Source organism: Pseudomonas sp. SWRI50, assembly GCF_014269095.1.
Taxonomy (GTDB): Bacteria; Pseudomonadota; Gammaproteobacteria; order Pseudomonadales; family Pseudomonadaceae; genus Aquipseudomonas; species Aquipseudomonas kermanshahensis.
In genome coordinates this window covers 1-53,167 of the sequence record NZ_JABWRW010000011.1, presented here as the reverse complement: position 1 = coordinate 53,167, position 53,167 = coordinate 1, and the positions used below count along the sequence as shown (strand labels likewise).

Here is a 53,167-nt window from a genome sequence, read left to right as displayed (position 1 = left end):
CCAGGATCGGCGCCTTGCGCGTGATCGGGCTGCCAGACTCGAGAATCTCCGCCGGGTAGCCACTGATGAAAATCACCTTCAGCTCCGGCCGCAGTTTTACTGCGGGCTCAGCGATATCCACCCCAGAGATGCCCCCTGGCAATCGAAAATCGGTGACCATCAGGTCCAGGTGCGGCTTGCTCGCCAGGATCTTGAACGCCTGCTCGCCGTCTTCGGCCACCAGCACGTGATACCCCTCGCCGGCCAGGTAGTCGCGCAAAATCATCCGAATCGCCGGCTCGTCCTCGACCACCAGCACCACATCTTGTGCATCTTCACTCATGATAACGCCTTGAAATTCTTACAGTTGGCCATCTGACCCCAAGCTTACGCAGAGGTTGCCCGCGCCTGGTCGTTTTGTTCTTTGAACGTTGCCAGCGGCAATTGCAACGTGAATGTGGCGCCCTCGCCTTCCTCGCTGTCCACCAGAATCCGCCCGCCGTGGGCCTGGACGATCTGCTCGGAGATGAACAGCCCCAACCCCAGCCCACCGCTGGCCTGGTGTGCTGCGACGCGCTCGAACTGCTGGAAAATGCGCTGCTGGTTGACGGCGCTGATGCCAATGCCGTGATCCTGCACCTGCACCCAGGCCATGCCGCCCTCCGCGAACACCCGCACCTGCACCGGTTTTCGTTCACCGTAACGCAAGGCATTGGACAACAGGTTGGCCACCACTTGTTCAATCCGAAATTCGTCCCACTCACCCTGCAACGGTTCACAACGTTGCAGCGCGATATGGGTATCCAGCGCGGTGGCCTGGGCGCTGAAGTTTTCCACCAGGCCGCGCACCAGTTGGCCAATATCGAACACCCTGGGCCGCAGTGACAACTTGCCGGTGCGGATGCGCGAGACGTCCAGCATGTCTTCGATCAGCCGGATCAGGCTGTTGATCTGCCGCTCGTCACGCTCGACCATGGCCTGCAGCTTGTCTACGCTGAAGGCCTCCAGGTTGCCCCGTGCCAGGTGCATCTTGCGCAGCTGGGTTTCCAGAATCAGGCCATTGAGTGGCGTACGCACTTCGTGGGAGACGATCGACATGAAGTCGTCGCGCATGCGTACCGCATGCTCCAGCTCGCACCGCGCCAACTCCAGCTGGCCAAGCAGCACCTCCTGCTCCTGACGGCTACGCTCCAGGGCTTCCAGTTGCCGACCAAGCACCTTGCGCTGGCGGAACAGGTCGACGAACACCGAGACCTTGCTCTTCACTGCCAAGGTGTCGAGCGGCTTGTGCAAAAAGTCCACGGCCCCGCTTTCATAGCCCTTGAAGGCGTAATTCATCTCGCGCCCCGCCGCACTGACAAACACGATGGGAATGTTCTTGGTCTTTTCCGTGCCGCGCATCAACTCGGCCAGTTCGAAGCCATTCATGCCTGGCATCTGCACATCGAGGATGGCCAGCGCAAATTCGTGCTCAAGCAGCAGCGACAATGCCGCTTCCGCAGACTGGGCCTGGTGCACCTCGCGGTCTTCGCCCTGGATCAGGGCCTCGAGCGCCAGCAGGTTTTCCGGCAGGTCGTCGACGATCAGCAGTTTGGCGATGGTGTGGCTTAGCATGCGCTTGTTTCCAGGGTCGCGAGCAATTGCCCGATACCACTCAGAGTAAGGATATGGTCGGGCTGGTGCAGGGCCAAGGCGGCTTCCGGCATCAGCGCGACCTGTGCGTCGCGAGGGTCCTGAACAATCGTGCGGCCCCCATTGTTGTTGATGTAGGCCAGGCCCGCGGCGCCATCCTCATTGGCACCGGTCAGCAGCACGCCAAGCAGGCTGGCGCCGTAGGCATCGGACGCCGACATGAACAGGAAGTCGATGGCCGGGCGCGAGAAGTGCACCGGCGCTTCCTGGCTCAACGACAGCGTCAGGTCACGCTCCACCGAGAGGTGGTACCCCGGCCCAGCAACGTAGATCATCCCAGCGCTGATCCGTTCCTTGTCACTGGCCTCGCGCACTGGGCGCTGCAGCCGCCGCTGCAGCACTTCGGCCAGCTGGCTGTGCCGCCCGTCCGGCAAGTGCAGCACGCACAATACCGGAATGGCGAACGCCGACGGCAGCGCACCGAGCACCTGCAACAAGGCCGCCACCCCGCCAGCCGAGGCCCCCATCACCACTGCCCGTGCGCCGTTCATGTCTTACGGTAGATCCGTTCCGGCTTCACCAGCGGCTCGAAGCGCTGGCTGTAGGCCGAAAAGTCTACCGACTCCTTGCTGCCCAAGACCAGGAAGCCCCGGTGGCAGAGGGATTCATGAAACAGGCCCAAGGCCCGGTCTTGCAGGTCTTTGTTAAAGTAGATCAGCACATTGCGGCACGACACCAGCTGGGTCTCGGAGAACACGCTGTCGGTGGCCAGGCTATGGTCGGCGAAGGTCACGTTGTCGCGCAGGCTGCTGTCCATGATGGCGTTGCCATAGGCAGCGGTGTAGTACTCGGCAAAGTCACGGCGGCCACCGGCCAGGCGGTAGTTTTCTTCATACTCGCGCATGCTTTGCATCGAGTAGATACCCTGCTTGGCCCGGTCCAGCGAATGCGGGTTGATGTCGGTGGCATAAATGATGGTGCGCTCAAGCAGGCCTTCCTCACGCAGCAGGATGGCCATCGAGTACACCTCTTCACCGGTGCTGCACCCCGCGACCCAGATCTTGATCGACGGCCAGGTCCGCAACAGCGGCACCACTTCGTTGCGCAGGGCCAGGAAGTGGCTTGGGTCGCGGAACATCTCGCTGACCGGGATCGTCAGGAACTGCAGCAACTGCATGAACATGCCCGGATCGTGCAGCACCCGCTCTTGCAACGCCGACACCGTCAGGCAGTCGAACTGGCGCAGGGCATGCAGGATCCGGCGCTTGATCGAAGCGCCGGAGTAGTTGCGGAAATCGTAGCTGTACTTGAGGTAGATCGCCTCGATCAGCAGCCGGATCTCGATGTCGGTGTTGCGCTCGCTAGTCAAATTCGCTCCAGTTGCGGCAGCCATACACGGATCAACGAGAACAGGCGGTCCAGGTCGATCGGTTTGGCCAGGTAATCATTGGCGCCAGCCTGCAGACAACGCTGCTGGTCATCCTTCATCGCCTTGGCGGTCACGGCGATGATCGGCAGCTTGCGCCAGCGCGGTTGCTGGCGGATCAGCCGGGTAGCCTCGAAGCCGTCCATCTCCGGCATCATCACATCCATCAGCACCAGGTCGATGTCGTCATGCTGCTCCAGGCGCTCGATGGCTTCACGCCCGTTACGGCCAATCTCGACGATGGCGCCCTTGTGCTCCAGGGCACTGGTGAGGGCGAAGATATTACGCACATCGTCATCCACTAGCAGCACTTTGCGCCCTTCGAAGACCTTGTCGCGGCTGCGCGCGGTCTTGAGCATGCGCTGGCGCTCATGGGACAACTGCGATTCGACTTTGTGCAGGAACAGCGTCACTTCGTCGAGCAGGCGCTCCGGCGAACGGGCGCCCTTGATGATGATCGAGCGCGAATACTTGAGCAGGTCGGTTTCTTCTTCGCGGGTGAGGTTGCGCCCGGTGTAGACGATCACCGGCGGGAATGACCGGATGTCCTCGGCAGTCATGCGCTTGAGCAGCTCGTTGCCGAGCATGTCGGGCAGCTTGAGGTCGATGATCATGCAGTCGTAGATGTTCTCGCGCAGCAGCGCCAAGGCGTCCTGGGCCATGGCCACGGCGGTGATCTCGACATCGTCATCGCCGATCAGGCGGGCGATGCTTTCGCGCTGCAGGTCGTCGTCCTCCACCAGCAGGATGTGCTTGAGCTTTTGGGTCAGCTTGGCTTCCAGGCGGGCGAACACTTCCTTGAGTTCTTCACGGCTGGCCGGCTTGACCGCGTAGCCCACGGCGCCCATGTGCATGGCCGCTTCGACGCGATCCTCCACCGAAATGATGTGCACCGGAATATGCCGCGTGCCGGCCAGCTCCTTGAGGCGCTGCAGCACGGTGAGGCCAGAATGGTCAGGCAGGCGCATGTCCAGCAGGATGGCATCGGGGATGTACTGGGACGCCAGCGCAAAGCCCTCGTCGGCGCCATGCGCCACCAGGCAGCTGTAACCCAACTCGTGGGCCAGGTCGAAGAGGATGCGGGCGAAGTTCGGCTCGTCCTCGATCACCAGGATGCAGCGGTTATTGAAGGGGGCCCGCTCGCGGTCATCGGCGAAAGTCGGTGCCGGCAGTTTCGGCACCACGGCGTTGGACGCCTTGGGCGCTGGCGGCAGAGTGTCTACCGCAGGGCGCAGGCTCAGGGCCTCGACTTCCTCGCCCTCATGTTCGTAGCGTTCGGGCATGACCAGGCTGAACACGCTGCCCTGCCCCGGGTTGCTCTCGACATTGATCTGCCCGCCCAGCAGGTGCGCCAGGTCACGCGAAATCGACAGGCCCAGGCCGGTGCCGCCATAGCGCCGGTTGCTGCTGCCGTCGACCTGGTGGAAGGCGCCGAAGATCGCCTGCTGCTGGTCGGCGGCAATGCCAATGCCAGAGTCACGGACGGTGAAAATGATGCCGGTATCAGCCTCGTGGCTGATGGTCATGCTGACCTGACCGTGGTCGGTGAACTTGATGGCGTTGGACAGCAGGTTCTTGAGGATCTGCTCCAGCCGTTGACGGTCGGTGAACAGCGTCACTGGTACCTGCGGCTCGACCTTGACCTCGAAGGCCAGGCCTTTGTGCTCGGCCAGCGGCAGGAACATGCCGCGCAGGCCTTCGACCAGGCGCTCCAGCTGAGTGGTCTCCGGGCGCACTTCAAGCTTGCCGGCTTCGACCTTGGCGATGTCGAGAATGTCGTTGATCAGGTTCAGCAGGTCATTGCCCGCCGAGTAGATCGATTCGGCGAACTTGACCTGCTCGGCGCTAAGGTTGCCTTCGCCGTTCTCGGCCAGCAACTTGGCCAGGATCAACGAGCTGTTCAGCGGCGTGCGCAGCTCGTGGGACATGTTGGCGAGGAACTCAGACTTGTACTTGCTCGAACGCTGCAGGTCGTCGGCGCGGGCCTGCAGCTCTTGCTGGGCCTGGCTGAGCTCATCGTTCTTGCGATCCAGGGCGTCGGTGCGCTCGGACAGTTGTTCGTTGGTCTGTTCAAGCTCGGCCTGTTGAGTTTCCAGGTGGGCCTGGGATTCCTTGAGCACCCGTGATTGCTCTTCGAGTTCTTCGTTGGCGGTTTTCAGCTCTTCCTGCTGCACTTGCAGCTCTTCGTTCAACTGTTGGGTCTCGGCCAGCACTTCCTGCAGGCGCTGGCGATAACGCGCACTCTCGATGGACATGCCAAGGTTGCCGCCGACCCGCTCCATCAGCTCTTCATCGCGCGGCAGCAAGGGGCGCAGGAAGCCCAGCTCGATCACGCCGTTGATCTGCCCATCGTCGGTGGCGGGCATCAGCAATGCACTGCGCGGCAAGCCATTGCCGAGGCCCGAGCTCAGGCGGTAGTATTCTTCGGGCAGGTCGTCGAGGCACAGCAGCCGGCCTTCGCGCACGGCCTGGGCCAACAGGCCATCGTGGTCGCCTTTGATCTGCTCACGGGCCTGCTCCTCGGCGCTCAGGCCATAGGTGGCCACGCGCACCAGGCGGCCATGTTCGTCGCGCGCATACACCGCGCCCACCACGCTGCCCAAGTACGTAGCAAAGAAGCGCAGGATATTGTCGCCCAGCATGGGCAGGGTCAGTTGCCCGAGCACCTGCTGGGCCAACTGGGTCTGGCCATTACGCAACCAGGCCTGGTGCTCCAGGCGCTCGGCCGCACGCTGCTGGGCCTGCAGGTTTTCGTCATAGCTGCTCGACAGCGCCAGCAGGTCGCGGCGCCCGAGGTAGGCCAGCAAGGCGCTGAGGCCGACGATGAACAGCACGAAGGCCGAGATCGCGGTCACGGTGACCGAGCTGACTTTCTCGTTGCGGGCCATGCGCAGTTGCTGCTCAGTGTCGATCAGGCCTTCGAATTCCTTGCGGATTTCATCGGTGATGCGCTTGCCGCGCCCATTGCCGATCGATGCCTGGTAATTGCCCTCGCTGCGGCGCAGGGTAATCATCTCGCTGCCGAAGTCATTCCAGGCCTTTTGCAGGGCCAACAGCCGATCAATACGGTCAACCTGCTGCGGGTTGTCCTCAACCATGCCGCGCAGGCTCTGCAGGCTGCCGAGAATTTTCGGCTTGGCCACCTCGTAGGGGTCGAGAAAGCGTTCGTCGCCGGTGATCAGGAAGCCGCGCATGCCGGTTTCCATGTCGATCGACAGCTTGACCGTTTCGTTGGCATTGCCGATCACGCGGTCCGTATGCTCGACCCACTGCATGGCCGAGAGCAGGTAGTTGATCACCGCGACGAACGCCACTGCGCCCAGCAGGCCGACCCCAAGGGGCAGGCCGATGTTGCGACTCAGCAGCTTGCGAAAGCTTTGCTGGTCAATCGAGGCTACTTGAATCATCTGAAAACGCCCGAGCGAAAAGAATCCATGAAAAAGTGTGGCACCAAGACCGTTATAATTGTCTGCCGCCGCGCTCACCGGTAATAGCGAGTCTAACCAGCTTTGCTGGCGCTGGCAGGGCATTTAGCCAGCATTTGAAGGTTGCAGGCGCGAATCGTTCCATCTGATTGCAGGGATCGGTATCCTCGGGAACTTCTGCCGTCGACCGGCGTACAGAATAAAGACATTCATTTTCACAGGATCCAAACCATGCATCTTCTGGTAGTCGAAGACGACGACATCGTACGCATGCTGATGGTCGAAGTGCTCGACGAGTTGGGCTACACGGTCATCGAAGCGGAAGACGCCGCCGCAGCGCTGCGGGTGCTCGAAGACCCTGCGCAGACTTTGGCGCTGATGATGACAGACGTGGGCCTGCCGGACATGCGCGGCGATGAACTGGCGCAACGCGCACGCGAACTTCGTCCACTGCTGCCGGTGTTGTTTGCCAGCGGTTATGCCGAGAACGTAAACGTGCCGGAAGGCATGCACCTGATTGGCAAGCCGTTCAGCATCGAGCAATTGCGCAACAAGGTAGTGGACATACTGGGTACGGCCTGATGCCCGTGTGGCGTGTTTCGCGGGCAAGCCCGCTCCCACCCGAACTGTGTAGCCTCAAAGGCTAGCGCCAGACCTGTGGGAGCTGGCTTGCCAGCGATGAGGCCGGCACAAACACCACAAGACAGTTGCTCCCACAGGTCTTTAACGATTGTGGGGGCTCCAGCCAGCTACAGTTCACGGCGTAACAGATACGTGTCCATAATCCACCCCTTGCGCCCCCTCGCCTCCTCCCGCACTTGCAGAATCTGCGCCTTCACCGCCTGCAAAGGCCCGGCAATCAGCACCTCATCTGCGGTGCCCAGGTAAGCCCCCCAGTAAATCATCAAACCCGGGTCATCCAGTGAGGCAAAGGCGCACTGCCCGTCGAGCATCACCACCACATTGTCGATACGCTCCTGTTCGGCAAGGCGACGCCCAGGCAGTACAGTCAGCGGCTCACCGATACGGTTGAGCGGTACTTGGTGGCGGGCCGCCAGGGCCTGGACGCTGCTGATGCCGGGAATCACTTGCAGTCGCAGCGCCATCCCGCCTTCGCGGACCCAATCGAGCATGCGCAGGGTACTATCGTACAGGCCAGGCTCACCCCATAACAGAAAGGCGCCGACATCGTCGGCACCGATCTCGTGCGCGATCAACCGGCTGTACAGCGCGGCCCGCTGCCGGTGCCAATCCTGAACAGCACCCACGTAATCTAGCGCCTGGCCATCGCGGGAAGGGTCGGCGACCTGCACCAGCCGGTAGCCGCCTTCAGGCCGATAGCGCTGCAGAATAGCCTTGCGCAAGCGCACCAGCTCTTCCTTCTCCGTGCCCTTGTCGAGCACGAAGAACACGCTGGCACGACGTAACGCGTCGACCGCTTCATAGGTGACCTGGCGTGGGTCACCCGGGCCGATGCCAATCAACAACAGGTCTTTCATTGCCCTGCCCTTTCGCCAATGCCAGTCAGCCATTGTCGATCAGCCACTCACGCTTGGCAAAGCGCCCCGTCAGAAGATGGAAAAGTTGTAACTTACAATGACGCGAGTCTCATCCATGTCTCGCGCCCACTTCTCATAGTTGCTGCGGTAGGTGGAATTACGCAGGCGCACACTGACGTCTTTGAACGTGCCACTTTGCACCTGGTACTTGAACTCGGTGTCGCGTTCCCATTCCTTGCCTTCGGCCGTACTGCCCGGGACTTTGATGTGGTCGCCATTGATGTAACGGGTTAAGAAGGTCAGGCCGGGCACACCCAGTGCCTTGAAGTCATAGTCGTAGCGCAACTGCCAGGAACGCTCCTGGGCGGCGGCAAAGTCGTTGACCTGGGCGTAGTTGACCAGATACGGGTTGCTGCCATCCAAGTAAGGCATGGCGCTTTCGCCGTACATGCGCTGCCAGCCGGCGCTGACCTTATGGCCGCCCAGGCTGTAGCCGAGCATGCCACTGAAGGCGCGGTGGTCGATGTCGCCGGCGCGGGCATTGCCGATGTCGTCGCTCTTGATCACGCGCAGGTCGGCCGACAGGCTGCCTACCGCCAGCGGCTGGCTGGCCACCAGACCGAGGAAGTGCTGGCGATAGATGTTTTCAAGCTTGGCCACTTGATACTGAGCGCTGACGCGGTCATTGAAACGGTAATCGAGGCCTGCCAGGTCGAAGTGGTCGGCTTCGATGTCGCAGGCATAGCGCTTGTTCTTGCAGTGCACGCGAATGTCCTGGCGATCGGTGGAATCACGCGCGGTGTATTTGTCCAGGCGGGCCAGGGTGAACTTCAGGTCGCGCACTTCTTCGGAGGTGAGCATCGCGCCATGGAACATCGTCGGCAACAAGCGCCCATCGTTGTACTTGAGCAACGGTACATCCGGCATCATCGAGCCATACTTGAGCACGGTGCTGGACACCTTGACCTTGGCCGCCAAGCCCATCTTCGCGTATTGATCAGCCGAGTGCCGTGGATCATGGCCAGACGACGGCAACAGGCCGCTGTTACTGTCCGCAGGGCTGGAGTCGAGTTTGAAACCGACCATGCCCAGCGCATCCACGCCAAACCCTACCGGCCCTTGGGTGTAACCCGACTGAACATTGAGAATAAAGCCTTGCGCCCACTCTTCGCGCTTGGACGCGCCCTGGCTGGAACTGCTATAGCCGTCACGGAAATCCCGGTTGAAGTAGACATTGCGCGCTTCAACCTTGGCGCTGCTGTCTTCAAGAAAACCGGCGGCCTGGGCATTGACGCCGGCACACAAAAGGAACAGGCCGACAACACGGCGCCCAGGGGCGTGAGGGAGGGGGGCAAACATGCGAGGAAATATCCAGAAAGAAAGGCGAAAAACAACCTGCAGCAAACACCTGCTGCGGTACTGCGACACGCTCGAACAGTCGCCGAGCATCATCTGAAAGGATCGCTCAAAGGCTCTATTCCGGGCTATTGGACCTTGGTCTAGAGCCAGTCGCCAGCCCCGTCGAAGTCGTCAAAAACTGGCGCATGAAAAACCTGTAAAGTTCCGTGCTTACTTATAAAAAGTTTGCAGTTTACCCAGTAGCGATGAATGACTACACTCGATATCAGCGAACAGCGGAACCCACCCCGTGGCCGGCGTTTTGCTCTTCTTCAATGTTCGTCACGCCCTGCCACGAAAGACGTACAGGAGTGATTACAGTGTCCAGACTTGCAGAGTTTCGAGCTGCCGAAAAAGCGCTTCAGGAACAAATGGCTCAACTGGAAGCGCTGAAAAAGGATGCCGGCCTCAAACGCGAAATCGAATTCGAGCAGAAACTAGTCGGCCTGATGAAAAGCTATGACAAGGGTCTGCGCGATATCATCGCCATCCTCGACCCCAAGGCTGCCACCCGCCCTACTGCCGCAGCCCCCAAACAACAGCGCCGCCCACGCGTGGTCAAGGTCTATGAAAACCCGCACACGGGCGAGCTGATCGAGACCAAAGGCGGCAACCATCGCGGGCTGAAAGCCTGGAAAGAAGAGTACGGCGCTGCCACCGTTGAAAGCTGGGTACGCTGATGAAACGTCCACATGGACTTCACACTTTTTTCACAAGCGCTGGCTCAGTATCGAGACAGCTAAAGGACTAGCGACCCCACGCGCCCGCACATGCGGGCCTCTAATTCAAGCGCCCTGCCTCGTGCAGGGCGCTTTCATTTGCGCAATCGCTTCACTGCCGTATCATGGCCAGCCTGTCTGTTTTGCCGGTGCCGCGCACCGGCCCCGTCTCAGGAGTTCCCATGAGCCTGCACGATCTGCAAACCCTGCCTGGCGTCACCGCGCAGCCGGACGCCGCCACCTCCAAGTTCGTCTTCAACCACACCATGCTGCGGGTCAAGGACATCGAGAAGTCGCTGGACTTCTACACCCGCGTTCTGGGCTTCCGCCTGGTGGACAAGCGCGACTTCCCGGAAGCCGCCTTCAGCCTGTACTTCCTGGCCCTGGTCGACCCGGCACAGATCCCTGCCGATGACGCCGAGCGCCATCAGTGGATGAAGTCGATCCCAGGCGTTCTGGAGTTGACCCACAACCACGGCACCGAAAACGACGCCGATTTTGCCTACCACAACGGCAACACCGACCCACGCGGTTTCGGCCATATCTGCGTTTCGGTGCCGGACGTGCGTGAGGCCTGCGCGCGCTTCGAAGCACTCGACGTGCCCTTCCAGAAACGCCTGGCAGATGGCCGCATGAACCACCTGGCCTTCGTCAAGGACCCGGACGGTTACTGGATCGAAGTGATCCAGCCGACCGAACTCAAGGGCTGAGGCACACCGCTATTCGCTCGTCGGGCCGGGAACTCCCGGCCCCTTGCTGTGGTATATGAAGGTAACCGCTTCATAAGCACAGCGAGGTAAGGACGATGCAATCTCTTCACTGTGAGCACCGCAAGTACACCATCACCGCCAGTGTGATGCCCCACCCCGACTCCCCCCTGCCCTATGCCGCCGGCTGCCTGATCACCGACCCTGAAGGGCACACCAGCAAGCGCATCTCGATGCCGATGAAATTCTTCTCAGACCTTGAGAATGCCCAGCATGTGTCGCTGGCCCATGGCCGTGCGCTGGTGGATGAACAGCTGGACAAGGGGCACAAAGCCTTCTGATTGACGCAACATAGCGCGCCCCTCCTGTAGGAGCAGCCTTGCGCTGCGAAGAGGCCGGTGCAGCGATCAGAGATTGATGATCCTTGTACCGGCCTCTTCGCAGCACAAGGCTGCTCCTACAGAGGGTCGCGCGCGTATGCGACGGCTGCTTCTACTTGCTCACGCGTAGGGCGCACGCCGGTATACAGCACGAACTGCTCCAGCGCCTGCAGCGCAATCACCTCTAGGCCCGTGATCACTGGCTTGCCCAATGCCTGGGCCCGGCAAATCAGCGGCGTCTGCGCCGGCATCGCCACCACATCGAACACCCGCTCGGCCGCCGCAATGGCCTGTTCGCTAAAGGCCAGCGCGTTGGCCTCCTGCCCGCCAGCCATGCCGATCGGCGTCACGTTTATCAGCATCGGCGGGCACAGGTCGCCGAGCTCAGCCACCCAGCGATAACCACAAACATCCGCCAGTTGCCGCCCCGCCTGTTCATTGCGCGCGACGATCGTGCCCTGGGTAAAGCCCGCGTCACGCAAGGCACTCGCCACCGCCTTGGCCATGCCACCACTGCCGCGCAGAGCAAACGCAGTCGTCGGGTCGACCCCGTGTTGCGCCAGCAACTGCCGCACCGCCAGGTAATCAGTGTTGTAGGCCTTCAGGTGGCCACCGGTATTGACCAGGGTATTGACCGACTCGATTGCCGCAGCGGACGGGTCCACCTCGTCGACCAAGGCCATGCAAGCTTCCTTGTAAGGCATCGACACCCCGCACCCACGAATACCCAAGGCACGAATGCCTGCGACCGCCGCGGGCAGGTCGTCTGTGCTCATGGCCTTGTAGTAGTAGTCCAGCCCCAACTGTTGGTAGAGGTGGTTGTGGAAACGCACGCCGAAGGTGCCAGGCCGCCCGGCCAGGGAGATGCACAGCACTGTGTCTCTGCTGGGAGTTGTCGACATAACCTGCTCCATTTTCAGAACTGAATCGTTTGTTCAGCGTATCAGACGCAGCCGCTTGTCGTCCCTTACACAACCTTTACCGTTTCCCTGTGCTCAGCTGACAGAGGCAGGAGTCATAGTAATAGGGCCCCATCTGTGGGGTTGCCCTGCGAGGACGCTTTATGAACCGTCACATTCCCGTAATCGCCCTGCTGGTCGGTGCCCTGGCCATCAGCGGACAAGCTGCTGCCCATGGTGGCCATGGCGGTGGCGGTGGTTGGTATGGACCCGGCCCGCTGTTCGGCGCGGCGGTGGTCGGTGCCGTGGTGGGGGCAACGGTTTATGGCGGTCGTGATCGCACCGTGTATGTGGAGCGCCAGCCAGTCTATTACGCACCGCAGCCGGTCTACGTACAGCCGCCGCCGCAGCCGGTGTACTACCAGCCCTACTATGCACCGGCCCCGCCGCCACCGGGCTATCGCCCTTATTACGGCCCGCCCCCGGTGTACTACGGGCCACCCCGTTGGTGACCGTTGATAAAACCAATGATCACTATCAACTCAGTTAATTTCAAACCGCTGCGGCCGCTGCGTAAGGTAGGGCCATGTTTTACAGGAGGTCCACATGGCCACTATCCAGATCATGTCCGTCGTCGGCAGCGCCGTCCCCCCTTCACTGCGTCAGCAAGGCCTGCTGGCCTGCTGGTACTTGGTGCGTAACGGTGAACCCGTGAGCGGCCCCTTGGCGACCCGAGCCTCGGCTCAAGCCCTGGCCGACCAGCTGCAGCCAGATACCCTGGTCGCTTGACAGTATTTGTTGTGCGTTGCTCCCTACCTTATGGCCCGCCGCTTGGCGGGTCTTTTTTTGCCCGTGTGATCCGACGAGCGGAGGCGGCAGAACCGATCCAGCATGAAGCTTTTTTCATTTCGCCGGGTCGCTTCAACGAGCAATCGACAGCACTTCGACCATACTCCACAGATGTTTTCCGCGTTTTGAAGAGTTTCGCAAAGCGGAGAAAGCCCGTATTTACGGGCCCTCCAGCCCTCCCCGCAACACTCCATCCCCCTCCAAAACACAGCCATTGGTACAAAAATTGGTACGAGCCGGCTGTACGTCCATCCAGCACATTCCAGTACTGCAGCAGTAGTGTGGAAACTCGACCTCAGGCCACGCCAGCAGCGGCCTATGAGACGAAACTGTCTAATACGCATTGGCGAGTTTCGGCGACTTTCGCCCAGTAAAACCGAGAAGCTTTCGAGCGGTTTTAGATAGCCTAAGCGCCGCACCCTGGCGTTCTGCCGACGCCTCGTTCTGGCTCGTCACCTTCCCTGCTTTTGGAAAACTCGTAACTGAACAAGCAAATTTATTAACCTGATCGATTGCTAGCCAGCCCACGGCCCTACCGAGGCTACGGGCGGCAACAATACTCACCCTCGACCGACCGCTTTCGACCCATAGCTGCCCTTGGTGAAGGGCAGCCTTCCGACACTTGACCTTCGGCAATTGGCTTTGCGGTTGACCTCTACTGAAAGGCTAAATTGAGTTACCTAGTCACAGTAGAAAAATGGCCCCGCTGATCTTGGCAGCCCATTTTCTTCACCACAAATCGCACCTCATAGCGAGAGTATTCCCCAGTGGAAATGCTGCTGGGACGGGGCCCTTTGTCGACTGCCTTTTCATAGTCGAGTACCGCGTCGCATGAAATGACTTGGGCGATTACCCCCAACCCTTGGGATTGCTTGCGCAGCGTCGCTTCAAACTGCGGGTCGTCCAACAGCACCTCTGTTCGTTCTGGTACGGTCACCAAGGATGCATATTGGCCGAGGGCTCCCCCCATGAACTGTACACGGATGGTGATCTTGCCGTTGCGGTCTAACCGCGGATACCCCGCAAAGCGCACATTGAATTGATTGGCCGATTCCAGCTGGCTAGTGGTTCGAGCAACAATTTTGGCCCAGTAAGCGTTGGGCGGGTTGTAGGGATCGTAAGCTGGCGCCCCTTTGTCGTAGGGTTTTCCTGCCATTCGCAGCTTCTCTTGTTGTATGAAGTAGCTCGAGCGGCAGGTGTTGCTAATCGCTGCACCCAAAGGCTGGCCAGACTTCGCGCTGTAGAGCATAGCGGCGGCGCATTCGTAGTCGAATTGACCATTGAGGTACAGGTACGTGCCGTTGCCGAGTGGATTCATGGTGTAGTTGAGATCCAATCCAGATCCTGATACTCCATTTGCCCGCCCAGGCATGGCACCGCTAGGCATCAATGAGGCCAGAGAGTTGGCGGTCTCATCAGAGAAGCGAATTCTTGTAGTACCATCCGGCATACGCTCGGAGGTCATGCAACCTGCCATGGCCATTGCAGCCATGATTGGCAGAAGAGATTTAATCATTACAGTGTCCTTACTAAAAGCAGCCAAAAGCTCGCGCAGATGGCGATCTGCGAAAGCGATCGGCGTTATAGCAAGGATTTGAAGCGCAGCAAAGTGGTGCTTGGAAGGCAACTGGGGGGCGTTGCTACAGAGCTTAGGCAGGAGTCCGCTTCTGACCGTTAGCTGCCGCCCACGAAGGGCAGCTTTGGGTCGAAAGCAGCCGTTCGCGAGTGATCGTTATCAACCGATATCAGCCGGAGTCTGTCTCGGTCAACGCCCACAATCTGGCAGCCTCAGCGAATTCGAGCATCTCAACAAGATCCTCATCACCGACATCCCGTCGGCGATGCGCCGCGTGTGCCATTTCACTCAGGACAAGCGCACGACCATCCGGGTCTGCTTGGAGTGCCGTCTGGTCATTCAACTCGTCTAGCCACGCGCCAGGAAGACTCAGCACCTGACGGTCCAAAGCTGATCGATCCGCGTCGTATAGGATTGACTCATCATCTCCCGCCTCATTCCCCAGTCCGGCGTTGCCGGAACGCTAGCGGCCCGCATTGTCCCCCTCCCCCAGCGCTCGTTGATGTCATCCATCACCTGCATCAGTCGGTCACATGCCACCGATTGCTTCAGCGCAAACAAGTCCTCTGAAAACTCACCTGGTTGCCGCAAGTCCATCAGTAGCACCTCTGCCTTGCTGTACCGAAAACCGGGCCTGAAGATACGGTCGACCGCTTCTGTGGCCAATCGGGTCATCAGCAGCGTGTCGCATGTGGGGTACGGCAGTTCAACCAGGGCCCCCTGAGCGTGGTGCGCCTCGTCCGGGTTGAACATGCCGGTGCGGATGCTTACTCGCATGCGCTTGCACACCGAGCCCTGGGCCCGAAGCTTTTCTGCAGCCCGGCCGACATAGGTGGCCACTGCCTGCTTGATGGGCGCCAGCTCAGTAAGGCGCTTGCCGAACATCCGGCTGCAGCAAATCTCCTGTTTCGGGGGTTCCGCCTCGTCCAGTTCCAGGCATGGTGTGCCAGCCAATTCGCGGGCTGTCTTCTCGATCACCACGCTGAATTTCTGCCGCAGCGTCCAGGCATCAGCCTTGGCAAGATCCATCGCCGTGTGAATGCCCATCGCCTCAAGGTGGGCAGTCATACGGCGGCCCACGCCCCAGACCTCTTTCACCTCAGTGTTTCTCAGCACCCAATCGCGCTTGAACGGATCGGTGATGTCGACCACGCCGCCGGTCTGCGCCTGCAGGCGCTTGGCCGTATGGTTGGCCAACTTGGCGAGCGTCTTGGTGGCGGCTATACCAACCCCCACGGGGATGCCGGTGCATTGGAAGATCCTGGACCGCACCTTCCGCCCGAACTGAGTCAGATTTTCCTGAATACCGGACAAGTCAGCGAAGCATTCGTCGATGCTGTAGATCTCGGTAGCCGGCACCATCGACTCGATCAGAGTCATGACGCGCTCACTCATGTCGCCGTACAGCGCGTAATTGCTGCTGAAGGCCATGATGCCGTGCCGGCGCAGCTTGTCCTTCGCCTGGAAATACGGCTCGCCCATCTTCACGAATGGCTTTGCATCGTACGACCTAGCGATCACGCAGCCGTCGTTGTTGCTCAACACAACGATCGGGGTCTTGGCCAGCTCCGGTCGGAACACGCGCTCGCAGCTCGCGTAGAACGAGTTGCAATCGATCAGCGCGAACACCTGGTCACTGCGCATGATCACGAACGCTGTAACGCACAACGCCCCATACGACGAGATCATCGCCTTCCATGATGTACCGCGGCGGATACGCCGGATTCTCCGATTTGAGGATCACCACGCCATCGCGTCGGTGCAAACGCTTGCACACCGGCTCGCTGTTAACGGCAGCAATGACAATGTCGTCGTGCTCTGCCTCACGGCCGCGGTCAACGATGACGAGGTCGCCAGAGTAGATGCCAGCGCCTTGCATGCTGTCGCCTTCAACTTTTACCAGATACACATGGGGCGCGCGGAGGTCGAATAGCTCATCAAGGGAAATATGACCTTCCAAATGGTCCGCAGCAGGCGAAGGGAAACCGGCTGGGACGTGAAACGAATACAGCGGTAGCGGTTCGGTACCGCCAGTGGGCGTACCCAGAAATGTGATGGTCATGATGGAAGGTCCAATGCAAACTGTATGCATATACAGTAAATCCGGCATCGGTCGCCCGGTCAATCCTAGGCGGCAAAAATTCTGACGGGCGAGAGGTAGATATGTGCGGGCGGTACTCGATCTACGAGTCAATGGATCACTACCTGCGCCAGCTATCGCTGGACCTGGTCGTGATAAATGGCTACGACCACGAGCCAATCAGTCGCTACAACGTGGCGCCGTCTACCCGCGTCGAGGTCATACGCCAGCTAGATGGTGGACTGCGCGTGGATCGGGTCAAGTGGGGATGGTCGCCATTTTGGGCGAAGGGGAAACGTCCTGATCCGATCAATGCTCGGGCAGAAACGGTTTCAAGAGGAAAATTCTTCAAAAGCCTGTGGCCACATGGCAGAGCCTTAGCGCCGGCGAACGGGTGGTTTGAGTGGGTTCCCGACCTATCGGATCCGAAGCGGAAGCGGCCGTTCTACATCACAAGCGCTGACGGCGCCCCGCTGTATTTCGCTGCTCTTGCAGAGGTGCATCTGGACATCCAGCAGTACGGGAGCGATGGGTTTGTGATCATCACCGCAGCAGCGGATCAGGGACTGATCGACATCCACGACAGGAAGCCCTTGGTGTTACCCCATGAGCTCGCCCGGGAATGGATCGCCCCAACTACATCTCAAGAGCGAGCTGCGGAGATAGTTGAACAAGGTTGCACGCCGGCTGATGAGTTCCGGTGGTATCCAGTCGGCAAGGCGGTGGGCAATGTCAGGAATGAGGGTGAGTCGTTGATTACGCCCATAAACGACGAAAATCATCAGGGTCAGCTAAAGTTTTGATGAGTACAGGCACCGCGAGATAACGATAATGCTAAAACAAGAAGCAGATGACGTGATTGAGCGCATTAGGGACGACCTGAAAAGGCACGGCGTGCTGATCGGCTATGATCCAGAATTTACCACTGCTGAATTCGGATGCGACCTGGACCACCACGTTGCTCAGGTCAGAGATGATCCGAACAACTATGTGCTGGGAATCGCGATACACGACCAAGGCTTATGGTCCCAGCTTCAACAGGGTGCGGTGTATCGCTGTGTTGTCAGTGATTGTCGAGGGAAGCTATTCGGCATCCCTATTACGATAGAGCCAAGAACCGACGCGTCCTACACCATTCAGTACAAGCTTTAACGCATGAGGACGGGGACTGCCGTCCAGATTGCCCTCACTGCGAATTGAAAGCTAAATGAGCTCAGTGGAGCGGCGGAAGATCCTTGCCGCGCGCCTTGGCCACCACACGCAACTGGTAGTCGGATACAAGCTGAAAAAGTGACTCAGCAAGCTGATGCAGGCGCTCCACTTCTTCTGGCGGCGCCCCCCGGTCCTGGGCTTGATGATACTCACGCAGGGCATCCATGGCCTGTTGGATCAGTGGTTCGCCGGCTTCTACCATCCCTATGAAGGTTCTCTTGTCCACTGCTGCGCTCCATGTCGGTGAAAGCACAGTATAGGCACTGGTTACGGCGGCTTCATCCCGTCGAAAACTGCTTCACAGGCCTGACCAGCTATTCGACTTCGCTCAAGCGCTGTCGCGAGGTCGCCCGCCATTCGGTCAGCCTCTTCAAGCAATCCCCCGAGCACCACGACGGCAGAGGCTCCTGCCTTGCGCTGCTGGGCAGCGATGGTGTCGCAGGTTGCTGATCGTCCGGCGCGCAGTCTAGCGATTTCCCCGCGCAACCCACCAGCAGCAGACTCAGCAGCAACGGCGCGGCCCTGGGCCAGTTCCAGTTTCTGTCGTGCACTCTCACCCTCCTCGTCCGCCAGGGATTGGCGGCGCTGCTCTTCTGTTCTAGCCTGGGCCGCGGCGCGCCGATCGCGCTCGGCAACTTGAAGGCGGTAGTCGGACAAGGCCTGGGCCGACTTGGCAACCTCCACCATGGCGTCGGCAGTCGCGCCATCGGCCACCACCACCCGGTACTGCTGGCCGCCAGCGACCAGTACCAAGGCTATCAGCCAGCAGCCCCAGGCCGGCACAGCGCCAAGCCAGCTCACGGTAGTGTCCCGCCTAGTTCAACCCAGTGACTGATCAGCTTGTCCAGGCGATGCGGGTTCTGGCCGTAGGTATTGCCCGGGAAGCTGGCCCAGATGTTCGAGCACTTGGCGATCGCCTGCTGGATGCGCCCGGCCTTTATGTTGTCCAGCGCCCGGCGCTCCCGGATCTGCTGCAGCGCTATGCGATCCTGATTCTCTGGCGTGAACCCGCCAGCCAGGCGAAGGCTGACTCGGTACGCGTCCCAGTAGCGCTCAAGCAACTGATACCGGCCGGCGGCTGTGCTGGTTACCTGCTTGCCGTTGATGGGGAAGGTCAGCTTGCGCCGCGGATGGTCGGTGTATCCACTAAACAGGGCTCCGCCATACAGCACGTTATAGCCGTCATCGCTCCCTTTGATGGTCGAGGTGCCTTCTGAAAAGGCTATGAGATCCAGAAAGCGCAGGACGCTGGAGCCGCCTGCATCGGAAGCAGAGATTTTAGCCATTGATTTCATACCTATACCCATATTCAGATGTCCGCATCAACTGATGCAGCTAGCGAGGCATTTCATTTTTCTTGGTAAATTGCTACAATTTAGGATTTCCGATCAAATCCATGGAGCGGTTTAAGTGGCAGTTAGCATTAAGAAGCTCAGCAATTACGAAGACAGCAACGGAAACAAAATCGAATTTCCCGGAACAATCGAAAGTAATGTAAGCATCACGTTTCGGGGCCAAAACAACAAACTAGTAGTGGAAGAAGGCTTCAGAACCGCTAGCCTCACTATTACTTTTGACTGCAATAACGCCACTTGCTTCATAGGAAAGAGCACTTTCAGGGGCTTCATCAGAATCGGCGAAAGCTGCACGATTTCAATTGGACAAGGTGTAACTTGCACAGACAACACCTACATTTCTACTGCAGAGCATTCTTCTGTAATTATTGGAAATGACTGCATGATCGCATCATCCGTGCAGGTGCGCTGTGATGACGCCCATCCTATCTTCTGCGTTAAAACAGGAGATCGGATAAACCTTCCCGAACCAATCATCATCGGAAACCATGTGTGGTTAGGCGCTCGGGCGGCGATCCTAGGCGGAACAGAAATTGGTGAAGGCTCAGTGGTTGGATTCGGCAGCATCGTAAAAGGCGACTTCCCTAATAACTGCGTTATAGTTGGAACTCCTGCAAGAGTTGTACGAAAGGATGTCGCTTGGGAAAGACCACATCTAACTCTTAATGAGCCCTACTACAAACCAAACTCTGACAGCATCACAAAGTCTCAGTACTGGAACGCAACAGTGGCTAAATCTCAGCCCTAAATGTCATGTATATATTTCCAAGCCCGCTGAGGTCTTGGAGCTGTCCGGTGCCGCCGTCCACGAAGGTCACCTTGGCGGTACCGTCGTCGCGGTTGTAGCGGCCGCACAGGGCATGCAGGCGGCGCCCAATGAGCGTGGTGTTATCGTCCGTCAGCTGCGCGATCATCAGCGGGTGCAAGCGCATGCCGGCGCCGTCGTTGCCGCGCATCTTCACGGTCAGCGAGGCCGTGGCGGCGTCATAGCTCAACCCCTTGATGCCGTCGGCCTGATAGTTGGTATTCAGCGAGGGCACCCCGGAATCGATCAGGATCAGGCCACGCGCCAAGATGCGGGGCGCGCCCAGGTCGGTGTCGCCAATACGGATACGGGGGGTGTGGAACTCAAAGGTGCCGGCGCCCATGGCGGCAAAGTTGCCGATGGCAAACGTCACGCGCAGGTTTTCCGGCGAACTCAGCGGCGTGGTGAAGCTCACCACGTATTCACGCCACTCGGGTGAAGTAATGTCAACGCTGCCGCCACCGCGCCCCAGCGGCAGGTAGTCGATGGCCACCGCGCCGCCGACGCCGCTGATCGCCCGCGCAAACAGCTTCATTTCGACCTTAACGCCCGGTCCCACCAACACGCTCTTTTCGTACTTGGTCGACACGCTCGCGGGCGAGTAGATCCGGCCGACACCGTCAGTGATCGCGTAGGTGCCACCCACCCCGACCATCGACGGGATGAAGGTATTCAGATCGCTTGGGATGTTCATTGGCTGACCTTGAGCGAGACGTTGGAAATGATGCGGCGGATGCCGAGTTTGCGGATCGCGGGCAGCTGGCTCTGCCGGTCGACGGTGTACACGCCCCAGTCCACGCCCTTGGAAAAGGCGTAAGCGACGGCCTCGGGGATGGCCAGCGTGGCGTCGTAGTCCCAGATCAACACCAGTTTGCCCAGGTCAACCATCTGGTCGATGTAGCCTTTCACCTCGTCGACGTTGGTGGACACGCCGAGCAGGCCCAGCTCCATGTTGGGGTTGAGTGCGCGGGTCTGCCGCAGAATGTTCATGTTGAACGAGGACATGCAGCAGGCACTGTCCATCTGCGCGGCCACGATCATGGCCACCATGCCCACCAGGTCGGCGGTGTTACGGTAACGCTTGAACTCCGGGTAGATGAACGTGCCGGCCGTGCGGGCAATCTCCAGGTACTCGGAGAAGCGCGACAACCGCACGGGCGCGAAGCGGGTGCCCTGCCCGTCCTTCATTTCCAGGCTGTCCAGGTAGGCCGACGTCAGCGTGGTGAACGTGCCGGTACCCGTGGTCAGGTTATCCACGGTCGTGTCGTGAAACAGGTAGTACTCACCGTCGGCGCTGACCGCCACGTCGCACTCCAGCGCGTCGGCGCCGCTGCTCAGCGCTGACGAGAAGGCCAACGCGGTGTTCTGCGGGGCCTGAGTCATGAAGCCACGGTGCGCAACCAGCTCCATGGGCCGACTGTTCTTCTGCTGCATTGAATGCATGTTGAGGGTCTGCAGCAGATTGATATCACCCTGAACGCCCAAGCCTGATTCGCTGCCGACTTCACCGGCGCCGGTGGGTGCCTTCAAATCCCCGCGCAAGGCGGAAGTGCCCTCGGCCGCCATCCGCGCCTGCTTGGCCAGGCTGGGCACCTTGCCCGCCTCAGTGTCCACGTCGGTCTGGTCGTTGCCGTGCACGTAGGTGTGTTGCTTGAGCGACGCCGCCCTGGAGCGGGAAGCGGCCTCGGCCATCTGGCCGGCATAGGCTTCCAGCGCTGAAACATCGGTCATATTTTTCTCCAGGCAATAAAAAACCCGCCTCAGCGGGTTGTTTGCCGAACCGGCTCTACGCGGTTCGTTTCCACATGTACACGGTCAGGTAAGGCGGCAAGTTGTTGTGCGCCAGGCCTCCGCCGGCATCGCCGGTGTTGGGTATGTCGTTCGGCTTGGTCGCCCGCGTGCCGTCGTCACCCGAGGCGTACACCGGGCCGGTGGTGCCGGACGGAACGTCCGAGCCTTGCGGCATGGCGTGGGCGTGGACCGGCATTTCGGCGCTGCTCAGCACATGGCTGTATTCGCCGCCCGAGCCACCGACCGAGAAGGCCCGCACATCGCCCCGGGCGTCGGTGCCGGTGCCTGCACCAATCAGCATGCGGCCCGGCGCCAAGGCCAACCAGGTACCGAAGCCGAACAGCTTGGCGGGACTGGTGGCCACGCTCGCGTTCATGTAGACCGACCCCACCGGATACACCACGTCCAGCATCGTCGGCTTGTTGCCGGTGTGGTACGGCTCGTTGCCCCCGTCAAAGGTCATGCGGCCATTGCCGGTGAAGCGGGCCACCTCGCGGCGGTCGACCAGCAGCACCACATCTGAGCCGTTCTCAGCGGTGCCGCCCGTGGCAAACAGACCGGTATCGCCATCATCGTCAAAGGCATAGCCGACCTCGCTGGCATTACCGCCAGGCAATCCCTTGGCCGTGCGCACACCTTTGGTGGCCTTCAGCAGCCCCGCCAGGGTGCCGCCCGACAGCGGTAGGTAGTCGCTCACCATCTTCTGGATTGCCCGCCTGAGCTGGTCGGTTTTGGTCTTGTCCAGGGCGATGCCGGCGCCGATCACCACGCTGGCGATTTCTTCCTGCACCATGTTCAACCATTCCGCCTTTATCGGCGTGGGTGGCGCCCCAGCGGATAAGCTGCCGTAACGAAACCCGCCGGCCGCCGACACCAGGTCAGTCCAACTTGAAATCCTGTGCATGCTACGTCCCCTCGAACCCAGCCACAGCGGCCGGTAACGCGTAATGAATGGCGTGGAAAAGCTCATCGACCTGGGCCGTAATCGCCTTGACCTGGGCGTGCCCGTAGCCGATCACCACGTCGGTGTACTCGGGCGCCTCCAGCTGCAGCCGGCAATCCAGGGACGCCACCTCAGCGGTGCCATAGGCCGCGAGCGGCGCCGACGCGATCCATGACCACGGCCAACCATCGCCGTAGAGATAATCGCCCGTGACCGCCACCCCGACCCGGGCCGGGCGAAACTCTTCGATTTCGATGGTCAGGCCGAGCCGGGTAGCCAAGCGCCGGTAATAGCTCAGCTGCGGCGCGCCGCTCGCGGTCAGCTTGTCGATGACCGCTTGCCGGCGCTCTTCCAGGGTCTGCGACCCCGGCACCGTGCAAGCATCGGGAAGGCCCAAGTAGGCCTCCCAGTCCGGCAGCAGCACGGTGGCGGTGGCCGGGTTGGATTCCATCAGCAGGGCTTCGGCATCGCCGTCGACCCGGGCCAGCTCGGGGGCCAGCGCGGCCAGCAGCTGCGCCCAGTCCGGCTGCTGCTCCAGGTCGAACGCCGGTCCGGGGGGCAGCAGTTGCTGCAGCGTCTGCAGGTAGTCCGCTTCGCGTGCGACCGTCATGGCGGTCACACCGTGCCGTCTGGCACTTCCGCTGGGTCAGTCTCCGGCTGCGGCGTTTCGACCGGCGCCTGTTCCAACTCAGCCACGCGGGCCTGCAGTGCCTGGTTGGCTTCCAGCGCTTGCTGCAGCTCGGCGCTGGCGGCCTGTTGTTGTTGCTCCAGCTCGATCACGCGGGCCTGCAGCACTTGATTGACCGCCAACGTATCAAGGGCTGCCGATTCGACGTATTGGCCCAGCAGTGCAAACGCCTCGGCATTGCCGGCGACCAACGGCGTTGGCAACCCTTCCTTGGCGCCGAAGACTTCACCGTCACGGCGGAAGCGGGTAATGGTCATGTAATGGGCGCCATAGCTGCCGTCCTCTTGGACGCGCACGACGATTTCGTACAGGGAAGTTTGTTCGCTGAATTCAGCCATAGTTAGCTCACTACTGTGTCGGTGTTGAGAATTTTCCAAGCCGTCGTGTGCGACTTGCAGGTTTTGGTGCCGCCGGGGGCGTCTGTCACTTCGATCAGATAGCCGGGATAGAGCGCGGGATCAGGCATCGTTGCGATGGTGTACTGGCCGATGCGCAAAGCCCCGCTCAGGCGCGCAGGCCCCGAAACGGTCAGCTTGTCCGAGCCGCTCTGTACGGTGGTGCCGATCCGCAGATCGCCGTTCATGTAGTTCGGCGCGTTGCCGGCGGCGTACACGTTCCAACGCTCATAGCCGGACTGCAGGGTTTGGTTTAGGCGCGCAGCACAGGCCATGGTGACGGCCGTGCTGGTCACCGAGTCCATGCGGAACCCGTCGTGCTCCGTTACCGTCACATTGGCCCCCAGCCCGGGCGCGATTGACGTGAAGTTCGCCGTCAGTGCGACAACGGCGGGCGCTGCCTGGGCAGCCAAGTTCACCACCCCACCATAGGCGCTACAGAACGACACGACCCCGTAAGTACCCGCCGAGAACATGCCGTACTGACTACCTGCGGCGGGCAACGCAGTCGGGGTGCCGCGCAGGTTGACCAAGAAGCGGTCAACCGGGGCGGCGCCGACGCCCAGGCTGCCCCCAAGCGTGAGGTTATCCAGCGGCATCTGCGCTACCGGCACCTTGCCCATGGCATCCAGCGCTGCGACGCCATTAGCCGCGCCGCGCTGGGTGCTGGCCAGCTTGCCGTCCAAAGCTCCCTGCAGGCCACTTACTGTGCTGATCGCTTGCAACCCGGTGTGCGTGGCACGGTCGCGCAACTGCGCGTCGGGTGCGTTGATCAGCTCCCAGGCCGTGCCGGTCGAACGGTAGGAGCGAATCCCGGTATACCCATCATCCGCATCAAGGATGTAGTTCGGCGTCAGGCTGGGGTCCGGCAGCGTGGCCACCGTGTACTGGCCCAAACGCATGGGACCGAACAGCGTCAGCTTAGTGATGAACGCCTCTCGCCAACGCTTGAGCAAGGCGCCCAGGTCAAAGCCGTTGTCCTCGCCGGGGTTGAACCCGTTGGTGAAAATCTCGGCCACCTTCACACCCACCTTGGACGTGGCATTGAGCGCGGCGTAGAACCAAATGCGGGTCGCGGCGGTGAACGCCGTGCTACCCCCGCCGACGATCACCAGGTTGGCGTCCTGTGTGCTGGTCTGCTGCAGCACCAGAATGTCGGCCTGGCTGCTGTCGCGGTGCGGCGTCAGGATACGGCCGAACACATCGCCATTCGCCACAAAGCCATTGCGCAGGTAAGCGCTGCGGGTGCCCAGCAGCTCGGTGGAGTTGACCTTAAGGTTCACCCAGTACGGCGCGAATTCTTTGGCCGACGTCCACACCACCACCAGAAAGGCTTCGTTGTTCTGGTTGAACACCTCGACCCGACTTGACGCTGGGAACTCAATCACCCCCATCGGCGCGATGCTGACCGCCGACGAGTACCAGGTGAACCGTGGCATCTGCAGGTCGGCCATGTAACGCAGGATTTGCTGCAGGGTGGCGAACACCGCTCCGGTGAACGGGTCGTACATCCGCCCGTCAGGGCCGCGCGGGAAGATGCCCGTGAGTGCTCGGTCCATGCTGAACGGCGTGTAGGGTTCGCTAATGTCGGCATAGCTGGCACCCTGCGGGTCGTACTCGGTGACCAGCAAAATGCCGCCAGTGTCCGCGCCGGGGCTGCTCGGGCGCGCCGTCAGCAAGAGGTGGCTGATAGTGCCGTCCGGCCGCAGGCTGAGGCCTTCCGATTCCATTCGCACACAGTAATGACCCTCGGCCGCCAGTCGGTTGACCAGCTGATCAGCGCGTACCGTGCCGTACTCCAGCAGTGAGCCATCCAGCCCACAGGCGGCCACCCCCACGGCAGCCACCGGCATGGACACCGGCCCGTCTGTTTCAGGGATGTAGGAGCCACCCAGGCCGAATATCACCCGGCCACCCTGCAGCACCACGCCCTGAGATTTCGGCACGTAGTTGTAATGGGCGTTGGTCGGCAGCTGCCAGCCGACAATGTTCTTGGCAACGTAGAATTCACTGCAACGAACAAAGTTCTTGTCGTACACCAGCCAGCGGGTGCGGGAACCTTCCGTGCCCATGTCGACCTGCAGCTGCTCGATGATCCAGCGGCCACGGTCATAGGCGTACTGCAGGCCAACCCCGGTCAGGCCGGTGCTGACCCCCGCCACGGTGGCGCCGTTGGTGGGCAGCACGCTGATGTCGTAGGCATGCAGCCCATCCGTGCCGGCCTTGTTGTACAGCCGGCGAACGCCGTTTTCGGCAATGATCACCAGGCTTTCACCGCCTGGGGCGATAAGGAACCATCCGCCGTACGCGCCGTTGGCCTCGTACCAGGCAATGACCGCTCGGCTGCCGTTGGCATACTTGATGTAGATCCGGCCTTGTTCGTCGTAGCAATGGCCTTGAGGGTAGATATTGCCCTGGCTGGGACTGCCAACCGACTGGAACGCCGACACGTAGTCGGGGAACAGCTGCGGCAACGCCAAGAACACCGATTTGCGAAACACCGCGTCGCGGGTGCGGCCCAGCACATCCACCGCCTGTTGGGCCTTGGTCATGTCCTCCGCGCTGGCCTTGGCATCCAGGGCTTGCCGCTGCGGGGTGCTGACCGGCTTTTCCGCGTCCGAGGTGTTGTCGATCTTGGAAAGGCCCAGCGAGCCCTTGATCTGGCTTTCAGATTGAGCGCCGAGCAGCGACCGGATAGGGTCGCTCCAGGCCGACACAAGCGCTTGGCGCATCCCTCTCAAGGTCTGCTTCTTAGTGCCTGCGCCCTGTACCGTCGGATACAGGTCATCCTCCGAACTTTCATTGGCAGGGTCCAATGCGGAGATCGGCTTGTAGTTTTCCATGGTTACTCCGTGAGCAGAGCGAAGCCGTCTTCGGTCGCAAGTTGTTTGCCGTCTTCCAGCAGAAGGGTGTTAAGCCAACTCATCGTCCCCAGCACCCCGACTTCATTGGCCGCCAACATCACATCGCTGGCCGGCTGGCTCATCACGTAGTCTTCTTCGGCGGGGGTGTTGCTGATGGCCGCGCGGATGTGGGAAATCCGCAGCACCTGCCCGGGGCCGCCCTCTTCCAGAATCAGGTCAGCCAGCGCAGCGCTGACCGATTCGCGCAGGGCGGTGCTGTCCGGCACCAGACGCATGTTGAAGTTGATCGGGCGACGGGCCGGCGCCAGTGCGTACACCTCGGCCGTGACAGGGCGCTTCTTCTCTAGATGCGCCTGCATTTCGTCCACCTGGGCTTGCGTGGGGATGAAGTCGGGATCGCCGTCACGCACGAAGGCCAGGCCAAAGGTGCCCGGCCCCATCCAGCGGGGCAGCGCCCAGGCCCGGGTAACACCTGGAATCTCCAAGGCCCATTCCACAAAGTCGTCACCGTTGCCGACCTTGCTGGGGTTCTTGAAGGCCGCCTGGACCCGCGCGCGCAGCGGCTCGGTTTCTTCCTGATCGGTACCGCCGACAATGCCGCCGTTACTGATAACGGCCGTCGAGTTGACCCCCAGCACCGGCCGGGTGGCCGTGAGGCTGCCGGCCTCGATGTTGCCCGAGGCCCCAACAGCCTCTGCTGCCAACTTGAGGGTGGCGGCCCCGCCGACGATCACCGCGGTTTCAGTCACCGCATACCGGCGCCCATCGCTGGACTGGTACACCACCCCGACGTCCACCAGCGCGCCGTTGGAGCCAGTGACCACCGCGCTGCCTTTGGCGGCCGTCGCATCGTTGGGGCCGCCTTCCAGACGCCACTGCGCCCAGCGCCGCAGCATCTCATCGCCACAGGTGGCCGGGCTCGACTGCAGGGCAATCCAGCGCAGGTACCCATACAGCTCAAACGCCGTACCACTCAGCGCACGGGCCGCCACCTTGGCATCAGACCGGCGCAGGGCATCCGGGGCGTTACGCTCAAAATCGGCTTCGGTGCGGGCGATCAGCGCGGGTAACGTGGGAATTTCATACGGCATTGATCAAGCTCCAAGTGTCCTCAAAAGCCAGCTCCAAGGTTTCGCCGTTGGCCTCGGTCAGCACCACCTGCAGGTCGACCCGCTCGATGCCTTGCCGCTCGACCGTGACCGTAACGGCCGTCACGATTCCATCGTCGGTCATCCAGCGCAGCGCTTCTTCGGCGTAGTCGCGGGCGTCCTTGAGGGTGTCCGGGGTAATGGTGCGGCGGCGCAACAGCCACAGCCGGGAGCCGATCTGATCGCCCACCACCGTCGGTGCGCAGTCGCCCCACCAGCCCTGCAGGTCAGCGTCATCCACGGGGTCGTCTGCAGCGGCCCGACGCCAGGTGAATAGGCTGATGGTCACCGAACGCCGCAGCAGGTCTTCGCGCGTCATGGCGCACCCCCTACCGGCTTATTGGTGCTGCCTTGGCCGTTGAGCACATTGTCATGGACGTGCTCGATCTGGCTGATACCGGCGGCCACCTGATCCCCGGCCGACTCGATGCGGCCGGTAGTACGGATGACCGGCGTGTCAAAATCGACCGACTCGCCGGCCTTGACCTTGAGCGTCATGGTGTCGACCTCGATCACGCGGCCGCGCCTGAACACCAGGCTGTCACCTTGGTCGGTGTACAACGCCACTTCGCCGGGTTGCAGGCCCTGCAGGCGAAAGCGCCGGTCTGACACCATGATCACCACGCCGTGACTGCGATCACCGATGAAGCCCACCAGGGCTTCGGCTCCAGGCAAGGGGCAGGAAGTGAGGCCGTAGGGTTCCAAATGCTCGACGTCGTCTTTCACCTCGCCGGCCGTGATGCGCAGCTGCAGGGCCTGCAGCTTGCGCGCCGAGTTGGCCAGCACGACCACGCCGCGAGCCAGCACGCTCGCTAAGGGGTTTCTCATGGCTTGTAGTCCGCTGGAATGAGGTATTCAAAGTTGTCGGTTTTCTTGCCCTTCTTGAGCTTGCGGCTCTCGTAGGCGTCGTTCGGCTCAGGCAGGAAGCCATCAGGCGGGGCCACGGTCATTTTCGTGAGGGTGCCCGACTCGCCAAGCTCGTAACTGATTTCGCTGATGAGCATGTCGCGCTCCAGACCAATCAGCGGGTCGATCACCCGCACAATCATGTTGTGCCGCCACAGCTCGCCGGTGCTCTGCCGCCAACCCTGCACGGTGTAGTTGAGCGTCATGGCCTTGCTCAGGGCGTTGGCCCGCTCCCACTGCACGCGGTCGCGAGCCATCTTGTCGGTCAGCTGCCCCGACTGGCTGATCACCTTCACCCGCCGGCGGGTCACCCGGTCATCGTCTAACCGCGCCTCGACCTCAGAGGCCGTCACCCCGAACGAGTCGTCGGTACCGCTGCGCTGGCCGCGACTGATGTACTCGGAAAACACGTTGGAGAAGTCCAGGGCGGTGTCACCAGTGAGAATGTTCTTGCCCAGCTCCAACGCGTCGACCGCACGGCCGGCGGTGCCCGGGGAGGCAATTACCAGCCGGCCCCGGCCGTCGTCGGTGCTGAACAGTCGGGAGAGCGTCAGCAAGCGGTCGATACTCTCGAACGCGGTTTCGCCGGGCTCGATGGTGTGATCATCCAGGCCCAGCGTGACCGTGGCCTCGTTGATTACCTTGATGCCGTATTCACCGGCCAAGGCCTCGACGATTTCCTGCACGCTCTGACCGCGCCACTGGCCCGGCGAGTTGATCGCCGCGCAGTCCACCAGGTCGGCGGTTTTCGAGCGCCCGGCAATGCTCAGGGTGATGGTGGCGGCGTCATAGCTAATCGGCGTGCTGAACACATAGCCGGTCAGCAGCAGGTCCTGGCCAATGCGTACCTCGACCTCTTCACCCTGGCGGATGCGCACCGGCTCATCGTTACCGCCGGGCCACTTCCAGGTGACCGACACCGTGAAGTCACGCGCTTGGCGCTCCAGCCCGGCACTGATGCTGACGTCTTTCCAACCGGCGTAGTCGTGCCCACCAACGCTCAGGGTGACGGTGTTATCTGGCTCCATGGCTTAACTCTTGGCGACTTGCAGTTCTACGGCAGGCACAAAGCCCGGGTGGCGAATCGCATTGCGCGAGACGATTTCGGCGCTGCGCAGGGCATCGCCGTACAGGCGGTGGGCCAGGACCAGCGACGACACCGTTAGCCGCGGCTGATACGGGCGCAGCCACACCCCGCTGCGGGCCACTTGGGTCAAATGCCGATCCAAGGCCAAACGAGCGTCACTGAACGCGCCGAAGTGCTCCGGGGTACTTTCCCCCGCTACAACCCACATCGCCTCACTGATGGCGTCCCTGGCCGCGATAATATCATCTGCTATCGGAACCCCTGCGACCATCGCGCCGGCGGCGTCGACTGTCGCCCCTTGCTGCTCAAGCTGAACGCTCAACGCCGCCGGCTGCGCGACGGTCTGGACGCTGGCCACCGGCACTTCGGCCATGTCCAACAGCAGGTCGACCACGGCCGCGTCCTGCACCAGGCCAATGACTGCGGACTGGATCAGGGCTATGTCAGGATCATCGGTCGCGGGCCGCTCGGCAGACAGCGCCACGATGGCCTGCGCCTTGCTCTTGGACGCATGCAGCGAACCACTGGACCCGTACCCACTGAACCAGCGTTCAACGCTCGCCAGATCGCTCAGCAGGCTGGCTGCCAAGGCGTCGGGGGCATTGATGACCGACTGCACGAACGCCCCCACATCGGCCACCAGGGACGTCAGCGGCTTGAGGAAGTTGATCGCGAAGGCATAGGCGCTGGAAATGGCCCGGCGCACCTTGTTGACCTGCTGCCGCGCCCAATTGACCTTGGCCATTACCGCGTCAAAGCGCGCCTTGATCCTCTCCAGCAAGCTCGGCACATGGGCAATCAGCTGACGGCGGGTATTCACCGTCTGCACCGGGAAGGTCAACATGCCGTCGATGAACGACAAGTTGAACCGCACCATGCCCAGCTCATTGCGCGCATGGGAGATTTCACACTTGCCGGCCGTGACGGTCAGCCGCCCAAACCATGGGTGTATCAGCTCACCCGGCCCGGGCTTGTCCAGCGCGTCCAGCAGGCGGTCACGCTGGGCGATGAAGTCGCTGCCAGCCACGAAGCCTTCAAACCTGTATTCCCGCGTTTGCCGGCCCATGTCCTCGACCATAGGCTGATCGCGCTTCGGGTACTCATGCAACTGGGTGCGCCGGCCGACCGGCACACTGTCGCTGTCGACCAGAAAAGGCACGCCGCGAAACGAGGCCTCGCGGCGCAAATCACGCCATTCACTCATTGCGAACCTCCCATGGTTCGGCGGCCGACGTTCTGCGGCGTTACGGTCACGCCAGGTTGACTGCTCTTTGCCCCCTCCAGCCGCGTGCCCGGCGGTGCGCCCTCAAACAGCACACGCAACTCACCGTTCAACTGGGTCTTGCCGGCTGCCGCCGAAGACTGCCGCAGCAGCGAGCCCGGATCGGGCAGTTGACCCGGCGCTTTCAGCAGCGCACCGGGGGTGATGCCGAATTGCTGGGCGCGTTGCTCCTGGGCGGCCTTGACCTTCACGCCGGCATTAGCCACCAGGAAATCACCCGTGCCACCACCTTCACCCGCATTACGGCGCCTCTGCGCTTCGGCCATTTGCGTCACCTTGGCGGTGATGCCTGGCCCGCCATCCTCCATGCCCATGAACTTCAGCAGCGGCTCAATGTAAGGCTTGATGCCCTCCCACAGCTTCTTGAACCAGGCACTGATTGGCCCCCAGTACTTGATGATCTGACCTAATGGCGTCCATTCAAAAAAGGTCTTCATCATGTCCATCACTGGCACCGCCGCCGCCCGGATCAAATCCCACAGCGCAGTGAAGAACGGCCCGACCTTCTCCCAGTTGGCGACGATCAGACCGGCCGCTGCCGCGATGCCCACGGCGATGAGGCCGATTGGCGTTGCCGCAAAGGCCACGCCTAACAAGCGAGTGGCCACCATTGCAGCAAACACCGCTGCCCTCAGTGCGGTGAACGCTGCCCCGGCAATGACGATGCCGCGCACCAGTTGCGGGTTATTGCGCACCAAATCCGCTACCTGCGATATCCAGGGGCGTAGCTGGTCAACCACCGCATTGATACCCGGCAGCAAAGCATTGCCGACCTCCCGGGCGACACTCATCACACTGCCACGCAACAGTTGCATGTTGTTGGCCGTGGTAGCCGCCCGCGAGGAATATTCGCCCTCCATGGAGCCCGCGTATTTAGAGGCGTCCCCGACCTTGGCCAAGTTGCCCTTGAGCAGATCCAAGTTGGTCAGCAGCGGCGCAATCGCGGTGATGGACTCGGTACCGAACAATTCGGATAGAATTCCTGCCTGCTTGTCCTTGTCGATGGTTTTGATCCGATCGAGGATATCCAGCACCGCGCCTTGGGCATCGTCCTGCATGGCTTTGGATACCATCTTCGAGTCCAGCCGCAGCGCCTTGAAAGCGTTGGCCTGGGCCTTGGTGGCCGCCGATCCCTTGGTCATGGCCAGCATGAAGTTCTTGATACCGGTAGCGGCCACGTCCTGCTCAACGCCCACCCCAGCCATAGTCGCGCCCAGCGCGGCAATCTGCCCCGACGCCAGACCGGCAATCTCGCCCAGTGGACCGATGCGGGTGACGATGTCGGAAATCTGTTTGGTGTTGGCCGGGCCGGTGTTACCCAAGTAGTTGATCTTGTCGGCCAGGGTTTCAACATCCCCTTGTGTCAGTTTGAAACTGGTCCGCCACTTGGCCATCATGTCGCCACTTTCATCGGCGGTCTGATCAAAGGCAATGCCCATCTTGACCGCCGCTTCAGCAAAGCCCAGCAGCTCATCACGAGCAATTCCCGATTGACCGCCGGCCGCGACGATCTTGGCAATATCTGTCGCGGCCATGGGTAAGCGCTCGGACATCCGGCCGATGTCGTCGCCCATCTTCTTGAACTGGTCAGGCGTATCGAAGTCGACCACCTTGCGCACATCGGCCATCTGCGACTCAAAGTCGATGGCCGCGCGCGCACCGGCAATGAACGGGGCCGCCATGGCCCCACCGGTAACAATATCGCTCCAACCGATCTTGCCGAGGCCGGTGCTTTCCAGGTTCTTGCGGAACGCGGAAATGTTTTTGCGCACGCCCGCCAGGGTCGGTGACAGCTTGTCGACGCCTGTAATAAGCGCCTTGAGCTGGAACTTGTCAGCCATCCTCCCCCCTCAGCGTTTCTGCTATGCGCTGGCTGTGCATGACGGCCTCCAGAACCACGTCCAACGTCCGGCCCATCACCTGCTCAGGGTCTGATTTCCAGACCCATGCGAGGTCGTAGGCAACCGCAATCAGGCAGTCAACGTCGCTGACGCCGGCGTCAAGAAAAAACGAGCCACCACCCAGGCGGCGGTGTTCAGGTCGGAAATATCCAGCTGGTTGACCGACGACGGCGGGATATGGCCGCACACAGCGATGTACTTGGCCGCCACGTCCATGTCCAAGGAGACCGAGTCGTCGCTGTCAATCTTGTAGGGCAAAGCTTTGAGCTGACGCACCTCTACAACGGTGGGCCGGCGCAGCTCCAACTGGGTCACTTCCACACCGTGCGCCGTAATAGGCGCGGACAGCTTGATCACTTCTTTCATTGCCACACCCCCTTGGTACCTTCCCAACGGAAATCAATGGTGCCGTCATCGCCCTTGGCGGCCGGCTCTTCCACGATGTACGCGCCGGACAGTACGTAGACCCAGCCATTGCCAAGCTCGGCGGTGACGGTGGCGTCGGTGGCCGCCATCAGCTGCGCGATTGGCAGGTCAGGGTCAGCGACCACAGTGGCCACCACGTAGCCCGGCAGGTCTTCTTCCTTGAAGAAGCCCGGCGCGACGGTTTCGCGCTTTTTGTCACTCAGCGGGGCCTCGACCCCACCCGTCACGGTGAACTGGGTGCCGTCTACCTTGATGTAAACGGTCCCCGCGACTTTCTTGCCCATGGGCGTCTCCTACAAAAAAGCCCGCACAGTGGCGGGCTTTGGTGGATCGGTTTGACTTACACCTGATACTGCAGGCGGAACTGGTACTGCAGGGCGAACACCCGCAGCTGGTTCACCAGGTCCGGCGGGTACAGCACGTTCACGCGGGTCGGATCGGTGGTGGAGCGCTCCACCACCAAGTACTTGGCGAAGGCGTCGGAGTTCTCCGCGATGCCCATCTGCTCAAGGATGAAGTAGCCGGCGATCAGTTCCGCGCGGATCACCGCCGGGGTGACAATGGCCTGGCCGGCGCCGAAGCGCGTACCGTCGTTGGCCAGCTTGTGCCTGCCATACTTGCTGGTAATCCGGCCCTTGAGGAAACGGATGATGTAGGCCGACTGGTGCAGCGTTTCGCTGTCCAGATACGAGTTGTCGGTCTGCCCGTACTCGTTTTTCTGGTAGGTGGTCACGGCGCGCTCGATGCGCTGGGCACCACTTTGCGCGAAGGCCGTGGCAATGCCGTGGCTCAACAGCGATTGGCGTTCGGTCAGCATGAAGCGCTCGCCCGCCGGCGCCGGGGTGATGCCGTTCAGCTCACCGGTTTGCGTCGGCCGCGCCGGGTCGGCCGAGATATAAACGGCTTGCCGCGCCGCGTACGCGGCCACCTGCCGCCATACCGGGTCCGGGCATGACTTTTCAAAGCCGTACACGGTGACGTGCGCGTCGTTGCGGGTGTCGCCCAAGGCCACCAGCTCGCCCAGCGTGCCGCGCAAGCCTGTGTAAACGTGGCCATACAGCTGCCGCGACCAGCTCCAACGGCCGCTGCTGTCGTTCATCAGCGACTTCCAGGCATCCAGTGAGGTGGCATCGGCCCACGGACCGCACAGGAATTCGAACGGCTCATCACCCAGCAGCGCGATGGCGGCCGCCAGGTCAGGCGTACCCACGCCGCCGGCCATCGCCGTGATGGTAACGGTCAGCCCCGCCGGGGTGATTTCGCCATTGGCGCGCCCCTGTCGATTCAGCTGCAGCTGAATGTCGTTGCCGCTCAGGCCCGCCCAGCGGCAGGTCAACGTGACCTCGCCAGTCGCCGCCACCGCCGACACCGACTGGCCAGCCGCGTTGATCGCTGCAGCGATGGCCGTGGCGGCCGCCGCTGCCGTGGCGCCGTTGGCGATGGTGGCCCGCACAAGCTTACCGGCCACGTACAGGTTGATCTGCCCGCCGGCAGTCGCGGTGCCGGTGACGGTCACCTTGCCGGTGGCCTTGGTGCCGGTGGCCTTCACCGGCAAACACCACACCTCCCCGGCCGGGTCGATGGCACGCCAGGTGTCGTACATATCGGCCAGCATCGAGCCGACGCCCCCGATGCTCTTGGCCAGGCTCAGGCTGGGGACCAGCGTCAGCTTGCCAATTTCAGCGGCCACGGCGTCATCGTTGACCTGCCCAACAATCAAGCGCGGCATGGCACTGGTGGCCGTGTTGGCCTGGCTGTTGTCGACCTCGGCATAGAACAGCGGCACCTTAAGGTCACTGGGAATGCTGTTGAAACTGACGGCCATTATTCAGCGCTCCCGGTGGTGGCCTTGGCCTTCGCCTTGGCGGGTTCTTCGTTGGTCACGTCGCCATCGTTCAGGCGGCGCTGCCAGTAGATATCGAGTTCCACGGTGCGCCCTTCGGCCGGCACCGTATCGCCCATGGCCGGGTCGGGCGTGACGCGCCCGTCTACCGGATACACGGTGATTAGAGTCATGGGGTTACCCTTGTGGTAGTTCGGTGGAAAAGCGCACGTCGACCCGACCATCTGGCCCAGGCGAGGTGTGGTTGGGGTCTTTCGGGTCCAGGCTGTCCAGGCTGAAGTCGATGCCCTTCAGCGGCGGGAGGCCATCAAGCTCGAACTCATGCCAGGTTTCAGCGGGCTCACTGCCGCGGTTGCGGCCCAGCTGGAAACCAGCCGAGAAGCTGAAGCGGTAGACCACCCGTGCACGGTTGATCAGCACCAATCCGCCGCCGTCGTAGACGATGGGGTCGTACTCGTCACCAGGTCGCCAGCCGACCAAGGCCCGCCACAGCTCTTTGCGAAAGTCGTGCAGCAAGTCGGCGGCCTGCTGGCCGCGCTCGTCCTTGGTGTCCATGGCGAACACCACCTCAAAGCGATCCTCGATATCCTGAGTGACCGCGTTCTGCGCCTTGTTCTCGCCGGCTTTGTCATCAGCGGCTATCACATAGGCCGATGGGTTCTTCAGCAGCGTGGACGAGCTAACGGCGTCGAGGTCAATGCCGCCCGAAATCCTGTCAGCCAGGCTCGGGCAGTACTCGCGCAAGTGCGCGATCACGGGGGAGATTTTCATACTGGCTTACCGGCCCAGAGGGCCTGCTGGTCAGCGCAACGCGGCGGCGAAGGCTGCTTTGAGGATCGACTGAACCTGGTCTTTTTCGTCCTGCAGGGCGTCTTCCATGTAGTTCGCCCGTGGCGCGATGCGCCATCCGCTTGCGGCCCGCTCTGCGAGAGCTGCAGCACGTTCGCCCTTACCGCGACGCTTGCCGGATGCGAGCCCACGAACGCGAGACCCTTGCTTCACGCCGTAATGCAGATAGGTCGGGTAGTAGTCCTTCATGGACGAGGTCTTTCGCGGCGCAATCTTCACCAGGAAACCAGCCCGGGAGACCTTGAACGTGATCGACTCGACGGTCCTGCCGGTTCGGCTGACCGGGTAGTTGTCTTGTCCACGGGCCAAGGCCAGGTTCAGCTGGGCACGGCGGCTGACCAGTCGGCCAGCCTTGCGCATCCCTTTCCTGATCTGTTTCTTGTCAAAGATCTCACGCCCGAACTGGTCGAAACCCTCGATGTGCAAGTAACCGTCGACGGAAGCCGAGTTAGCCATAGAGCCCTCCTTCGTCTTGCTGCTGACCCAGCTCTTCAACTTCGATCAGGGTGAAGCGCTTCCCTGCCCCCCAGGGGGTGCAGCGTTTGACGCGATAAATCACGCCACCCGCCACCACCTCATGCGAGGTCGTGACGCCGCCCAGCAGTCGAACCCACATCCGATGTGTGATCTTGTCGTCCGTTTGGACACTGTCGGTGTAGACCGCTGTGCCGACGGCGCGGATCTTGGCCCAGCGGTGGCGAGGCTGAGTGAAGACCGCATCCAGATCTGCGTCCTCAACAGGCAGATCTTCGCGCAGCCGAATAGTGATGCGCCGGTCCAGCTCGCCGGATTCCGGCTCGCGTGTGCCTATCGAGCTAGCCATGTTCAGAACCTCGGCGGAACAGTGATATCCGCCAGTAAGTGGTCGACAAACCCCGAAGGAACCTCGGTCAGCGTTTGGCCAACAATCAACAGCCCGCGTTGGGCGAATGCCGTTTCGGCAGCCATCAGCAGCCAGCTCACAACCCCAGGATGCGCCTGCAGGTCAACGCCTGCACGGTAGCGGATGCGCAGACGGCCCTCAGGTCGGCCGCCGGGAAATGCCAGGTAGCTTTCCTTGCCACCGTGAATGAGCTCAACTGCACCTGTGAACTCCACCGGTGCGCCGATAGCGCCGAGGAGCAAGACGGATTCGACAGCGACCGCCTGGCCGACATCCAGAAAGTGACCTGACGGATAGTGCGCCGGCCATTCTTCTTCGTAGAGCGCCTCTCGTATTGCCGCGCCCGTCCTCGACTCCCCCTGTGCTGTAACGCCTGGGATGATGATCTGATTGATCAGCTCGGGCTGGAGATCTTCTGGCTCAGCGCGGCACTGAAAGGCCACCTGCTCCAATGTCAGCACGGGCGCCCCCGTGTAAGCGATGCGGCGTGCCATGATTAAGGCTTGCCGTCAGAGTCCGCTGAGTCATCAGACTTACCCGCAGCGCCGGTAGCGTCGCCACCATTATCTTTGCCTGGCGCGGCAGCGGAGCCAGTGTTAGGTTTGGCTTTCTTCGCCTGCTTGCCCGCTTCGCTGGCATAGCCCGCCTCAATGAGCCCTTCGGCTACATTCGATTCGAAGCCAGCGGTTTCACCAGCGGCATAGCCGCGCCAGTTTTTGTCAAAAGTCACAATTACTTTGGTCATGAGGTGCTCCTGGAATTTGGAAAGGAGTGCCCGGCGGACCGGGCGTACTGCGTTACAGGGTGCTACCCCATTTGACACCGGTCATCACTGCTACCGATTCAACGTGGCGCGGCCCGAAGTCGTGCTTGGCGATTACGCGGACGAGGGTCTGATCGCGTTGGAATGCACTGATCACGTTGCCGCTGCCGTCTTTGTAGGTGGCTTCCTTGCTGAAATCGATGACCATGGCATCGTCTTCACCGATGAAGCAGTCGGCAAAGTCCGCGAAGTGGATCTCCGAAGCATCGCCCTCGGCCCCCAGGTTGATGGGGATCTGAGTAGTCGAGCCGACTGGGAAGCCCTTCAGCATGTTCTGATCCAGCTCCGGGTAAGCCTTGTTCCCGTTGCCATCACGCAGCGCAGCCAGCCAGCGCTTAGTCCGGGGCGCCATGACAAACCCCGGTGAGGTCATGTTGGAGTTGGCGTTCTCCAAGCGCAGAATCAGGGCGGACAGCGCCAACTCAACTGCTTCCAGGGTTACAGCTGCCGGCGCTGCGAACACGTTGAAGGCCGGCGCCCAAAAACGCAGGCCCTTGGGCAGGTTGCCGGTACCAGCACCGCGCAGGAAGGACAGGTCTTCTGCCAGGGCTACCGAGGCGGTGAGATCATTCACTACCAGGCGATCCACGTTCGGGTTGGTACCCGAGTACCCCAGCAGGTCATTGCTGATCGGAACCAGAGCCGCCAGCTTCTTCGACGACAACTTGAGGTCATCGAACTGCATATCGGTGGCAGGCATATCCTCCTCAGTACCGATGTACCCCACCACCGCACCGCCCTTGATGCGCGGAACAGTGAGGTTGCCATTTTCTAGTGGCAGCGAAACCGCCCCGAGCTTGCGAACCACCGACTTTGGCCGGAGCAGCTCGATGACTTCGCTGGAGAAACTCTGCGGCACCAGCACCCCGCCGGCGCCTGGCGTCACGGTGCTAAGCGCCATGGCGATTTCAGGGTTGTAGCCCGAGTCGGCGGCCAACTTCGCGGCTGCCTGTTGATCGCCGCGGGAAGCGGCCAGCACGCGGACCATCTGCGCCATGTTGGCACCCGGCACCGGCTTCGCTGCAAATGGACCGCTGATACTGCCGGGCGGGCCGTTCAGCCCTTGAGCGCCTTCGTTCACGGGGACCGCACTCGCGGTCGCCATACGCTCGGCCGCCTCAGCGCGCGCAAGCTTCTCCGTCAGCTGATTGAACTGGGTGCTGAGCTGTTCGAACTGGGAGAGCTGTTCTGCGCTGAGTGCGGTACCGGCGGCCTCCAGCTGGGCCAGGGCCTGGATCTGACCATTGATGGTGGCGCGTTCGCTACGCAGTTGAGTTACGAGGGACATAGTGCCTCCTGGGCATAAAAAAACCGCCGTTAGGCGGTCGTGGTCACTGCCGCGAACGCGGTCAGAGTTGAGACTGAATGGCGAAGGCCGTAGCCCTCACGCTGATGCGCTGTTGTGGCTGTGCGCCTTGGCGCTGCGCGCGACTGAGAGCGACCGCACGCGAGAGGTTATCTACCGCAAGCTGCGGCGATTCGAGCCGGTCAGCCAGACCAATGGCGATGGCTGCCGAGCCTCGATAGCAAGCGGCCTCGGTGGCGATGATCTCGGCAACGTCGCGGCCTCGGTAATCGGCCACGTGCGTCGTGAACAGCTGATAGCTCTCCTGCACGACTTCGTTCAGCACCTGCAGAGATTGCTCGGTAATGGGCTCGTTCGGACTTAGGTCATTCTTGTGTGCGCCGGCAAAGACTGTCGTGACCTTTACCCCCATGCCTTCGATCATCTTCGAGCGGTCCATGTGGCTGGCCACTACTCCGATGGAGCCCACGCCGGAGGTCAGGCTGACCACGACCTCGGTGCAAGCAGACGCAATCAGGTAGCCCCCGGAGTACGCCATGAAGTTGACCAGGCCGGTGATGGGCTTGATCTTGGTTGCCGCGCGAATGTCGGCCGCCAGTTCGAAGGCGCCGACCGCGCTGCCGCCTGGGCTGTCAATGTCGAGCACAATGTGCTCAACCATGGGGTCAGCGATCGCCTTGTTCAGGGCTGCTCGCAGACCTTCGTAGCTGGTCATGGTCTCGCAGGCGTTCAAGTGGCTACCGCGGCTGACAAGCACGCCATGAACGGGGATCACTTCGATACCGGTCTGGGCAATGGCGGCGCGCCGTTGTTCTTCACGACGGTCCTGCTCGGCTTGATAGTCATCGTCGTCATAGAACATCGATGGGTTGGCTGCAGCCCCGCTCATGTTCAGGTTGACGATGTTCAGGCTCATCGTCTGATTGGCCCAGCGCACTGCCAGGTCCAGCATGTCGGGTGTCGTCAGTAGCGGCTGATTGAACAGCAAGCTGGCAGCGCGCAAATGTCGTTTCATGCGGCAAGCATCCTCAGGATGTCGTCGCGCTGCTGCTCCAGCTGGGCGCGGACGTTTGGGTTATTCATGTCGGGCAGGCCGTTGGCAACGTCGGTCATGTTGAGCGGCTGCAGATAGCTGTCGCCGTTGGCAACGGGCGGCATGTTTTCCAAGCGCCGGATGTCATTGATCGACAGCCACCCCCACTGCCTGCCAATTGCATAGGCGTCGTAGCGGCTTTTCTGGTCACCACGCAGCAGGCCAGACAGGTTGAACTCGATGAAGTAATCCCGCCGTTCCGACGGCAGCAGGAAGTCGCGCATCATGGCCTGCTCGTGGCGCTTCACCCAGGGCATCAAGGCGAATATCACGTACTGGATCAGCAGCTGTTCAAGGCTGTTGTAACTGGCCTTCTCCAGCTCGTTAATCATGTGCGGCGGAATCTTGTAGATCCGAGCGATGTCGAGTCCGGTGGCCTTGAGGATGCCGAGCAGCTCGGCGTCGACGTTGTTCATCGACACGGCCTTGAAGGTCATGCCTTCCTGTAACATCGCAACCTTTTTCGCGTTGTCGATACCTGAGAACTTGCTGCCCCACTGATCGAGGATGCGGTCAATACTGGCCTGCTCCTTGATCGGCGGTGCCTCTTTCGGGCGCTCAATGACACCACTCACCGCAGTGCCGTTGGCAAATGACTTGCCCGCGTACTGCCTCACCGCCTGCGCCAGGCCGACGGCATCGGCATGCAACTCAACTGGAGACAGACCGGTGTAATGATTCTTCGTGTGCCAGCGCACATGATGAATCAGCCGCATGGGCAACGGATCGTGCCCACCAACACGGTAGACGGGACGTAAGTCGCCCCCCTTGAGCACCATCACCTTGTCGTTCCGCAGCGGATATAGGGCCTTCACCGAGCCGTCGTCGTTGCGCTCGATGAAGCTATAGCAGTTCCCCCGCAGCCCCAGGGCGAGCTGGCCGGATTCTCGGTACTCATAAGGAGTTTGCCAGGGGTTTGGCTGATAACGCAGAACATCATAGAGAGGATGGGCAGTAGCCGACTCGCGCTTGCCATCACCAAGTCGGCGATACAACTCAAGCGGCAACTGACCCACGCTCTCCGCGAGCAAAGTGACGCAAGTTTGCAAGACGGTGATGGCCAGCGCCGTATCCGGCGTAACCGTCACCCCTGCTGCCGAACGACCAGAACCGATCAAGCCCCGCCAAAAGCCCCCGCCGCCATCCGAAACCAGCCCTTCATTGCCACCGAGAAGATTGCTGAAGAACATAATCAGCCTCCATCTGAGCTGGGTTTGAGGGGTAGTCGAGCTGCAGCTTTATCGGCCAGCCAGGCCCAGCCGATCAGGCCCAGTCCAGCAGAAATGAGCGCAGCGGGCACATGGATCAGGGCGATGCCGGCGACCAGTAGGCCGAAGCCAAGCAGTCCAGCGACCCACGCAGCAATTGCAATGGTGTTCAAACCCCAACTCCTTCGTCGTAAATGGAACTGCCGCTGCTGCCGGAAGACACTGCCCCGCTAATACCTGTCGCCATGATCGCGGCAATGATTCCGTCAATTCGGCCCGTTGCTTTAGCCTTGTCGGCCTTTCGGTTGTTTGCCGGATCGGAAACAATCACGGCGTTACCGGCACACCAGGTCATTACTGGATTGCCATCGTGCCGCAGAGACTCCACCGCCTCGGCCGGCAGCGCATCATCGAAGAACTCTGCCGCGCCACCCTCTTCCTCTGGTTGCGGCTCGATCATGCCGAGCAGCCGCCGCTCAAACTCATCCACCGCCGGCCCCATATCCTTGAAGCCCTGCCCGAACTCCACGAGCTCAGGCAATGTGATGTCGTACTCGCTCATCAGCTGCCGCATATCCTCGATCCGCCAGCGGTCAAACGCGATCTTGTCCACCTGGAAGAAGTCACAGATGGTCTGCAGCCGACGCAACACATGCAGCTTGCTGATGGCACGCCCTGGCGTCGTTTCTAGATCCCGCGATTTAATCCATGCCGCATAAGGCACTTTGTCGCGGGCTTCGCGCTTGTCGAGTTCGTGATCGGGAATCCAAAAATACGGCAACAGCCGCCAGTGCGGATCCTCGTAGGTCGGATAGAACAGCAGGACAAATGATGTCAGGTCCGTCGTGCTGGATAGGTCCAGTCCGCCAACGCTGGGGCGATTGCGCAACAGCGACATGGGTACGCGCTCTTCAGCCTGGCTCCAGACATCCCAAGAGATCCATGGCGACTCTGCGCCGGTCCATTCGCAGAAGTTGAGGCGCCGCACCATGGCTTCCTTGCTCGGCATCCCCCGGGCTTCGGTCACCTGTTCGCGCAAGTACTTCATGCCCGGAAGATCAGCATCCTGAAGCGAAGGGTTGGACTTGAACCAGCAGCTTTCGTCCTGAATAGGATCATCGCCCTCGTCCAGCGAACAGATGTAGGCAAAGAATCCGTCATCAGTGAGTGCCCCAGATGCAACCCGAGAGCCATACTCGTGGTACTCCCAGCAAGGGCCGCGCTTGTTCGAGCCGCTGTTGGTGATCATGAAAATGAGCGCCTGCTTACGGCTCTTGGTGCCGGCTCGCATCATCTCCACGACCATGTTGGTCTTGTGCTCGTGCACTTCGTCGATGAGCGCCATGTGTGGCCGCGGACCAGACTGACCATCATCCGAACTGATCGGTCTGAAAAACGATCCTGACTTGAGGTAGGCCAGGTTCCAAATGTTCTGGCCGGTGCCGCTGCAAACCAGGCGCTTGGTCAACTCCGGAGATTGCTGCACCATCGCCACAGCATCCCGGAACAGGATCATGGCCTGATCTTTTTTGGTCGCGGCAGCGTAGATCTCGGCGCGTGCTTCGTTGTCCGCGATCAGTCCGGTCAGCCCCACCCCGGCGGCCAAGGGCGATTTTCCCGAACCCTTACCGCTCTCGACGTAAACGACCCGGAAGCGGCGATACCCGTCACTGGACTTCCATCCGAAGATGCTGCCCACAATGAATTTTTGCCAGGGCAACAGCTCGAACGGCAGCCCTTCAAACTCCCCACCGTTCAACTTGAGGACTGTGCGATAGAAGCGAATAGCTTTGTTGGCCGCAGCCAAATCCCAGGTCAGCCCGCGCTTCGGCCCCTCCTCCAGGTCACGCAGATGGCGCGCACACGCATTTCGAATGTCTGGCCCCGCGACACGCTCACCGGAATGAACTTCCTTGGCGTACTGCGTTGCCGGGTCGTCAACCGAAGAACTCCGCGAACTGGTCTTCTTTTGGCTCATCGTCTTTTACTTGCACCTTGGATCGCGCAGCCGGTGTCAGGCCGAATTCGACCAGGTAGCTTTTGAAACGGCGGTCTACGTCGGCCAACATGGCCACCGCCGGGTTCGCCTTGAGCACCAGTTCGCCCTGGGTGCTGGTGGTTTCGTAAGTCCGCCCCTGCGCATCAATCACATCACGCAGGGCAAGGATTTCGGAGTAGCAATCGCAGAGGCGCTCAAGCGCAAAGCCATCGGCTTCGGTAAGCACCCCCATGCGGTCCAGCAACACAGTGAGCCGCCCCCACGCCACCTGGCCATCCGAGCTCAGGTGATCTGGGGCACTGGGAATGCGCTTAGCTGGCTGAGGCTCATTTTTGTTGATCGGACGCTTACCGGGATTCCCTCTGACAAGCTTCAGCTCCGTCGGTGTAGGTCGTCTCCCGGCCATTTTCTGCTCTCAAAAAAAATCATTTCATTTCGCGGCTTTGCACGCGGAGGGGGGCGATCGGTCAGGAAAGGTTTCCGAAAAAACATTTCCCCCCCCCTACCCATTTCATGGGACACCGGCACGCCCTGAAGCTTTCAGGACCGATTCCAGTGGTGCCGAGGGTCCAGCGGCCTCCCGCTCACATCGCAGCCAGCCTCACGCCCTGACTTCTCTAGGCGCTGTTTGTAGGAGCTGTGGCAGTTAGTGCACAGCGACTGCCAGTTGGCTCGATCCCAGAACAGGGACATGTCGCCGCGGTGAGGAATAACGTGGTCAACGACAGTGGCTGTCTTCATAATTCCTCCGGCCTGACATCGTTTGCACAACGGATACTTGCGCAACCAACCTTCGCGAGCTTGCTGCCAGCGGTAGCCGTACGGGCTTGGGCTCTTATGGGGAACAAGTAAAGGCATGCTTTAACCCTGCGCTTTACGGGACAAGAATAGATCGGAGTAGCCACGCAGTTTTTCTACTCCCATGAATCCGACCATACCGCCGGCGAAGGTGGCCATGCCCTGTGGCAGCCCCATCCATTCGAGCAGAGGCACCAGGGCCAGGGTGATGAGGCCGCACAAGGCGCCCTCCAGAAACATTTGCCGTCTGGTCCCGCCGCCATACACCACCCGAAGGACGGCGATCGCTACGGAGAGCCCAGCGGCATACAACTGAGGTTGATGGGCTAGCACCCAGGCGATCACTGCGGCCCACAGGCCAGGGTCCTTCTCGGGCATGTTTGGCGTCTCGATTCCTCCCGTTGCAGGGAGCTGTAAATGAAAAAGCCCAGCTGAATGCCGAGGCAATTGAGAAAAGAGGTCCTGTGCAATCGGCAGTGGCCATGTGCTATTGTCTGCAGCTTCGTTTACGAAGAAGATGATTATCGACATGGAAGAAAGTTTATGAGCATCATCAATCCAAAATACGAACCCATCTCACTAAACAATCAAAACATACCTAAGCTCTTGCAACTGATGAAGCTGGATGGTCCTATTATCGAAGTTCCGAAATTCAAAGAACTTCTTCCTATTGGCATCTGCTATTGGAATGTGGATACGATGGTCCGCCGTTATGGCGGGGTAGCAGTTTATGGATGGGAGATTTCAATCTGGAAGAAAAGTCACATCAACGCCATGCATCACGCTATCTGGAGAAGCCCTTCAGGCGATCTTTTTGATGTAACAGAGACTTACTCGACCACTCAAACTAGAACGCACTCAACCTTTGTGCATGACGAGAGCATAATAATCAATCTCGAGCAAGCACCTCACGTGCCAAGCAAAGTTATGCCCATTAAAAATAACTCACGTACTCGTGAGTACGCAGCGACACTTAAAGCTCTTCACGCCTGCGATAAAAAAATCGCTGACACTATGTTTAATATCGGGTATCGATGCGAAAACCAATTTGGTATGGCGCAAGGTAGGTCTCCATCAATTGGAGGCCAAACCCTCGCTGCAATTATCCAGGCCCAAGCAGTACTCGATCCGCTGATTCGGCAAAGGCAAGCTGCCTTTGAACGGCATAGTAAATCTATCAGTACCCTGGTTGCTACCTGCTAAGCTGCTCTTTCCACGCGACGGGCTGCTCCTGCTGGAAAAACACCAAGTTGCAGCAAAGACATTGAATCTTCTCAACCTGAAGTGATGCAGATCCTTTCTATTCTTCATCACTTCTCTTAATACATAGCGGACCACCATAGCGGCGAATCCTTCGAAAATGTGCGGGGCCGATGCAAGTCTAAATCGAAGGATTTGTATCCCAAAACCCTCCTCGTGCTGTCAATCACTAAGCGAAAGGGTCTCAGTGAACGACACGATTAAGCTTGCAAGCTAACTAGGCGACTCATTTGTACAAACGAAAAAGCCCAACGCAATGGTTGGGCTTTGAATGCCACTCCTCAGCAACGCGCAAGAATGACAGGATGGGGATAATTTCGCTCAGTCGCTCACTGATGTCAACAGGAAATCAGGCAGCCTCTTTCATCAGCAATCCTTCGGCCTCCAGAATAACCTTCACATCCGCCAGGGCATCATCCACCAAACCGTCGAGCTTCTCGTTGATTTCAGCCCTCCAGCGGCGGCGCGTCGACTCCGGAGTAGCGTCGATGTCCCAAGTGTTCATGTCATAGAAGCTGTCCGGCAGGATGATCACGCCCTCTTGCAACGCCTCGATGCGCTTCTTTTCGGCCTGGCCAGCAGCAACGGCAGCATTCACGGTGGCGTCACGACGCCATGCAGATGCATCCAAAGGAATCTCAATCGATACAGAGCGCGGCGGCTTACGGCGAGCGCCCTTTAGTTTCGGGATTGCCCAGGCTGTTACTGCCTTGTAGATGAACAACTGCGAAGCCGGACTCGCAATACGCGGCCGCACCAGGGTTATGGCCTGAACCTTCCTCGCCTTGTTCGTGCTGTATTTAGCCACCAGGGCATCCCAGTGCTGCGGTTTCAGCATGTGGTGCAGGCGTGCGGAAACCCAGAAATCCACCGAGGCTTGATCAATGTTTACCGACTCCCCGCCGAGTGACGCGAGGCATCCACCCTCCTCCTCTGCCGATTTGTACAGCTTCTGCCAGGCCTGGGCCTTCGCCGATCCCTTCTCGCCCGCCGCCAGTGCGGCAACTACTGCACCCGAAACGCTGCTGTAAACCATGATCCTTCCCCCTCAATCCCCGGTGTAGTTAGTGCCGCCGGCGCCGAGCCGGTTGCCTTCCTGATTATTCCGCTCTATGCCCCACGCCTTCCTGAGCGCTTGGCCGCCCTCAATGAGCCGCTGCTGGTAGATGTTCAGCAGCAAACCCAGCTGAGTGACCAGTACCTCCGGAGGCAATGCCTCACCCGTTTCAGCCGAAACCCAACCTGAAGCATGGCAGGCGGCGCAAGGCAGCTCATGGAACACCCCCATCACGACTGCCTTGCTCTTGCAAACCTGGCAGTGCTTTAGATCGATCGGCTTCGCCTTGAGGGACGGCCCGTGGCGTTTCCCTGTCATTTCGAATCCTCGCTAATTACAAATGCGGTAAGGTCGCTCGACGCCACGCCTGCTGTGGCCTGCGGCGAATTCTGCGAATTTTCAAATAAGGCCTTGGTAAGGCGGTGGATGGCCACGAAGCCAACCTGATCAAGCCACGCGTGCCACTTCTCCAGGGCAACCCGGCGCTGCTGCATGGCTTGGGTGTGGATGTAGGTGCTGGCGATCTTGCCCAGCGTGTGGTTCAGCAGCATCTCGCCGATGTGCCCGTCGATACCGAGGTCAGTCCAGGTGCTGCGGGATACCTTGCGCAGGTCGTGGCTGGTCCACTCGCCCTGCCCAAGGCGGGTGAACACGGCACTGGCCTGGGTCTCGCTCAGCGACAGGCCGCGACGGTTTGGGAACAGGTACACACCCTCGTAGCCCTGACCCTGCTGAATTGCCCGGTACCGCACCAGCAGCGCCTCGACCTGGGCAGTCAATGGCAGTCGGTGCTCGGTGCGGGTCTTGGTGTTCGCTGCCGGGATGAACCACTCGGCCGCTGACAGCGAGATCTCACTCCAGCGCGCCATTCGGGTCTCGCCGATCCGGGTGCCGTGGGCCAGCATCATCAGGGCCAGCATGGCGTCACCCGGGGCCGTTTCGAAGGCCTGGGCCAGCTGCTGCATCAGCTCGGGCAGTTGCACGTCGCGCAGGCGGGCTGCCTTGGGCAGGATCTTGGCCTTGGTAAAGTCGTTGAAGCGCATTCCTGCCATCGGATTGCGGTCGATCAAGCCCAGCTGCACGGCCTGGCGGAAGGCGGTCAGCAGCAGCGCGAACATCTGCCGCAGGTAGGACAGCGACACTTCGGCCTGGCACGGCCACATCAGTTGCTTGTCCAGCGCGTCGGCAGTCACCTCGGCCAGGGCCAGGTCATCGAGCCGCGGCTTCAGGTGCTGGGCGATGGCGGAACGGGCGCCGGCCTTGCGCTTCGCCGACAACGAGCGGTCGCGAGCCATGCGGTTACCGTACCAGTCGAGCAGCTGACCCACGCTAGCCATGCCCGAGGCTACCGGCGCGGTGGCCGGGCTGCGCATCAGGCGCTGACGAAGCGCGGGCAGCTCGGCTAGCACGGCCGCCACGGTCAGGTCGGGCCAACGGGCGATCGGTACCCACTTCTTGCCGCGTACCAAATGCCAGGTACCGCGCTCGCGGTTGCTCCAGAAGCGCAGATACAGGCCGGGGTGACGCGGATCGCGCAGGTCGCGCACCGACTTGTCGGCGGCCTGCCGGCGCACTTCGGCCTCGCTCAGCTTCACTTCACGGGTCGCGCTCATGCGGCCACCGTGGCGGGCTGCAGCAGATAGGCCCGGATGGCCGAGACCGGCGCATCGAATGGCGGCTTGGCCTTGAACTCGATGTACAAGCCGAAATACCCGCCGCGCGCCATCGGCAGCACCAGGTCAGGCACACCAGCCTTGACACCTTGCCCTTTCAGCTTGGCCGCGACGGCCTTGATCCGGTGGCCACCGTTCGGGACGTGGTAAATCAGCTTGTAGGCCTGCGGGTAGCGCAGCTGCAGTTCTTTCATCAGCGCGGCCTGCTCCTGCCCTTCCCTGTCGACGGGCTTGGCGCGGGCTGGCTTAGGCTTGGCGGGTGCGGGGTTACGAAACGGAGGTCTTTGCCGGATCATGCGAGCAAAACCCCCTCATGGATCAGCAGTGCTTGAGTGCGCATGACGCCCTCGGCGTGGTACTGCCGGGCAGTGTCTCGGCCGATCACACGGCTGCGGCCGTCACAGGCATCGTGGCAGGCGCTGCAGCACCAGGCACCCTGCATGTCGTGCGGCTTCTTCCCGACGCCGCAGGTGCCAGCCAGGCGGTAGTGCGCGAGGACGGTGGTCTCGGGATTTCCGTTGCACACGCCAGGGATGCGCACTTGGCACTCCCGACCGCGCGCGGCCTTGGTCAGTTTTGTTTGGCGCACAGGGTCGCCTCCTTGCAAGTTGATTGATCAGCGCCCCGCCAAGCGGGCGCGCATGGCTGCCAGGGCAGAGTTTCCGACTTGCGGGGTGCTGCGCGCGGCAACCTCTGCCGGAAGTGCCAGTGGCATCTTCTGCAGAGGCTCGCCGGCAATAAGGCGACGAACCGCGATGGTGTAGTTGCGCTCGAACAGCTTCGAACTGACATCGGACGGCAATTTGTTGAGGCTCTCGAAGCCGCACTCCTTGGCCGCGTGCCATACCGCGTCGTGACTCCACTTGCCCCGGCCTGCCATCGCAGGATGGGCGTTGCGGGTTGCTTCGCGGAAAGCAGTCGCCAAGGGTGGAAGACCGAGCATTTCGGGCGACGGCTGGCACCACTGGATGAACTCGCCGGGCGGCGGAATGAACGCTGCACCCGACTGGCGGCAGCGCATAAGCCCAAACTGCAACTGCTCAGGGTTGCAGATGCCAGCCTCAAGGAACGCGGTCAGCCATTGCTGCTTTGAGGCGTTGTAGGTGTCCTTGTCTGGCCACGCCTGTTTCCAAGCGGTGCAGATCGAGCGCAGATCGCGGAACAGGTCGTTGATCACCGCTGCTGTCTTCTGGTTGAGTTCGGCCTTCACGTCATCGGGTAGCTCGTATCCAGCACGGATGTGCTGGCCGGACTGAACTTTGGCCCACAGGCCGTGCGTGACAACTGCGACTGGGTTCATTGGGCACTTCCTTGCTCGATCCACGACGTATCACTGTCATCGAACTGCTGCCCACCAGGCCCAGCCCGTAGGGGAACGACCTTCGCAGCATTCGCAAGGTCACGCTTTCGCCACCCGACCAGATCGGCGATCCACTGGCTCTCGGTTTTTGCCAGCCCCTTCGCGTCGTGATGGACGACAAAGCCCGAAATGGCCTTTTGCGAGAATTCCTCGATGGCCACCCCTGAGCGCTTGGCGTAAGCCTCAAGCTGAGCCTGGTCAGGAATCCATTCGAGGAACATCGCGAACGGCTCACGCGGAGAGTGTGTATTACTTCCCTTCCCTTCCCTTCCGGGGGTGAGGCCTCGGTCACCGCTAGGCGAGCCTGCGCCGACTTCTCGCTGAGTGCTCGGCGAGGGCTCAACGAATTCGGGGTGCTTGACCGTAGGCCTGTCGATCTTTTGATGGTGCCATCCGTTGACATGCAGGTAATGCTTCGATGCGGCCTCGTAGAGAGCTATCAGCCGGTTCGCTACCAGCTCAGCGAGCAGTCCCTCCACGGCAAGGGCAGTGATGTCGTCACCCGGGAAAACGAGAGCTTTGATGGTCTTGGGGGACATCGGGTGGTTGCCTGCGTCGTCGCAGAAGTTCCAGATCCCAATGAATAGGAGTCGAGCCATCGCCGAGCACTCCATGACCTGTTCACTGGTCCAGAATTCAGGCTTGATGGTGCGGATACGAGCCATTACGAACGCCCTCCCTGACTAACTGCCTGACGCGTCGGATTTGGCGAGATTCCAAAACCTGACGTGGAATGCGCGGTATTGCCTGCATCGGCCATGCGGTGCATAATCGACCTCGATATTTGTTCTAGAGAAGCCGCCCCGCCAGGCGGTTTTTTTTCGCCTGCGAATTCAGTACTGGATGGATTCGCAGGTGTTTTGGCCATCTACTGGCGAAAGGCCAGGCCACTCATACTTTTCTTGTCAGGCGATTTCGTCCCAGGGGAAAGCTGGACAAAGATCCACCTTCTTGAACTTGCCCTCAGTGAGGCGCTCAGCCCGTTTAGCTACCACAGGAGACATCCCGTGCTTACCGCGTACCCAGCCGGAGACTGTGCTTTGGTCAACGCTGAGCCGTTCAGCAGTAATCTCCTGCGTCCCGAAGTGGGCGACGAGTTCTTTGTAGATAGTGCTCATGGCACCCCTCCTTATGGGAATTCTCATAAGGTAATCCATGGGAACACTCATTTGCAAGAATATGGGAGCGCCCCTGATACTCCCGTTATGGAACTTAAAGATCGAATCAAAGCAGCCAGAGCTCACGCGAACCTCACTCAGGGCCAGCTCGCCACCCGAGTTGGGATGGACCAGACGTCCATCTCGAACTTAGAGCGAGGCAAGTCCCAGGGGACGAGTTACATTGCCCAAATAGCGAGCGCTTGCGGCGTAAGCGCCTTATGGTTGGCTGAAGGAACCGGGTCGATGTTGAGTTCAGAAACCAACGTCATACCTGGCCCGCCGATCATCTCCCCCACTCGAAGGATTGAAATTGTGGGCACCGCCCAGCTTGGAAATGATGGCTACTGGATTGGGCTTGATGTGGCTGAGGGGTGGGTTGAGACATGGTCACGGGATGAGGACGCATATGCGCTGCGCCTGAAGGGCGACTCAATGGCACCTGCTATCCGAAGTGGCTGGATCGCAGTGTGTGAGCCGAATCACCGATTGGTACCAGGTGAGTACGTTATGGTCACGACCACAGACGGCCAGAGCATGGTCAAGGAATTGCTTTTCGAGAACGAGGAAGGCGTAAACCTTGCGTCGGTAAACTCGGCCTACGGCGAGCGGCGAGTTATCGCTTGGGCGGACATAGAGAACATCCACTACGTGGGCAACATACTTGCTCCCAGCAAGGTTCTTGGCCGCTTTTGATCATGCACGCCCGCTTGCAAGCCATCGGTTGATACAGAGACATCATGGAAGATGACAATGAGTATGGAGCTGTCTACCAGCTCACTGTAAAAGGTACCGGCTTCAGTAATTCTGACGGCTCGTCCAGAGCCGACTTGATTCGGCGCTTCGTTCGAGACGGAATGGACGTAGTCCTGGTGCCCGAACCCCATAATCCTCACGATCCAAATGCAATTGCGGTATACGTCGAGGTCAAAAGGTGGTTTTTCTTTGGCCCCTACCGCTATCAGATCGGCTACATCAGCGAACGCTGGGCAAAAAGCTTTACAGCTCGATTTGCATCTGGGGGGAGAATCATTGAGGCCTACGTGCGCAGTCACTTCTCTCCTGATGAAAAAACCTTTCCGCGAGTATCAATCGAGGCTGTAGCCAGCTGGCCGCCTCGTCCAGAAAAAACGCCTCGCGCAGCCAAGCAATCCCGTTGACGCTCTATCTCTAGCTAGGTCGTGCACAGCCAAGACTGAACACGCTTCAATACCCCTTCCCGCCTTGTGCGGGTTTTTTTGTGCCTATGAAAAACAAAAATATGGGCCGCATCATAATCATTATGAGATTACCCATTGACACTAAATATGAGCATGCTCATACTCACCTCATCGCCGGATCAACACCGGCCAGCAGTAAGGCAGCGAGCCGAACGCCTTAAAGTTCGGTACAGGGGCGCCTCACCCCGTGGCCAGCAGCGTAGATGGCCCTTGATCAAAGAGTGCTGACGGGTGGGATGCCATGCAATGGACTACTTCGCGGTCAGCTGTCGGGATCACAGATCCCCCGAGAGAACAGATTTCACTGGCTGGCCTTGGCGACAGGGCCGGACGGGAAAACTGATACCGAAAGCGAGGCAAGCCCAGGCGCTCTTCCTGGGCCAACCTTTCGCTACGGTTCGCAAGCATCCACAGTTTTGAGTCAGTTACCGATGTAAGACGAAGTTGGGTTTGGCCAGTTTTCTTTTAGATCGTTGAAAACTTGGTTGACCCAGTTGTCATCAGATGCTGCTTTCAAGCCAACGTAATCATTCCCCGCACACCAAGTCTCCAGCCTGAAAAGCAAGCCTTCTGTGTTCCGGTTTCCAACGTTTGTTGTGGAAATGAATGCAATACCATCAAGCGTTACCCGAAGCTGAACATTAGTTGAATCGTTCACAGATGCGATCAATTGTCTTACTGCTTGGCGATTAAGTGCGCCTGGCTTTTTTAGGTCTATCTCCATGTTTTTTGCCCTCCTAGCGAGATTTCGAGCTATCCAGACTACCAACATTACCAGCTCAGCGTCAGCCCGATGAAAACTGCTCTATTCACCTAGTTCCCCATCACCAGGCTGCATCGGTCGTGACGTTCGCCCTCCCCTGGTCCGGGAGGTAGACGGCAGCAAGCGTCACGACCAATGCAGCCCCAATGGAAGTGAATTGCAATGGCAAAGTCATTCAAACAGATGATCAAGGATGGCGAGCTTCGGCGCGCCGACGCTATGAAGGTGCAGCTAGAAGACCTTCACGAAGAACCAGGCTTCAACCTTCGAACGGAAGGCGATGCCCTGGAGTCGAGCATCAATCTGCTAGCGGAGTTCATAGCCGGCGGCGGCCAAATTCCACCGCTAGAAGTCCGGCCACGGGCAGAAGGTGGTGTGTGGGTTGTCGATGGCTGAATCGCCCCTGGTTTACTAGACACTCTCCAAGCTCAGAAAATAGCGTTTCTCATACTCTACTGGCGACAGCTGCATAGCACTGCTGTGTCGACGCTTGGGGTTATAGA

General features: G+C 60.5%; 65 protein-coding genes (1 of these 65 cut by a window edge). 13 read left to right on the top strand and 52 right to left on the bottom strand.

Features of this window, described 5'->3' with window-relative positions:
- The 5 genes in view from HU750_RS13855 to HU750_RS13835 are tightly spaced (at most 44 nt apart) and all read right to left on the bottom strand, a layout consistent with a single transcriptional unit that may run on beyond the window.
- Positions 1-322 carry the 5' portion of a response regulator gene (locus HU750_RS13855; RefSeq protein ID WP_099429781.1) on the bottom strand. Its footprint begins 56 nt before the window's first position, so the window shows 322 of its 378 coding nt (coding positions 1-322); it begins with the start codon at positions 320-322; its stop codon lies beyond the left edge, outside the window.
- 44 nt (positions 323-366) lie between these two features.
- Entirely contained in the window at positions 367-1,593 is a 1,227-nt protein-coding gene (locus HU750_RS13850; protein ID WP_186680501.1) for a hybrid sensor histidine kinase/response regulator, read from the bottom strand.
- A complete protein-coding gene (locus tag HU750_RS13845; protein WP_027593719.1) occupies positions 1,587-2,162 on the bottom strand; it encodes a chemotaxis protein CheB in 576 nt (191 codons plus the stop codon). Before HU750_RS13845 ends, HU750_RS13850 begins: the two co-directional genes overlap by 7 nt.
- Positions 2,159-2,980, bottom strand: coding sequence for a CheR family methyltransferase (locus tag HU750_RS13840; protein WP_027593720.1), 822 nt, complete (start codon positions 2,978-2,980; stop codon positions 2,159-2,161). Before HU750_RS13840 ends, HU750_RS13845 begins: the two co-directional genes overlap by 4 nt.
- Positions 2,977-6,444 carry a response regulator gene (locus HU750_RS13835; protein ID WP_186680499.1) on the bottom strand — a complete coding sequence of 1,156 codons (3,468 nt, stop codon included), beginning with the start codon at positions 6,442-6,444 and terminating at the stop codon, positions 2,977-2,979. Before HU750_RS13835 ends, HU750_RS13840 begins: the two co-directional genes overlap by 4 nt.
- A 249-nt stretch (positions 6,445-6,693) precedes the next feature.
- On the opposite strand from HU750_RS13835, the gene HU750_RS13830 reads away from it, so the two are divergent.
- Entirely contained in the window at positions 6,694-7,044 is a 351-nt protein-coding gene (locus tag HU750_RS13830; RefSeq protein ID WP_186680497.1) for a response regulator, read from the top strand.
- 167 nt (positions 7,045-7,211) lie between these two features.
- Here the strand turns inward: HU750_RS13830 and cobF are convergent, their stop codons facing one another.
- The gene (gene cobF / locus HU750_RS13825; protein WP_186680495.1) at positions 7,212-7,961 is read right to left on the bottom strand and encodes a precorrin-6A synthase (deacetylating); all 750 of its coding nucleotides are present in this window, start codon (positions 7,959-7,961) and stop codon (positions 7,212-7,214) included.
- Between the two features lie 69 nt (positions 7,962-8,030).
- Positions 8,031-9,320, bottom strand: coding sequence for an OprD family porin (locus HU750_RS13820; RefSeq protein WP_186680492.1), 1,290 nt, complete (start codon positions 9,318-9,320; stop codon positions 8,031-8,033).
- 359 nt (positions 9,321-9,679) lie between these two features.
- On the opposite strand from HU750_RS13820, the gene HU750_RS13815 reads away from it, so the two are divergent.
- The 3 genes from HU750_RS13815 to HU750_RS13805 all read left to right on the top strand — a co-directional run bounded on the left by HU750_RS13815 (position 9,680) and on the right by HU750_RS13805 (position 11,126).
- Positions 9,680-10,039, top strand: a complete 360-nt coding sequence (locus HU750_RS13815; RefSeq protein WP_027593725.1) for a histone-like nucleoid-structuring protein, MvaT/MvaU family — start codon at positions 9,680-9,682, stop codon at positions 10,037-10,039.
- Positions 10,040-10,260: 221 nt separating this feature from the next.
- The gene (gloA, locus tag HU750_RS13810; RefSeq protein WP_186680490.1) at positions 10,261-10,788 is read left to right on the top strand and encodes a lactoylglutathione lyase; all 528 of its coding nucleotides are present in this window, start codon (positions 10,261-10,263) and stop codon (positions 10,786-10,788) included.
- Between the two features lie 95 nt (positions 10,789-10,883).
- Complete coding sequence (locus HU750_RS13805; RefSeq protein ID WP_099429788.1) at positions 10,884-11,126, top strand: hypothetical protein; 243 nt, start codon at positions 10,884-10,886, stop codon at positions 11,124-11,126.
- Positions 11,127-11,242: 116 nt separating this feature from the next.
- On the opposite strand, the gene HU750_RS13800 is transcribed toward HU750_RS13805, so the two are convergent.
- Positions 11,243-12,067, bottom strand: coding sequence for a shikimate 5-dehydrogenase (locus tag HU750_RS13800; RefSeq protein WP_186680487.1), 825 nt, complete (start codon positions 12,065-12,067; stop codon positions 11,243-11,245).
- 161 nt (positions 12,068-12,228) lie between these two features.
- On the opposite strand from HU750_RS13800, the gene HU750_RS13795 reads away from it, so the two are divergent.
- Both HU750_RS13795 and HU750_RS13790 read left to right on the top strand, forming a co-directional pair.
- A complete protein-coding gene (locus HU750_RS13795) occupies positions 12,229-12,576 on the top strand; it encodes a hypothetical protein (RefSeq protein ID WP_099429790.1) in 348 nt (115 codons plus the stop codon).
- Positions 12,577-12,670: 94 nt separating this feature from the next.
- On the top strand, positions 12,671-12,853 hold the full coding sequence (locus tag HU750_RS13790; protein WP_027593730.1) for a hypothetical protein: 183 nt from the start codon (positions 12,671-12,673) through the stop codon (positions 12,851-12,853).
- Between the two features lie 736 nt (positions 12,854-13,589).
- On the opposite strand, the gene HU750_RS13785 is transcribed toward HU750_RS13790, so the two are convergent.
- The 3 genes from HU750_RS13785 to HU750_RS13775 all read right to left on the bottom strand — a co-directional run bounded on the left by HU750_RS13785 (position 13,590) and on the right by HU750_RS13775 (position 16,551).
- A complete protein-coding gene (locus HU750_RS13785) occupies positions 13,590-14,429 on the bottom strand; it encodes a hypothetical protein (protein WP_225874431.1) in 840 nt (279 codons plus the stop codon).
- A gap of 429 nt (positions 14,430-14,858) precedes the next feature.
- Positions 14,859-16,133, bottom strand: coding sequence for a Y-family DNA polymerase (locus HU750_RS13780; RefSeq protein WP_186680470.1), 1,275 nt, complete (start codon positions 16,131-16,133; stop codon positions 14,859-14,861).
- On the bottom strand, positions 16,123-16,551 hold the full coding sequence (locus HU750_RS13775; RefSeq protein WP_085273408.1) for a LexA family protein: 429 nt from the start codon (positions 16,549-16,551) through the stop codon (positions 16,123-16,125). Before HU750_RS13775 ends, HU750_RS13780 begins: the two co-directional genes overlap by 11 nt.
- Positions 16,552-16,652: 101 nt before the next feature.
- Here HU750_RS13775 and HU750_RS13770 point away from each other — a divergent pair, with 101 nt between their 5' ends.
- Positions 16,653-17,372: an SOS response-associated peptidase family protein gene (locus HU750_RS13770; protein WP_186680467.1), complete on the top strand. Its 720-nt coding sequence runs from the start codon at positions 16,653-16,655 to the stop codon at positions 17,370-17,372.
- 28 nt (positions 17,373-17,400) lie between these two features.
- Positions 17,401-17,721 carry a hypothetical protein gene (locus HU750_RS13765; protein WP_186680463.1) on the top strand — a complete coding sequence of 107 codons (321 nt, stop codon included), beginning with the start codon at positions 17,401-17,403 and terminating at the stop codon, positions 17,719-17,721.
- A gap of 61 nt (positions 17,722-17,782) precedes the next feature.
- On the opposite strand, the gene HU750_RS13760 is transcribed toward HU750_RS13765, so the two are convergent.
- From HU750_RS13760 to HU750_RS13750, 3 genes are read right to left on the bottom strand one after another with little or no spacing between them, the layout of a single operon-like run.
- On the bottom strand, positions 17,783-18,007 hold the full coding sequence (locus HU750_RS13760) for a hypothetical protein (RefSeq protein ID WP_085273411.1): 225 nt from the start codon (positions 18,005-18,007) through the stop codon (positions 17,783-17,785).
- Positions 18,008-18,048: 41 nt separating this feature from the next.
- On the bottom strand, positions 18,049-18,582 hold the full coding sequence (locus tag HU750_RS13755; protein ID WP_186680459.1) for a DUF2514 family protein: 534 nt from the start codon (positions 18,580-18,582) through the stop codon (positions 18,049-18,051).
- A complete protein-coding gene (locus tag HU750_RS13750) occupies positions 18,579-19,067 on the bottom strand; it encodes a glycoside hydrolase family 24 protein (protein WP_186680457.1) in 489 nt (162 codons plus the stop codon). The genes HU750_RS13755 and HU750_RS13750 overlap by 4 nt, the downstream gene beginning before the upstream one ends.
- Before the next feature lie 124 nt (positions 19,068-19,191).
- On the opposite strand from HU750_RS13750, the gene HU750_RS27425 reads away from it, so the two are divergent.
- Positions 19,192-19,884 (top strand): acyltransferase, encoded by a 693-nt coding sequence (locus tag HU750_RS27425; protein ID WP_186680453.1) that lies wholly within the window; start codon positions 19,192-19,194, stop codon positions 19,882-19,884.
- Here the strand turns inward: HU750_RS27425 and HU750_RS13740 are convergent.
- The 29 genes from HU750_RS13740 to HU750_RS13600 all read right to left on the bottom strand — a co-directional run bounded on the left by HU750_RS13740 (position 19,868) and on the right by HU750_RS13600 (position 44,552).
- Positions 19,868-20,635, bottom strand: a complete 768-nt coding sequence (locus tag HU750_RS13740; RefSeq protein WP_186680450.1) for a hypothetical protein — start codon at positions 20,633-20,635, stop codon at positions 19,868-19,870. The genes HU750_RS27425 and HU750_RS13740 overlap by 17 nt on opposite strands.
- Positions 20,632-21,672 carry a glycerophosphodiester phosphodiesterase gene (locus tag HU750_RS13735; protein ID WP_186680448.1) on the bottom strand — a complete coding sequence of 347 codons (1,041 nt, stop codon included), beginning with the start codon at positions 21,670-21,672 and terminating at the stop codon, positions 20,632-20,634. The genes HU750_RS13740 and HU750_RS13735 overlap by 4 nt, the downstream gene beginning before the upstream one ends.
- Positions 21,673-21,727: 55 nt before the next feature.
- Positions 21,728-22,636, bottom strand: coding sequence for a phage baseplate protein (locus tag HU750_RS13730; RefSeq protein ID WP_186680446.1), 909 nt, complete (start codon positions 22,634-22,636; stop codon positions 21,728-21,730).
- 1 nt (position 22,637) lies between these two features.
- Positions 22,638-23,285, bottom strand: coding sequence for a putative phage tail protein (locus HU750_RS13725; protein ID WP_186680443.1), 648 nt, complete (start codon positions 23,283-23,285; stop codon positions 22,638-22,640).
- Between the two features lie 5 nt (positions 23,286-23,290).
- Positions 23,291-23,701, bottom strand: a complete 411-nt coding sequence (locus tag HU750_RS13720) for a hypothetical protein (RefSeq protein WP_186680441.1) — start codon at positions 23,699-23,701, stop codon at positions 23,291-23,293.
- A gap of 2 nt (positions 23,702-23,703) precedes the next feature.
- A complete protein-coding gene (locus HU750_RS13715) occupies positions 23,704-26,601 on the bottom strand; it encodes a hypothetical protein (RefSeq protein WP_186680439.1) in 2,898 nt (965 codons plus the stop codon).
- A 2-nt stretch (positions 26,602-26,603) separates the two neighbouring features.
- Positions 26,604-27,713: a baseplate J/gp47 family protein gene (locus HU750_RS13710; RefSeq protein ID WP_186680436.1), complete on the bottom strand. Its 1,110-nt coding sequence runs from the start codon at positions 27,711-27,713 to the stop codon at positions 26,604-26,606.
- On the bottom strand, positions 27,703-28,089 hold the full coding sequence (locus HU750_RS13705; protein WP_186680434.1) for a phage GP46 family protein: 387 nt from the start codon (positions 28,087-28,089) through the stop codon (positions 27,703-27,705). Before HU750_RS13705 ends, HU750_RS13710 begins: the two co-directional genes overlap by 11 nt.
- Entirely contained in the window at positions 28,086-28,598 is a 513-nt protein-coding gene (locus HU750_RS13700) for a phage baseplate assembly protein V (protein WP_186680431.1), read from the bottom strand. The genes HU750_RS13705 and HU750_RS13700 overlap by 4 nt, the downstream gene beginning before the upstream one ends.
- Positions 28,595-29,704: a phage baseplate assembly protein gene (locus HU750_RS13695; protein ID WP_186680429.1), complete on the bottom strand. Its 1,110-nt coding sequence runs from the start codon at positions 29,702-29,704 to the stop codon at positions 28,595-28,597. The genes HU750_RS13700 and HU750_RS13695 overlap by 4 nt, the downstream gene beginning before the upstream one ends.
- Before the next feature lie 3 nt (positions 29,705-29,707).
- Positions 29,708-30,967, bottom strand: coding sequence for a DNA circularization protein (locus HU750_RS13690; protein WP_186680427.1), 1,260 nt, complete (start codon positions 30,965-30,967; stop codon positions 29,708-29,710).
- Entirely contained in the window at positions 30,964-32,886 is a 1,923-nt protein-coding gene (locus HU750_RS13685) for a phage tail tape measure protein (RefSeq protein WP_186680425.1), read from the bottom strand. Before HU750_RS13685 ends, HU750_RS13690 begins: the two co-directional genes overlap by 4 nt.
- 129 nt (positions 32,887-33,015) lie before the next feature.
- Positions 33,016-33,312: a phage tail assembly protein gene (locus HU750_RS13680; RefSeq protein WP_186680423.1), complete on the bottom strand. Its 297-nt coding sequence runs from the start codon at positions 33,310-33,312 to the stop codon at positions 33,016-33,018.
- On the bottom strand, positions 33,309-33,656 hold the full coding sequence (locus tag HU750_RS13675; protein WP_186680421.1) for a phage tail tube protein: 348 nt from the start codon (positions 33,654-33,656) through the stop codon (positions 33,309-33,311). Before HU750_RS13675 ends, HU750_RS13680 begins: the two co-directional genes overlap by 4 nt.
- Positions 33,657-33,712: 56 nt before the next feature.
- Positions 33,713-35,197, bottom strand: coding sequence for a phage tail sheath subtilisin-like domain-containing protein (locus HU750_RS13670; protein ID WP_186680417.1), 1,485 nt, complete (start codon positions 35,195-35,197; stop codon positions 33,713-33,715).
- Entirely contained in the window at positions 35,197-35,388 is a 192-nt protein-coding gene (locus HU750_RS13665) for a DUF2635 domain-containing protein (RefSeq protein WP_186680414.1), read from the bottom strand. Before HU750_RS13665 ends, HU750_RS13670 begins: the two co-directional genes overlap by 1 nt.
- 4 nt (positions 35,389-35,392) lie before the next feature.
- A complete protein-coding gene (locus HU750_RS13660; RefSeq protein WP_186680411.1) occupies positions 35,393-35,986 on the bottom strand; it encodes a phage tail terminator protein in 594 nt (197 codons plus the stop codon).
- Positions 35,987-36,016: 30 nt separating this feature from the next.
- The gene (locus HU750_RS13655) at positions 36,017-36,520 is read right to left on the bottom strand and encodes a hypothetical protein (RefSeq protein ID WP_186680408.1); all 504 of its coding nucleotides are present in this window, start codon (positions 36,518-36,520) and stop codon (positions 36,017-36,019) included.
- The gene (locus tag HU750_RS13650; RefSeq protein WP_186680405.1) at positions 36,513-36,887 is read right to left on the bottom strand and encodes a head-tail adaptor protein; all 375 of its coding nucleotides are present in this window, start codon (positions 36,885-36,887) and stop codon (positions 36,513-36,515) included. Before HU750_RS13650 ends, HU750_RS13655 begins: the two co-directional genes overlap by 8 nt.
- 2 nt (positions 36,888-36,889) lie before the next feature.
- Entirely contained in the window at positions 36,890-37,441 is a 552-nt protein-coding gene (locus HU750_RS13645) for a hypothetical protein (protein WP_186680402.1), read from the bottom strand.
- Between the two features lie 2 nt (positions 37,442-37,443).
- Positions 37,444-37,692, bottom strand: a complete 249-nt coding sequence (locus HU750_RS13640) for a hypothetical protein (protein ID WP_189674502.1) — start codon at positions 37,690-37,692, stop codon at positions 37,444-37,446.
- A 52-nt stretch (positions 37,693-37,744) separates the two neighbouring features.
- On the bottom strand, positions 37,745-39,058 hold the full coding sequence (locus HU750_RS13635; protein ID WP_177408598.1) for a phage major capsid protein: 1,314 nt from the start codon (positions 39,056-39,058) through the stop codon (positions 37,745-37,747).
- 61 nt (positions 39,059-39,119) lie between these two features.
- Entirely contained in the window at positions 39,120-40,091 is a 972-nt protein-coding gene (locus HU750_RS13630) for a S49 family peptidase (RefSeq protein WP_186680398.1), read from the bottom strand.
- Positions 40,088-41,359, bottom strand: a complete 1,272-nt coding sequence (locus tag HU750_RS13625) for a phage portal protein (protein WP_186680395.1) — start codon at positions 41,357-41,359, stop codon at positions 40,088-40,090. Before HU750_RS13625 ends, HU750_RS13630 begins: the two co-directional genes overlap by 4 nt.
- Before the next feature lie 2 nt (positions 41,360-41,361).
- A complete protein-coding gene (locus HU750_RS13620; protein WP_186680393.1) occupies positions 41,362-41,550 on the bottom strand; it encodes a hypothetical protein in 189 nt (62 codons plus the stop codon).
- Positions 41,547-43,355 (bottom strand): terminase large subunit, encoded by a 1,809-nt coding sequence (locus HU750_RS13615; protein ID WP_186680391.1) that lies wholly within the window; start codon positions 43,353-43,355, stop codon positions 41,547-41,549. The genes HU750_RS13620 and HU750_RS13615 overlap by 4 nt, the downstream gene beginning before the upstream one ends.
- On the bottom strand, positions 43,315-43,623 hold the full coding sequence (locus HU750_RS13610) for a phage terminase small subunit P27 family (RefSeq protein WP_275751573.1): 309 nt from the start codon (positions 43,621-43,623) through the stop codon (positions 43,315-43,317). The genes HU750_RS13615 and HU750_RS13610 overlap by 41 nt, the downstream gene beginning before the upstream one ends.
- A gap of 293 nt (positions 43,624-43,916) precedes the next feature.
- Positions 43,917-44,234 (bottom strand): HNH endonuclease signature motif containing protein, encoded by a 318-nt coding sequence (locus tag HU750_RS27310; RefSeq protein WP_186680389.1) that lies wholly within the window; start codon positions 44,232-44,234, stop codon positions 43,917-43,919.
- Between the two features lie 3 nt (positions 44,235-44,237).
- On the bottom strand, positions 44,238-44,552 hold the full coding sequence (locus tag HU750_RS13600; protein ID WP_186680695.1) for a phage holin, lambda family: 315 nt from the start codon (positions 44,550-44,552) through the stop codon (positions 44,238-44,240).
- Positions 44,553-44,717: 165 nt separating this feature from the next.
- Between HU750_RS13600 and HU750_RS13595 the strand changes: the two genes are divergently transcribed.
- Positions 44,718-45,377 (top strand): hypothetical protein, encoded by a 660-nt coding sequence (locus tag HU750_RS13595; RefSeq protein WP_186680387.1) that lies wholly within the window; start codon positions 44,718-44,720, stop codon positions 45,375-45,377.
- 406 nt (positions 45,378-45,783) lie between these two features.
- Here HU750_RS13595 and HU750_RS13590 read toward each other — a convergent pair whose 3' ends face one another.
- The 8 genes from HU750_RS13590 to HU750_RS13555 all read right to left on the bottom strand — a co-directional run bounded on the left by HU750_RS13590 (position 45,784) and on the right by HU750_RS13555 (position 50,642).
- Positions 45,784-46,470 (bottom strand): hypothetical protein, encoded by a 687-nt coding sequence (locus HU750_RS13590; RefSeq protein ID WP_186680385.1) that lies wholly within the window; start codon positions 46,468-46,470, stop codon positions 45,784-45,786.
- A gap of 12 nt (positions 46,471-46,482) precedes the next feature.
- Complete coding sequence (locus HU750_RS13585; protein WP_186680383.1) at positions 46,483-46,809, bottom strand: hypothetical protein; 327 nt, start codon at positions 46,807-46,809, stop codon at positions 46,483-46,485.
- Positions 46,806-48,104 (bottom strand): tyrosine-type recombinase/integrase, encoded by a 1,299-nt coding sequence (locus tag HU750_RS13580; RefSeq protein ID WP_186680380.1) that lies wholly within the window; start codon positions 48,102-48,104, stop codon positions 46,806-46,808. Before HU750_RS13580 ends, HU750_RS13585 begins: the two co-directional genes overlap by 4 nt.
- Positions 48,101-48,460: a VRR-NUC domain-containing protein gene (locus tag HU750_RS13575; RefSeq protein ID WP_186680377.1), complete on the bottom strand. Its 360-nt coding sequence runs from the start codon at positions 48,458-48,460 to the stop codon at positions 48,101-48,103. The genes HU750_RS13580 and HU750_RS13575 overlap by 4 nt, the downstream gene beginning before the upstream one ends.
- A complete protein-coding gene (locus HU750_RS13570; protein ID WP_186680374.1) occupies positions 48,457-48,753 on the bottom strand; it encodes a DUF1364 domain-containing protein in 297 nt (98 codons plus the stop codon). Before HU750_RS13570 ends, HU750_RS13575 begins: the two co-directional genes overlap by 4 nt.
- A gap of 27 nt (positions 48,754-48,780) precedes the next feature.
- A complete protein-coding gene (locus HU750_RS13565; protein WP_186680371.1) occupies positions 48,781-49,464 on the bottom strand; it encodes a replication protein P in 684 nt (227 codons plus the stop codon).
- Positions 49,461-50,189: a DnaT-like ssDNA-binding domain-containing protein gene (locus HU750_RS13560; protein WP_186680368.1), complete on the bottom strand. Its 729-nt coding sequence runs from the start codon at positions 50,187-50,189 to the stop codon at positions 49,461-49,463. The genes HU750_RS13565 and HU750_RS13560 overlap by 4 nt, the downstream gene beginning before the upstream one ends.
- 240 nt (positions 50,190-50,429) lie before the next feature.
- Entirely contained in the window at positions 50,430-50,642 is a 213-nt protein-coding gene (locus HU750_RS13555) for a YdaS family helix-turn-helix protein (protein ID WP_186680365.1), read from the bottom strand.
- Positions 50,643-50,729: 87 nt separating this feature from the next.
- On the opposite strand from HU750_RS13555, the gene relB reads away from it, so the two are divergent.
- Both relB and HU750_RS13545 read left to right on the top strand, forming a co-directional pair.
- On the top strand, positions 50,730-51,377 hold the full coding sequence (gene relB, locus HU750_RS13550; RefSeq protein ID WP_186680362.1) for a type II toxin-antitoxin system RelB family anti-toxin: 648 nt from the start codon (positions 50,730-50,732) through the stop codon (positions 51,375-51,377).
- Positions 51,378-51,421: 44 nt separating this feature from the next.
- Positions 51,422-51,841: an HIRAN domain-containing protein gene (locus tag HU750_RS13545; RefSeq protein WP_186680359.1), complete on the top strand. Its 420-nt coding sequence runs from the start codon at positions 51,422-51,424 to the stop codon at positions 51,839-51,841.
- 481 nt (positions 51,842-52,322) lie between these two features.
- Here HU750_RS13545 and HU750_RS13540 read toward each other — a convergent pair whose 3' ends face one another.
- Complete coding sequence (locus HU750_RS13540) at positions 52,323-52,625, bottom strand: hypothetical protein (RefSeq protein ID WP_186680356.1); 303 nt, start codon at positions 52,623-52,625, stop codon at positions 52,323-52,325.
- Between the two features lie 201 nt (positions 52,626-52,826).
- Between HU750_RS13540 and HU750_RS13535 the strand changes: the two genes are divergently transcribed.
- The gene (locus HU750_RS13535; RefSeq protein ID WP_238348906.1) at positions 52,827-53,060 is read left to right on the top strand and encodes a ParB/Srx family N-terminal domain-containing protein; all 234 of its coding nucleotides are present in this window, start codon (positions 52,827-52,829) and stop codon (positions 53,058-53,060) included.
- Positions 53,061-53,167: the final 107 nt, after the last annotated feature.

What these genes read in the sequence shown, in the direction of transcription:
- HU750_RS13770 (WP_186680467.1), top strand. Translation starts at nt 16,653, where the DNA reads ATGTGCGGGCGGTACTCGATCTACGAGTCAATGGATCACTACCTGCGC.
- HU750_RS13635 (WP_177408598.1), bottom strand. Translation starts at nt 39,058, where the DNA reads ATGTCCCTCGTAACTCAACTGCGTAGCGAACGCGCCACCATCAATGGT.
- HU750_RS13845 (WP_027593719.1), bottom strand. Translation starts at nt 2,162, where the DNA reads ATGAACGGCGCACGGGCAGTGGTGATGGGGGCCTCGGCTGGCGGGGTG.
- HU750_RS13795 (WP_099429790.1), top strand. Translation starts at nt 12,229, where the DNA reads ATGAACCGTCACATTCCCGTAATCGCCCTGCTGGTCGGTGCCCTGGCC.
- HU750_RS13785 (WP_225874431.1), bottom strand. Translation starts at nt 14,429, where the DNA reads ATGATTAAATCTCTTCTGCCAATCATGGCTGCAATGGCCATGGCAGGT.
- HU750_RS13595 (WP_186680387.1), top strand. Translation starts at nt 44,718, where the DNA reads ATGAGCATCATCAATCCAAAATACGAACCCATCTCACTAAACAATCAA.
- HU750_RS13805 (WP_099429788.1), top strand. Translation starts at nt 10,884, where the DNA reads ATGCAATCTCTTCACTGTGAGCACCGCAAGTACACCATCACCGCCAGT.
- HU750_RS13730 (WP_186680446.1), bottom strand. Translation starts at nt 22,636, where the DNA reads ATGCACAGGATTTCAAGTTGGACTGACCTGGTGTCGGCGGCCGGCGGG.
- HU750_RS13575 (WP_186680377.1), bottom strand. Translation starts at nt 48,460, where the DNA reads ATGATCCGGCAAAGACCTCCGTTTCGTAACCCCGCACCCGCCAAGCCT.
- HU750_RS13820 (WP_186680492.1), bottom strand. Translation starts at nt 9,320, where the DNA reads ATGTTTGCCCCCCTCCCTCACGCCCCTGGGCGCCGTGTTGTCGGCCTG.
- cobF (WP_186680495.1), bottom strand. Translation starts at nt 7,961, where the DNA reads ATGAAAGACCTGTTGTTGATTGGCATCGGCCCGGGTGACCCACGCCAG.
- HU750_RS13540 (WP_186680356.1), bottom strand. Translation starts at nt 52,625, where the DNA reads ATGGAGATAGACCTAAAAAAGCCAGGCGCACTTAATCGCCAAGCAGTA.
- HU750_RS13765 (WP_186680463.1), top strand. Translation starts at nt 17,401, where the DNA reads ATGCTAAAACAAGAAGCAGATGACGTGATTGAGCGCATTAGGGACGAC.
- HU750_RS13655 (WP_186680408.1), bottom strand. Translation starts at nt 36,520, where the DNA reads ATGGCTAACTCGGCTTCCGTCGACGGTTACTTGCACATCGAGGGTTTC.
- HU750_RS13690 (WP_186680427.1), bottom strand. Translation starts at nt 30,967, where the DNA reads ATGAGTGAATGGCGTGATTTGCGCCGCGAGGCCTCGTTTCGCGGCGTG.
- HU750_RS13660 (WP_186680411.1), bottom strand. Translation starts at nt 35,986, where the DNA reads ATGAAAATCTCCCCCGTGATCGCGCACTTGCGCGAGTACTGCCCGAGC.
- HU750_RS13775 (WP_085273408.1), bottom strand. Translation starts at nt 16,551, where the DNA reads ATGACCATCACATTTCTGGGTACGCCCACTGGCGGTACCGAACCGCTA.
- HU750_RS13700 (WP_186680431.1), bottom strand. Translation starts at nt 28,598, where the DNA reads ATGAGAAACCCCTTAGCGAGCGTGCTGGCTCGCGGCGTGGTCGTGCTG.
- HU750_RS13640 (WP_189674502.1), bottom strand. Translation starts at nt 37,692, where the DNA reads ATGACCAAAGTAATTGTGACTTTTGACAAAAACTGGCGCGGCTATGCC.
- HU750_RS13790 (WP_027593730.1), top strand. Translation starts at nt 12,671, where the DNA reads ATGGCCACTATCCAGATCATGTCCGTCGTCGGCAGCGCCGTCCCCCCT.
- HU750_RS13725 (WP_186680443.1), bottom strand. Translation starts at nt 23,285, where the DNA reads ATGACGGTCGCACGCGAAGCGGACTACCTGCAGACGCTGCAGCAACTG.
- HU750_RS13695 (WP_186680429.1), bottom strand. Translation starts at nt 29,704, where the DNA reads ATGGAGCCAGATAACACCGTCACCCTGAGCGTTGGTGGGCACGACTAC.
- HU750_RS13720 (WP_186680441.1), bottom strand. Translation starts at nt 23,701, where the DNA reads ATGGCTGAATTCAGCGAACAAACTTCCCTGTACGAAATCGTCGTGCGC.
- HU750_RS13580 (WP_186680380.1), bottom strand. Translation starts at nt 48,104, where the DNA reads ATGAGCGCGACCCGTGAAGTGAAGCTGAGCGAGGCCGAAGTGCGCCGG.
- HU750_RS13675 (WP_186680421.1), bottom strand. Translation starts at nt 33,656, where the DNA reads ATGGGCAAGAAAGTCGCGGGGACCGTTTACATCAAGGTAGACGGCACC.
- HU750_RS13705 (WP_186680434.1), bottom strand. Translation starts at nt 28,089, where the DNA reads ATGACGCGCGAAGACCTGCTGCGGCGTTCGGTGACCATCAGCCTATTC.
- HU750_RS13650 (WP_186680405.1), bottom strand. Translation starts at nt 36,887, where the DNA reads ATGGCTAGCTCGATAGGCACACGCGAGCCGGAATCCGGCGAGCTGGAC.
- HU750_RS13615 (WP_186680391.1), bottom strand. Translation starts at nt 43,355, where the DNA reads ATGAGCCAAAAGAAGACCAGTTCGCGGAGTTCTTCGGTTGACGACCCG.
- HU750_RS13625 (WP_186680395.1), bottom strand. Translation starts at nt 41,359, where the DNA reads ATGTTCTTCAGCAATCTTCTCGGTGGCAATGAAGGGCTGGTTTCGGAT.
- HU750_RS13735 (WP_186680448.1), bottom strand. Translation starts at nt 21,672, where the DNA reads ATGACCGATGTTTCAGCGCTGGAAGCCTATGCCGGCCAGATGGCCGAG.
- HU750_RS13800 (WP_186680487.1), bottom strand. Translation starts at nt 12,067, where the DNA reads ATGTCGACAACTCCCAGCAGAGACACAGTGCTGTGCATCTCCCTGGCC.
- HU750_RS13680 (WP_186680423.1), bottom strand. Translation starts at nt 33,312, where the DNA reads ATGAAAGAAGTGATCAAGCTGTCCGCGCCTATTACGGCGCACGGTGTG.
- HU750_RS13555 (WP_186680365.1), bottom strand. Translation starts at nt 50,642, where the DNA reads ATGAGCACTATCTACAAAGAACTCGTCGCCCACTTCGGGACGCAGGAG.
- HU750_RS13670 (WP_186680417.1), bottom strand. Translation starts at nt 35,197, where the DNA reads ATGGCCGTCAGTTTCAACAGCATTCCCAGTGACCTTAAGGTGCCGCTG.
- HU750_RS13830 (WP_186680497.1), top strand. Translation starts at nt 6,694, where the DNA reads ATGCATCTTCTGGTAGTCGAAGACGACGACATCGTACGCATGCTGATG.
- HU750_RS13585 (WP_186680383.1), bottom strand. Translation starts at nt 46,809, where the DNA reads ATGACAGGGAAACGCCACGGGCCGTCCCTCAAGGCGAAGCCGATCGAT.
- HU750_RS13685 (WP_186680425.1), bottom strand. Translation starts at nt 32,886, where the DNA reads ATGGCTGACAAGTTCCAGCTCAAGGCGCTTATTACAGGCGTCGACAAG.
- HU750_RS13850 (WP_186680501.1), bottom strand. Translation starts at nt 1,593, where the DNA reads ATGCTAAGCCACACCATCGCCAAACTGCTGATCGTCGACGACCTGCCG.
- relB (WP_186680362.1), top strand. Translation starts at nt 50,730, where the DNA reads ATGGAACTTAAAGATCGAATCAAAGCAGCCAGAGCTCACGCGAACCTC.
- HU750_RS13600 (WP_186680695.1), bottom strand. Translation starts at nt 44,552, where the DNA reads ATGCCCGAGAAGGACCCTGGCCTGTGGGCCGCAGTGATCGCCTGGGTG.
- HU750_RS13715 (WP_186680439.1), bottom strand. Translation starts at nt 26,601, where the DNA reads ATGGAAAACTACAAGCCGATCTCCGCATTGGACCCTGCCAATGAAAGT.
- HU750_RS13545 (WP_186680359.1), top strand. Translation starts at nt 51,422, where the DNA reads ATGGAAGATGACAATGAGTATGGAGCTGTCTACCAGCTCACTGTAAAA.
- gloA (WP_186680490.1), top strand. Translation starts at nt 10,261, where the DNA reads ATGAGCCTGCACGATCTGCAAACCCTGCCTGGCGTCACCGCGCAGCCG.
- HU750_RS27310 (WP_186680389.1), bottom strand. Translation starts at nt 44,234, where the DNA reads ATGCCTTTACTTGTTCCCCATAAGAGCCCAAGCCCGTACGGCTACCGC.
- HU750_RS13710 (WP_186680436.1), bottom strand. Translation starts at nt 27,713, where the DNA reads ATGCCGTATGAAATTCCCACGTTACCCGCGCTGATCGCCCGCACCGAA.
- HU750_RS13645 (WP_186680402.1), bottom strand. Translation starts at nt 37,441, where the DNA reads ATGGCACGCCGCATCGCTTACACGGGGGCGCCCGTGCTGACATTGGAG.
- HU750_RS13590 (WP_186680385.1), bottom strand. Translation starts at nt 46,470, where the DNA reads ATGGTTTACAGCAGCGTTTCGGGTGCAGTAGTTGCCGCACTGGCGGCG.
- HU750_RS13835 (WP_186680499.1), bottom strand. Translation starts at nt 6,444, where the DNA reads ATGATTCAAGTAGCCTCGATTGACCAGCAAAGCTTTCGCAAGCTGCTG.
- HU750_RS13565 (WP_186680371.1), bottom strand. Translation starts at nt 49,464, where the DNA reads ATGAACCCAGTCGCAGTTGTCACGCACGGCCTGTGGGCCAAAGTTCAG.
- HU750_RS13630 (WP_186680398.1), bottom strand. Translation starts at nt 40,091, where the DNA reads ATGAAACGACATTTGCGCGCTGCCAGCTTGCTGTTCAATCAGCCGCTA.
- HU750_RS13740 (WP_186680450.1), bottom strand. Translation starts at nt 20,635, where the DNA reads ATGAACATCCCAAGCGATCTGAATACCTTCATCCCGTCGATGGTCGGG.
- HU750_RS13535 (WP_238348906.1), top strand. Translation starts at nt 52,827, where the DNA reads ATGGCAAAGTCATTCAAACAGATGATCAAGGATGGCGAGCTTCGGCGC.
- HU750_RS13780 (WP_186680470.1), bottom strand. Translation starts at nt 16,133, where the DNA reads ATGCGCAGTGACCAGGTGTTCGCGCTGATCGATTGCAACTCGTTCTAC.
- HU750_RS13560 (WP_186680368.1), bottom strand. Translation starts at nt 50,189, where the DNA reads ATGGCTCGTATCCGCACCATCAAGCCTGAATTCTGGACCAGTGAACAG.
- HU750_RS13665 (WP_186680414.1), bottom strand. Translation starts at nt 35,388, where the DNA reads ATGACTCTAATCACCGTGTATCCGGTAGACGGGCGCGTCACGCCCGAC.
- HU750_RS13750 (WP_186680457.1), bottom strand. Translation starts at nt 19,067, where the DNA reads ATGGCTAAAATCTCTGCTTCCGATGCAGGCGGCTCCAGCGTCCTGCGC.